The organism is Chryseobacterium sp. 2VB (assembly GCF_005503635.1).
Classification (GTDB): Bacteria; Bacteroidota; Bacteroidia; order Flavobacteriales; family Weeksellaceae; genus Chryseobacterium; species Chryseobacterium cupriresistens.
Window position 1 is genome coordinate 57672 of sequence record NZ_SCNC01000016.1, and the last position, 43821, is coordinate 101492.

The 43821-nt window shown below is 36.5% G+C and carries 37 protein-coding genes and 1 tRNA gene (1 of these 38 cut by a window edge); 20 read left to right on the forward strand and 18 right to left on the reverse strand.

Annotated features, from left to right (window positions below):
- The 4 genes from FFS26_RS15125 to FFS26_RS15140 form a co-directional block, all read left to right on the forward strand.
- Positions 1 to 387: the 3' end of a glycosyltransferase gene (locus tag FFS26_RS15125; RefSeq protein ID WP_110010756.1), read on the forward strand. It extends 747 nt beyond the left edge of the window; only the last 387 of its 1134 coding nucleotides appear in the window; the start codon falls outside the window, past its left edge; the stop codon is at positions 385 to 387.
- Entirely contained in the window at positions 387 to 1580 is a 1194-nt protein-coding gene (locus FFS26_RS15130; protein WP_110010755.1) for a glycosyltransferase family 4 protein, read from the forward strand. The genes FFS26_RS15125 and FFS26_RS15130 overlap by 1 nt, the downstream gene beginning before the upstream one ends.
- Before the next feature lie 290 nt (positions 1581 to 1870).
- A tRNA-Asp gene (locus FFS26_RS15135) sits at positions 1871 to 1944 on the forward strand.
- Between the two features lie 461 nt (positions 1945 to 2405).
- Positions 2406 to 3434 carry a L,D-transpeptidase gene (locus FFS26_RS15140; protein ID WP_137905440.1) on the forward strand — a complete coding sequence of 343 codons (1029 nt, stop codon included), beginning with the start codon at positions 2406 to 2408 and terminating at the stop codon, positions 3432 to 3434.
- On the opposite strand, the gene FFS26_RS15145 is transcribed toward FFS26_RS15140, so the two are convergent.
- The 3 genes from FFS26_RS15145 to FFS26_RS15155 form a co-directional block, all read right to left on the reverse strand.
- The gene (locus FFS26_RS15145; protein ID WP_137905441.1) at positions 3427 to 3954 is read right to left on the reverse strand and encodes a hypothetical protein; all 528 of its coding nucleotides are present in this window, start codon (positions 3952 to 3954) and stop codon (positions 3427 to 3429) included. The two genes, FFS26_RS15140 and FFS26_RS15145, sit on opposite strands and share 8 nt — an antisense overlap.
- 3 nt (positions 3955 to 3957) lie before the next feature.
- A complete protein-coding gene (locus FFS26_RS15150; RefSeq protein WP_137905442.1) occupies positions 3958 to 5277 on the reverse strand; it encodes a PDZ domain-containing protein in 1320 nt (439 codons plus the stop codon).
- Positions 5278 to 5397: 120 nt separating this feature from the next.
- A complete protein-coding gene (locus tag FFS26_RS15155; RefSeq protein WP_110010752.1) occupies positions 5398 to 6036 on the reverse strand; it encodes an alpha/beta hydrolase in 639 nt (212 codons plus the stop codon).
- Positions 6037 to 6282: 246 nt separating this feature from the next.
- Between FFS26_RS15155 and FFS26_RS15160 the strand changes: the two genes are divergently transcribed.
- A complete protein-coding gene (locus FFS26_RS15160; protein ID WP_228406536.1) occupies positions 6283 to 6714 on the forward strand; it encodes a hypothetical protein in 432 nt (143 codons plus the stop codon).
- 48 nt (positions 6715 to 6762) lie between these two features.
- On the opposite strand, the gene FFS26_RS15165 is transcribed toward FFS26_RS15160, so the two are convergent.
- Together FFS26_RS15165 and FFS26_RS15170 are read right to left on the reverse strand one after the other, a co-directional pair.
- Positions 6763 to 7401, reverse strand: a complete 639-nt coding sequence (locus tag FFS26_RS15165; protein ID WP_137905443.1) for a response regulator transcription factor — start codon at positions 7399 to 7401, stop codon at positions 6763 to 6765.
- The gene (locus FFS26_RS15170; protein WP_137905444.1) at positions 7391 to 9364 is read right to left on the reverse strand and encodes a sensor histidine kinase; all 1974 of its coding nucleotides are present in this window, start codon (positions 9362 to 9364) and stop codon (positions 7391 to 7393) included. Before FFS26_RS15170 ends, FFS26_RS15165 begins: the two co-directional genes overlap by 11 nt.
- 214 nt (positions 9365 to 9578) lie before the next feature.
- On the opposite strand from FFS26_RS15170, the gene FFS26_RS15175 reads away from it, so the two are divergent.
- On the forward strand, positions 9579 to 9983 hold the full coding sequence (locus FFS26_RS15175; RefSeq protein WP_228406535.1) for a hypothetical protein: 405 nt from the start codon (positions 9579 to 9581) through the stop codon (positions 9981 to 9983).
- 72 nt (positions 9984 to 10055) lie between these two features.
- Here the strand turns inward: FFS26_RS15175 and tyrS are convergent, their stop codons facing one another.
- Positions 10056 to 11351, reverse strand: a complete 1296-nt coding sequence (tyrS, locus tag FFS26_RS15180; RefSeq protein ID WP_110010747.1) for a tyrosine--tRNA ligase — start codon at positions 11349 to 11351, stop codon at positions 10056 to 10058.
- A gap of 127 nt (positions 11352 to 11478) precedes the next feature.
- Between tyrS and FFS26_RS15185 the strand changes: the two genes are divergently transcribed.
- Positions 11479 to 12039: an RNA polymerase sigma factor gene (locus tag FFS26_RS15185; RefSeq protein ID WP_110010746.1), complete on the forward strand. Its 561-nt coding sequence runs from the start codon at positions 11479 to 11481 to the stop codon at positions 12037 to 12039.
- A 160-nt stretch (positions 12040 to 12199) separates the two neighbouring features.
- Here FFS26_RS15185 and FFS26_RS15190 read toward each other — a convergent pair whose 3' ends face one another.
- Positions 12200 to 12832: a hypothetical protein gene (locus FFS26_RS15190; RefSeq protein WP_137905445.1), complete on the reverse strand. Its 633-nt coding sequence runs from the start codon at positions 12830 to 12832 to the stop codon at positions 12200 to 12202.
- Positions 12833 to 12948: 116 nt separating this feature from the next.
- Here FFS26_RS15190 and lipA point away from each other — a divergent pair, with 116 nt between their 5' ends.
- Entirely contained in the window at positions 12949 to 13815 is an 867-nt protein-coding gene (gene lipA, locus FFS26_RS15195; protein ID WP_110010744.1) for a lipoyl synthase, read from the forward strand.
- 215 nt (positions 13816 to 14030) lie between these two features.
- Here the strand turns inward: lipA and FFS26_RS15200 are convergent, their stop codons facing one another.
- Positions 14031 to 14924, reverse strand: coding sequence for an AraC family transcriptional regulator (locus tag FFS26_RS15200; RefSeq protein WP_110010743.1), 894 nt, complete (start codon positions 14922 to 14924; stop codon positions 14031 to 14033).
- Positions 14925 to 15107: 183 nt separating this feature from the next.
- Between FFS26_RS15200 and FFS26_RS15205 the strand changes: the two genes are divergently transcribed.
- Positions 15108 to 16307, forward strand: a complete 1200-nt coding sequence (locus tag FFS26_RS15205; RefSeq protein WP_137905446.1) for an MFS transporter — start codon at positions 15108 to 15110, stop codon at positions 16305 to 16307.
- Positions 16308 to 16378: 71 nt separating this feature from the next.
- On the opposite strand, the gene FFS26_RS15210 is transcribed toward FFS26_RS15205, so the two are convergent.
- Positions 16379 to 16759: an STAS/SEC14 domain-containing protein gene (locus tag FFS26_RS15210; RefSeq protein ID WP_110010742.1), complete on the reverse strand. Its 381-nt coding sequence runs from the start codon at positions 16757 to 16759 to the stop codon at positions 16379 to 16381.
- Between the two features lie 114 nt (positions 16760 to 16873).
- Between FFS26_RS15210 and FFS26_RS15215 the strand changes: the two genes are divergently transcribed.
- Complete coding sequence (locus FFS26_RS15215; RefSeq protein WP_137905447.1) at positions 16874 to 18079, forward strand: NAD(P)/FAD-dependent oxidoreductase; 1206 nt, start codon at positions 16874 to 16876, stop codon at positions 18077 to 18079.
- A 141-nt stretch (positions 18080 to 18220) separates the two neighbouring features.
- On the opposite strand, the gene FFS26_RS15220 is transcribed toward FFS26_RS15215, so the two are convergent.
- Positions 18221 to 19411 carry a VWA domain-containing protein gene (locus FFS26_RS15220; protein WP_110010740.1) on the reverse strand — a complete coding sequence of 397 codons (1191 nt, stop codon included), beginning with the start codon at positions 19409 to 19411 and terminating at the stop codon, positions 18221 to 18223.
- 342 nt (positions 19412 to 19753) lie between these two features.
- Positions 19754 to 20428 carry an SIMPL domain-containing protein gene (locus FFS26_RS15225; protein WP_137905448.1) on the reverse strand — a complete coding sequence of 225 codons (675 nt, stop codon included), beginning with the start codon at positions 20426 to 20428 and terminating at the stop codon, positions 19754 to 19756.
- 138 nt (positions 20429 to 20566) lie between these two features.
- Between FFS26_RS15225 and FFS26_RS15230 the strand changes: the two genes are divergently transcribed.
- A complete protein-coding gene (locus FFS26_RS15230; protein WP_137905449.1) occupies positions 20567 to 22360 on the forward strand; it encodes a histidine kinase in 1794 nt (597 codons plus the stop codon).
- A gap of 70 nt (positions 22361 to 22430) precedes the next feature.
- On the opposite strand, the gene FFS26_RS15235 is transcribed toward FFS26_RS15230, so the two are convergent.
- The 5 genes from FFS26_RS15235 to FFS26_RS15255 form a co-directional block, all read right to left on the reverse strand.
- Positions 22431 to 23255, reverse strand: coding sequence for a GLPGLI family protein (locus FFS26_RS15235; protein WP_137905450.1), 825 nt, complete (start codon positions 23253 to 23255; stop codon positions 22431 to 22433).
- Positions 23256 to 23265: 10 nt separating this feature from the next.
- The gene (locus FFS26_RS15240) at positions 23266 to 23619 is read right to left on the reverse strand and encodes a WG repeat-containing protein (RefSeq protein WP_137905459.1); all 354 of its coding nucleotides are present in this window, start codon (positions 23617 to 23619) and stop codon (positions 23266 to 23268) included.
- Positions 23620 to 23629: 10 nt separating this feature from the next.
- Entirely contained in the window at positions 23630 to 25816 is a 2187-nt protein-coding gene (locus FFS26_RS15245) for a peptidase domain-containing ABC transporter (RefSeq protein ID WP_137905451.1), read from the reverse strand.
- A complete protein-coding gene (locus FFS26_RS15250; RefSeq protein WP_137905452.1) occupies positions 25806 to 27113 on the reverse strand; it encodes a radical SAM/SPASM domain-containing protein in 1308 nt (435 codons plus the stop codon). Before FFS26_RS15250 ends, FFS26_RS15245 begins: the two co-directional genes overlap by 11 nt.
- A 249-nt stretch (positions 27114 to 27362) precedes the next feature.
- A complete protein-coding gene (locus FFS26_RS15255) occupies positions 27363 to 27617 on the reverse strand; it encodes a hypothetical protein (protein WP_110010733.1) in 255 nt (84 codons plus the stop codon).
- Positions 27618 to 28286: 669 nt separating this feature from the next.
- Here FFS26_RS15255 and FFS26_RS15260 point away from each other — a divergent pair.
- Both FFS26_RS15260 and FFS26_RS15265 read left to right on the forward strand, forming a co-directional pair.
- Entirely contained in the window at positions 28287 to 29021 is a 735-nt protein-coding gene (locus FFS26_RS15260; RefSeq protein WP_110010731.1) for a LytR/AlgR family response regulator transcription factor, read from the forward strand.
- 72 nt (positions 29022 to 29093) lie between these two features.
- On the forward strand, positions 29094 to 29633 hold the full coding sequence (locus tag FFS26_RS15265; RefSeq protein WP_137905453.1) for a lipocalin family protein: 540 nt from the start codon (positions 29094 to 29096) through the stop codon (positions 29631 to 29633).
- A gap of 82 nt (positions 29634 to 29715) precedes the next feature.
- Here FFS26_RS15265 and FFS26_RS15270 read toward each other — a convergent pair whose 3' ends face one another.
- Positions 29716 to 30189 carry a hypothetical protein gene (locus FFS26_RS15270; RefSeq protein WP_137905454.1) on the reverse strand — a complete coding sequence of 158 codons (474 nt, stop codon included), beginning with the start codon at positions 30187 to 30189 and terminating at the stop codon, positions 29716 to 29718.
- Positions 30190 to 30303: 114 nt separating this feature from the next.
- On the opposite strand from FFS26_RS15270, the gene FFS26_RS15275 reads away from it, so the two are divergent.
- The 4 genes from FFS26_RS15275 (at position 30304) to FFS26_RS15290 (ending at position 39691) form a co-directional block, all read left to right on the forward strand.
- Positions 30304 to 31554: a CinA family nicotinamide mononucleotide deamidase-related protein gene (locus FFS26_RS15275; protein WP_137905455.1), complete on the forward strand. Its 1251-nt coding sequence runs from the start codon at positions 30304 to 30306 to the stop codon at positions 31552 to 31554.
- Positions 31555 to 31641: 87 nt separating this feature from the next.
- A complete protein-coding gene (locus tag FFS26_RS15280; protein WP_137905456.1) occupies positions 31642 to 35040 on the forward strand; it encodes a polysaccharide deacetylase family protein in 3399 nt (1132 codons plus the stop codon).
- A 179-nt stretch (positions 35041 to 35219) separates the two neighbouring features.
- Entirely contained in the window at positions 35220 to 37277 is a 2058-nt protein-coding gene (locus FFS26_RS15285; RefSeq protein ID WP_137905457.1) for a M13 family metallopeptidase, read from the forward strand.
- 317 nt (positions 37278 to 37594) lie between these two features.
- Entirely contained in the window at positions 37595 to 39691 is a 2097-nt protein-coding gene (locus FFS26_RS15290; RefSeq protein WP_137905458.1) for a M13 family metallopeptidase, read from the forward strand.
- 61 nt (positions 39692 to 39752) lie between these two features.
- Here the strand turns inward: FFS26_RS15290 and FFS26_RS15295 are convergent, their stop codons facing one another.
- Positions 39753 to 40799, reverse strand: coding sequence for a hypothetical protein (locus FFS26_RS15295; protein ID WP_110009154.1), 1047 nt, complete (start codon positions 40797 to 40799; stop codon positions 39753 to 39755).
- Positions 40800 to 41151: 352 nt separating this feature from the next.
- Here FFS26_RS15295 and FFS26_RS15300 point away from each other — a divergent pair, with 352 nt between their 5' ends.
- The 3 genes from FFS26_RS15300 to FFS26_RS15310 all read left to right on the forward strand — a co-directional run bounded on the left by FFS26_RS15300 (position 41152) and on the right by FFS26_RS15310 (position 43517).
- Entirely contained in the window at positions 41152 to 41598 is a 447-nt protein-coding gene (locus tag FFS26_RS15300) for a type VI secretion system contractile sheath small subunit (protein WP_228406457.1), read from the forward strand.
- A 20-nt stretch (positions 41599 to 41618) separates the two neighbouring features.
- Positions 41619 to 42980, forward strand: coding sequence for a DUF5458 family protein (locus tag FFS26_RS15305; protein WP_110009155.1), 1362 nt, complete (start codon positions 41619 to 41621; stop codon positions 42978 to 42980).
- Between the two features lie 78 nt (positions 42981 to 43058).
- Entirely contained in the window at positions 43059 to 43517 is a 459-nt protein-coding gene (locus FFS26_RS15310) for a hypothetical protein (RefSeq protein WP_228406458.1), read from the forward strand.
- The last annotated feature ends 304 nt before the right edge of the window (positions 43518 to 43821 follow it).

The window sequence follows — 43821 nt, forward strand, 5'->3', positions numbered from 1 at the left end:
AAAAGAATCCTTGATTCTATTAAAAACGACCCTTCCTTTGAGTTTGTAGGAAAAGTTGAGAGTCTGCCTGTTTTAAAATCCTACTATGAACGAAGTGATTTCTTTACAATGCCTTCCAAAGCAGAAACCTTTGGCCTGGTGTATATAGAAGCCCTTCTGCAGGGTTTACCGGTGATGTACACACAAAATGAAGGGATCGACGGTTTTTATGATGATTCTATTGGGGAAAAAGTGGAAGACATTTCTGTTTCTGCGATCGAACGGGCGCTTGAACGTTTAATCCAAAAACAAGATCATTATAGTTTTGATATGGAGCAATTGTTAGAAAATCATGACTGGAAGAGAATAGCTGAAGTATACCAACAATTATATACAGAAAAAAAATAATGAACATATTATACATCCACCAATATTTCGTAACTCCTCAGGAACCCGGAGGAACAAGATCGTATTGGCTAGCACAAGAACTTATTAAAAACGGGCATAAAGTTACTATGCTCACCTCATCATCGAAATTTTCAGAGGATATTAAAGTGGTAAACATTGATGGTATTGAAGTCGTTTATATAAAAGAAGACTATGACCAGAATATGAGTGTTTCCAGAAGATTAAAGGCTTTCCTGAAATTTATGTACAAATCATCTGTAGTAGGATGGAAACAGAAAGATATTGATTTGGTGATTGCTACATCTACTCCTCTTACAATAGGTATTCCGGCACTTATATTAAAGTGGTTTAAAAAGAAACCTTTTGTTTTTGAAGTAAGGGATCTCTGGCCTGAGGTGCCTATACAAATGGGAGCCATAAAAAACAGCTGGACAATTAAAACAACTCGTCTGCTGGAAAAAACGATTTATAAAAACGCTTCCCGCGTTATTGCCCTTTCTCCCGGTATGCAGGATGGAGTCGTAAAATATATTCCAAAAGAAAAAACATCAATGATTCCTAATATGGCTAAAATGGACGAATTCTGGCCTAGGGGGAAAAATGATCAATTGATGGTAAAACTCGGGTTAAAAAAAGATTCCTTCAAAATAGTTCATTTTGGATCTCTGGGATTGGCAAATGGAGCTCATTCAATTATTGAGTCTGCCAAATTATTAAAAGATAGAGAAGATATAGAATTTTTGTTTGTAGGAGGTGGTTCTACCGAACAGGATTTGGTAGATGAAGTTGAGAAAAACAACCTTAAAAATGTGAAATTTCTCGGAAAGTTCCCTATGACAGACGTATCTGAGATTGTCAATTTTTCAGATGTTTCTATGATTTCCTTTTTGGATATTCCGATTTTGTATACCAACTCTCCGAACAAACTTTTCGATTCGTTGTCTGCAGGAAAACCGATTATTGTAAACTCTGCCGGATGGACGAAGGATATAGCCGAAAAATACCATTGCGGATATTATGTAAACCCCAACCATCCGGAAGAACTTGTAGAAAAAGTACTCTATTTGAAGGACAACCCTGAGGTGGTCAAAAACATGGGACAAAATGCAAGAAAATTGGCTGAAACAGTTTATGACAAGTCTATTTTGTGTAAAAAGTTTGTTGAAGTTATCGAAGAAGTAGATAATGCTTAGGAGACATATAAGTAGGTATTGGTACAATCATTTTTCTGCTATCATAATAACAAGGGAATAGTGAGTTTTAGATACCGGATGAATAGTTAAAAAAACAGTTGATTGTTTCCGTAAAGAGAAAACTTACCTGAATTTGAAAGATAATCTTTTAAAATACTTAGATACCTTATTTTTTGTATTTGACAATCTGCATATTAACAAAATCTTTCGTAGAAAAAGAACTCGTTTCTTTGGAAAAGTTAAAAAAAGCTATATATTTGCACCAGTTAAAAGCAAATGCTACTTTAATTGATCCGGTAGTTCAGCTGGTTAGAATGCCGCCCTGTCACGGCGGAGGTCGCGGGTTCGAGTCCCGTCCGGATCGCAGAAAAAGTCTTCTAGAAATAGAAGACTTTTTTATTTTCCCCATTCCATTTACTATTCAATTTGATTCCTGTAAAAGTGATAATTTATCATTGACAGAATTCTCGTCTGGAAATTCGGGAATAGAAAAGTAAATAAAGTTCAGTTTTACATACTGTTGCTGATTGCTTTTTTATGTATTGTGAGATTTATACTGAATTTTTTAATGTAAACTGATCTTGGTGTAAAACTATTTTCAAAAAGAACTGGAAAGGAGAATAATGTTTATGTGAGACTCCCGGAATCCCTTTCTGGAACGCTAACCTTATAAAAATGAACTAACTATAACTCCTCATTTGCAATCCTTAAACCTCCGTTTTTTTACGGTATTTTTAAGAATGTCTTTTATGATTCAAATTTAGGTCTGATATTTGTACTGGGTAGCCAAACTAAATGGCCGATTTATTTATGAAAAACATATCTGTGAAAAAATCCTTTCTTTATGTCTGTTTATGCGCTTTTTTCTTGATTTCCTGTAAAAAGGAAATAGAAAAGATAAGTGATACTTTTAAAGATACTGTTGCTTCTTCGGAACCTTCGGAGGTGGAAAAGGATTCCATAAAGAAAGATTCTGTTCCTGTAGTGAAAAAAGAATCTGTTCCGCCTGTGATGCAGGAAAATGGTTTCTATAATGCCTTTGTTCTTCCTAAGGATAAAAAAATGCGTGATTCTGTGTATGCAGAATTCAGCAAGAAATACAGTGTAGAGGAGAGAACTGCTATTTTAGCTTTAAACAGGTTGGATTCTAAAAGTAAATGGAATGCCGATACTTTGGTTGTTCCTGCAAAAATAGATACAACATTGATGGCATATTCACCGTTTCCAATGCAGCTGGATGTATTAAGCGGAGTGAAAAAGTTTGTCATATTCTCATATCCTATACAGGCTTTTGCCGTATATTCCAATGGAAGTCTTGTAAAATGGGGCCCGACAAGTATGGGGAAAAAAGCAGCCCAGACCACAAGAGGGCTTACTTTTGCCAACTGGAAAAAGAAACTTGCCATTTCTACGGTAAGTACTGAATGGAAACTTCCTTATAACTTTAATATTCACAATATCGGAGGAATTGGATGGCATGAATATACCCTTCCGGGATATCCTGCTTCTCACTCATGTCTCCGATTGCTGAGGAAGGATGCCCAATGGCTGTATTCTTATGCAGATACCTGGATTCTGAATCCCGGCGGTGCTACAACAAAAGCCAAAGGTACAGCGGTAATGGTATTCGGAGATTACAAATGGGGAGGAAGAAAACCATGGAGAAATCTTTTGGATGATCCTAATGCCAACAATATTTCCGTTGAAGAATTGACGAAGCTTTTAGAGCCGGACGTTCCAAAAATGCTTAAAGAACAAAGCAACAGAGAAAAAGTGGTGGATTCTATCAAAGCAGCAAAAGCAGCATCTGCACCTATTCAGAATGAAAAGCCTGCAGAACCTTTATCTAATTGATTTTCTTTTCAAATTGCAAAGTAGATTCTTCAGCAAATTTTCTAAGTTTGATCATTTCCTCCTTACCTTTATGCTGCCCGAATCTTGCAGCAATATACGTAAGAAGAATAAACAATAACATGACAAAAGAAGCGCTCAGTGCCCAGGGGTATTCGGCGCTTTTTATCTGTTTCTCCACGTAATACATCGTGAAGAATGTCATCCACAGAATAGAAAAAGAAAAGTAAAGAAACATAAAAAACGTCCACACTGCGGAGCTAGGGCCAAATACTCCGCGTATTGCCGTATGCTCATCTTCCATTTCTACCCTTAAGGCAAGGCAGGGCTTCCAGTAATTATCATATTCTGTTTTTACCCAGATGGTAGCAACCTCCTTATTAATATTTCCTGAAAATTCATCTTTATGCTCTTCCATATATTTTTTAAGATTTTCAGCATACTCTTCTTTGGTAAGATGAGTAAACATTTTAAATCTGGGTCTGGTTCTTATTCTGTCTAAGGTGCTTTCTTCAGTATTCATATTTTATTCTTGATAAGGAATTGGGTCTTCAAGCATGAAGCGGAATGTAAGTTCTTCGTTTTTCCTTTGAATGATCATGGTAATATTTCTGCCCTCGCTGGACTTCATAAGTTCCATGATCTTTTCGAGAGTCATGTCTGCAGTCCGTTCTCCGTTAATGCTCAGAATTTTGTCATCTTTTTTAAGGCCTGCTTCATAGGCTGGAGAGTCTTTTCTTACTCCTGCAATGGAGAATATAGGTTTCAGACTGAATTTATACCGAAAAGCTTCTTTATAAACTTCATTTACTACTTTAGCTGATTTTTGAGTTTCAATATTTATCTTGTCCTGATGCCATTCCAATCCGTCTTGTCTGAAATCCAGTCCGCTCATATTAAAATGGAAAGGATCGTCAAAGTTTCTGTTCTTCTTAAGATATAACTTTTGATTGGGATAATCAAAAACTACAGTAAATCTACGCATAATTTCACTTCCTATGGAACCTTTTCTGTTTTCTACCAAATTAACATGCTGGATAGAAAATTCATCCGGCATAGCAGTAAGTGGCTTTTCAAATTTAAAATTTCCGAGATAAAAATTATGAATCCGGCTTCTTTTGCCATAGATATCTCCGTTGAAACCGCGGCCAAGGAAATCATCAATATTGGGTCTGTTGTAAACGAAATTTTTAATAAGAGTAGGGAAGAGCCAGAGCGCATCACTGTTTCCAAGGTCAATCAGTAATTTTGAATCTTTCTTTTCATTGGTCATTTCTACATCGGCATGCAAATAAGGCTTATTCTTTTCAATGGTAATGGGAAACTCTTCAAACCGTCTGATTTTCTTTTCCAGGAGGGCAGTATTTTCATAAACGGTTATTTTCTTTGATGTATAATCTATATAAATAGGATGGTCTTTAAAAAAATGGTACCCGATCACTCCATTTACAGGAATTCCTACATGAGGCGAAATATTAAATTCTTCATCAATAATAATGTAAAGAGACATAGAGGTATTGACAATAGCATCTCCTATTTTGCCAATATTGCGTTCCGATTTCAGGCCGTCAATACTTAAACTTCCTCCAAGACCTGAAAACTTTACTTTTTCTATATTGCTTAGCTTTACTTCCTTATTTTCCAGACTAAAAAGTATGGCTTCCGAAACTCCGGTATCCAGCAGGAAGGTAAGATCAGCACCATTAACATTGATAGGGATAAAGATAAGATTGTTGATAAACTGAAAAGGAATAACCGCTTTTTTAGTATTAATTAGTTCAAAAGTGTTCTGGGCACTTACAAAAATGCTAAGCAATAATCCCAGTAAAAACAATCTAAATTTCATTTACTGAATTTACTGAATTTATCTATATGATAATAAAAAAACATTCCAAAAGCTGGAATGTTTATATAAACTACAATAATGTAGGTTTTTTTGTTGAATTTATTTCAAAACAGTCTTTGTTTATTTTGAAAAAAAGTCCATCAAATCCATATAATTTTTCTGATTGACGCCATGTCCGCTCATATACTCTCTGAACGTAAAGTAACAGCTGAGATCATAAAGCAGATCTGCGGCTTTTCTTCCCCACTCAAGCGGTATCACAGCATCATCCGTACCATGAGAAATGAAAAAACGAAGTCCTTCCAGTTTCTTTTTATCTTTTACAATACCGTCCAGAATTTTTTCTTCAGGATAGCTGCTCATGCAGGCAACACGATTGAAAAGCTCAGGATGTTTTAAAGCCAGAGCGTAGCACAGTATTCCTCCCTGGCTGAAGCCGCAAAGGTGAGCTTTGCTTTCCGTAAGTCCATAGTGGTTAATAATCTTCAACATGCTTTCCAGAACTGCATGTAAAGATTCATTGGCCTGAGGGACATCGATAAAATTTTCGGGATCATTAAAATTGATATCATACCATGAGTATCCTTCAAACTGAGTATCACGGGGAGCCCTGAAACTTACAATGATCCAGTCATTGGGAAGCGTTTCTCTAAAACTGAAAAGATCCTGCTCATTGCTGCCATAGCCATGAAGCATAAAAAGAATGGGAGTTTGGGAAGTAATATGTTCCGGCTCTCTTACTAGGTAATCTAAATTCATACAGCAAAGATAATTAAATTACATACAGAATCTTAACTTTTATTATTCATACAATGAACTTCCGCTGCATGATGATGTATGTGCAATGATTAATTATCTGAAGTATATTTTTGAACTTTTCTGTAATTTTTTATTTTTTATTGATTTGATATTATTTGGAAATCTTTATTGGAAAATTTTCATAAAAGTTATTTTTATATTAATAAAAAACTTATATTTGAAACATTAAAAAATCTATTTGGAGAAATGAAGCAATTTTACAATTCAAAAAGTTTACTTAGACTTTCTTTTTTATTCGTTTTATTATTTTCTGTAATCACCGTTGTTAATTCTTGTAAAAAAGATGATGATGAAGAATTTCAGGATCACGTGGTTCAATTCGAAGTGAAGACAACTTCCGGAGGAGAGATAATAAGTGTTGTAACACAGGTAGGTACCACTCAGAACACCATATACAATACTCCGCAGTCTCCGGTAACTTCGCCCTGGACAAGTGGAGAGTTCTTTGTAAATTCCAGCCAGGCACAACTGAATCTTGATGCCAACGCATCAATGCCGGATGATAACTCTGAATTAACAATCAATCTTTACATCGATGGAGAAGTAGTAAGAACTGTTAAGAAAAAAGGTAAAGGTGTATTAGTTGCTTCTATTGATTACAGCTTCTTAGAACCGTAAATTATTTTAAACATTATATAAAAGAAACCGCTTTCAAAGCGGTTTTTTTTATTCTTCAATCATGCCTTGCTGTACAGCCAGACTGATCAATTCTGTTGAGTTCTTTGCATGAAATTTCTGCAGCAGATTCTTGCGGTGGGTGTCTACGGTAAGAGGACTTAAAAAAAGTTCTTCAGCAATTACGTTACTTGTTTTCCCCTGTGCTACCATCTGTAGAATTTGTTTCTCCCTTTTAGTGAGCCTCGGAACAGGAAGGATATTCTGAGAAGGAAGGCTGATTATCTGCTTGGTTTCATTGCAGAAAACAATATCTCCGGAAAGCGCCCCTCTTATAGATATCACAAGATCATCAATGGACGTATTTTTAAGAAGATAGCCGCTTGCTCCGTTTTGTATAGACTGCATAATAATACTTCTTTCCGAACGGTTGCTGAACATAATGACAGAGGTATTGGGTGATATTTTTTTTATTTCTCTGCAGAGATCTGTACCGTTGGAATCAGGGAGCGAAATGTCCAGAAGAACAATATCTACCATTTCCGACCGGATAAAACCCAGTGTCTCCTCACCGGATGCAAAACTTCCTGCTACATGAAAGAAAGGCTGGCTTTTCAGCATCATTCTTAATCCTTCAATGACAATAGGATGATCATCTACAATGACAATATTTATTTTTTCATTCTCCATGGATATTGAGTTCTATATTAATTGCTGTTCCCTGGTGGTCAGAATTGATTTCCATTTTTCCTTTCAGGTAATTGACTCTGTTTTTCAGATTACGAAGTCCCATACTTTTGGTAGTGTTTTCTATATTTTTATCAAATCCTTTTCCGTTATCTTCAATCGTGATCAGAAAATTTTCGCCGGATTGTGAACATTGAAGCAGAATACTGCTGGCTTTGGCATGTTTTACAGCATTGGCCAGTAATTCCTGTACAATCCTGTAAATATTAAGCTGGATATTTAAAGGTAATGATTTGTCAATATCAATAGCCTGAAAATCAATTTCAAGATTTTTTCTGTTGTAAAATTCACACAAATCATGTATGGCCGTTTCCAAACCGAAATTAAGCAATGATTCAGGCATTAAATTTCTGGCCACATGGCGGAGTTCACTTACAGAGTTGTCCAGCTGTCCGAGAATTTTATAAAACTCCTGATCTTTTTCAGGGTTTAAATGACTGGAAGACCAGGTAGAAAAATTGATTTTCACACCCGCAAGCATTCCTCCAAGGCCATCATGAAGATCTCTTGCAATACGTTCTCTTTCCCTTTCTTCACCATCAAGAATAGCTTTGGTTAATGATAATTCTTCTTTTTGCTTTATTTCATTGAGCTTCTGCTCGTTTATTTTTTTGTTTTTTCTGAAAATAATAAACAGGAAGATCAGAAGGCTTAAGGCCAGCAATAAAACCAGACCCATTCCCCATAAATAAGAATTTTTCTTGTTGACTTCCAGATCTTTTTGATTCTTTTCAGCATTTAAGGTTGCTATTTTTCTTTCTTTTTCAGCGGTATTGAATTTAGTTTCGAGTTTGTTGATTTCAAGCTTTACATTTTCTGTATTCAAACTATCGTTGAGTTTGGAATATCTTTGTTCCCACAGGAGCGCTTCTTTAGTATCTCCCAATTCTTCATTAAGCAGGGAAAGCTGCTTATAAAAAGTTTTTCTGTTATTAAGATCAATAGCCAGGGATTTTTCCGTTAAAACATCTTCCAGGGTAGTCTTAGCTTCCTTATATCTTTTAAGTTTCTTTAAAATGTCAAACTTGTTGAAATAAAACATTTGTGCCAGGAGATTCTGATTGTACTTTCTGGTATAAAAAATTCCTTTTTCTATTACAGGAAGAGCTTCCTCATTTTTCTGCCGGGTAATATACAGCAGGGTTTTGCTGTAATAATAAAAAGCATTGGATGAAGATTCAGGATATGCCCTGATAAGCTTTTCGGCTTTATTCAAATACTTTTCAGCCTGGTCTCCATTGGCCTGATAACAGAAATTGTTGGCAGAATTGAGATAGGTAAAAAATAGCTCAGCAGAATTCGGATATTGTTTTTCAAGAATTTCCAGGGCTTTGGTATTATAACCTTCAGCTTTTTTAAACTGGGCATTATAAGTAAGAATCACTGCAAGCTGAGTATACAGGAACCCCAGGTTTCTGCTGTTCTTATATTTTTCAACCAACGGGATACTCTTTTCAAGCATGATTTTAACCAAAGGAATATAACCCTCTTTATCCTTTTGCGAAACTCCGTAGCTGTACCAGGCAAGAGCCTGAAGAAAATCGGATTCTTCATTTTTGAATTTTGATAAAGACTGAATAGCCTGCTGATAAGAAACAGCAGCTTTCTTTTTATTCCTGTCCAGATTATACTGTCCTTCGTAATAATAATATTTGGCTGAAAAAAAAGGATGGCTTTGCGCCAGTAATTTTCCGTTGGAAAGATATTTCCTGCTCAAAACAGAATCATTGTTCCTGTAATAATTGGATAATAGGAAAAAGGCCGTTGCTTTTGAAGTATCAGGATGATTTCCCTTTGTAATACTTTGTAAGCTGTCTATATAAGATTTCTCATTAAGCGGAATGATTTGCTGGGATTGTAATGCCAAAGACAAAAACAGGCTTAACAGGACAAGTAATCTCTTCATTATGGATCAATTCTGTAAAATATTTTTTTAAACGCTCAATTTAATTAAAAATTTTAGCATAAAAAATACCTGAATTTAGGTAGAAAAAATTACTGGTTTTTCAGGATTGATAGACGTAGGTGATGCTCATAGCTTTGCAGATATCAAATCATGGATCATAGAATATTCAATATAGTAACTAAAATTTAAACAAAAGATTATGAAAAAAATGAGTATGAATAAGCTGTTAAGAGGGGCATTCGTTGCAGTACTAGCAGCAATGCTTATTGGATTTACAGTGTCATGCAGTAACGATGATGACGACAACAATGTGAATGGAGCAGGGAAAAGTCATAAAGTGGTCTTTAAAGCAATCGCTTCTTCAGGCAGTAATATTGAAGTAGCGGTGTACGGAATTGATGGTAACCCTACCACTGCAACAAGTCTTAGCGGAACAACATGGAGCAGCCCTGAGGTAACATCAGAACCGGGAGCATACAATGCCACCGTTGGAGTAAACGCTGTCGGACCGGATGCTTCTGCAACTTTGAAAGTTCAGATCTGGGTAGATGGAGAACTGAAGAAAGAAGGAACTTCCAGCGGACAGTATTTGTCGGCTACTACAAGCTATACATTTTAATATTAAATTTATTTAGGAAATGAAACCAGCGCTGAGATTCATCCCAGCGCCGGTTTTTTTATGTATTTTCTACTAGTTTGCTCTTACAATAAAGTAGCTTTTCTTACCTTTTTGAAGCAATAAAAATTTACCATCAATAAGATCTGTTTCATTGGCTGTAAAAGTATCATTTACTTTTTGCTTGTTGACAGAAATTGAATTTCCTTTAATCTCTCTTTGTGCCTCACTTTTAGATTTCAAGAACCCTGATTTTTCAGAAAGAAGATCAACAATATTCACTCCCAGAACATCAGCTTTTGCAATTTCTCTTTGAGGAACACCATCAAAAACTTCCAGGAAAGTTTCCTCATCGAGGCTTACAAGATCTTCAGCAGTAGAACGTCCGAAAAGAATTTCAGAAGCTTTCAATGCTTTTTCATACTCTTCTCTTCCATGTACCCAAACGGTAACTTCTTCCGCAAGTTTCTTCTGTAGCTTTCTTTCGTGTGGCGCTGTTTTGTGCTCTTCAATTAAAGCTTCAATTTCTTCTTTTCCTAAGAAAGTATAGAATTTGATAAATCTTTCAGCATCCTCATCCGTAGCATTCAGCCAGAACTGGTAGAACTTGTAAGGAGAAGTTTTCTTTTTATCCAGCCAGTAATTTTCCCCGCTTTCAGACTTTCCGAATTTGGAACCGTCTGCTTTTGTAATTAAAGGAACTGTTAAAGCAAAAGCTTCACCCTGAGCTTTTCTACGGATCAATTCTGTTCCTGTAGTGATGTTTCCCCACTGGTCAGAACCTCCCATTTGAAGCTTCACATTATTGTTTTGGTATAAGTGAAGGAAATCATATCCCTGGATTAACTGGTATGTGAATTCTGTAAAGCTCATTCCGTCTGCACCGGATTCTCCTGAGAATCTTTTCTTTACGGAATCTTTTGCCATCATATAGTTGACCGTGATATTCTTTCCGACATTTTTAGCAAAATCAAGGAAAGAAATATTCTTCATCCAGTCGTAGTTGTTTACCAGCTCAGCTTTGTTAGGCTCATTTCCTTCAAAATTAAGGAACTTTGAAAGCTGTTTCTTTAAACAGTCTACATAATGTAAAAGAGTTTCCTCATCCAGAAGATTTCTTTCAGCAGATTTCCCGGATGGATCTCCGATCATTCCAGTAGCACCTCCTACCAGAGCGATAGGCTTGTGGCCATGCAGCTGGAAGTGAGCCAGGATTTTTATCTGGATAAGACTTCCGATATGTAAAGAATCGGCGGTAGGATCAAAACCAATATATGCAGTAGTTACCTCTTTATTCAGTTGTTCATCGGTTCCTGGCATCATATCGGCAAACAGACCACGCCATTTCAGTTCTTCTATAAAGGAATTCATTGATTTTTAACTTTAAAATTTTAAGATGCAAAGATAATAAATTCCGAAGTATTAAGGGAAAGCCTTTTTACCATTTTAGCTTTCCTATACTTTGTTTTTCAGCCCAAATAATCTATATTTGTTATTAATGAACGACGAACAGCTATTCCTGCTCATCCAGAAGGCCAAGGATAAAGACCAGAAGGCCCAGACTAAACTCATCAATGTTTTTTGGGTGGATGTTTTCTCCTTTGTTATGAAGAAAGTGAGAGATGAAAATGATGCCGATGAAATTACTGTCAATGTTTTTTCAAAAGTATTGTCAAAACTGGATATGTTCGATCCTCATTTTCAGTTTAAAACCTGGGTACTGACCATTGCCCAGAATACCGTTATTGATTTCTGGAGAAAGAAAAACCGCGACAACGAAGACGCTGTTGAAAATCTTGATGAGGTCAAAAACCAATACGCAAAATCACCGGAAGAACTGCTTATCTCCGAAGAAGAACAGAAGAAAATCATCAAAACCATAGAATCCCTGGATGCCAATTATCAGGACATTATCAGATTGAGATTTTTTGAAGAAAAAAGTATCAAAGAAATTGCTGATGAATTGGGAATTTCAGTCGCCAATACCAAAGTAAGGGTCATGCGGGCCAAAAAAGTCCTGGCAGAACTCCTGAAAAATAATGAGTTTGATGATCATTAAATTCAATAATATTATTCAATAGAAACAGACTTGTCATTCTGAACGAAATGAAATGGAGTGAAGAATCTCATAAATTTGTTCATCAATAAGATTCTTCCTTCGCCAGAACAACAAGATTCACAATTGGCTTCAGCCAAAACTTAAATATTACGACTTTTATTTAAAAATAAACTTCCTCTTTTGTTTTGGGAAGAACTATTTTTTGCTGCTTTTCCTGGTTTCTGTTCTGCAGATTGATCTTTAGTCCTTTTTTAATATAAGTTTCCTTTAAGGATTTACCATATTCAGCTGTATTTTCTACTTCTTTGGAATAGTTCAGCTGTCCTGTTGAAAGGTTAAAATCTATATCTTTCCAGTAATCTCCAGGTCTTCCCGAAGTTGAGGAGGTTCCTATCAGTTCAAAATGTCCGTTCTGAAATCTGTATTTGTCTGTAACATCCCATTTCCAGCTGCTTCCGCCGTTTTGAGAAATAATCAGAATTCCTTTTTCTATTTTCGTTTCTCTGTAAGGGTCACCCATCATACCTCCGCCGTTGCTTTCCATAACAGCATTTCTGGATTTTTCAAGGATTGTCCATGCACCGCCAACCTTTTTCAGGATCTGGATTTCACGGATGTTTCCCATATCAGTAGTGTCCTTTGTGTTGTAGATAATTACTTTTTCAGGAATTTTATCACCATCAAGATCTCCGTCTACAGTTTCAATAACCGTGGAACCTGCAGGCTGAAATTGTTTTTGGGCAAGAGAAAACGTTCCACATATCGCGAATAAAAGGAAGAATATTTTTTTCATAAGAATATTTTGAGCATATAAATATACAAATGATATTTTGAATGATCAGTTTCATCAATATATCCGGTTGATGGTTTCCATTAAAAAATCCTTAACTTTGAACTTCAATTTTAGAAATGGAAAATTCAGTTCAAGACACTACCGTTCAAAAACCAAAATGGATCCGCGTAAAACTTCCTACCGGAAAGAATTACAGAGAGCTGAGAACTTTGGTTGATAAATATAAATTAAACACCATTTGCCAAAGCGGAAGCTGCCCGAACATGGGAGAATGTTGGGGTGAAGGTACAGCTACTTTCATGATTTTAGGAAATATCTGTACGAGAAGCTGTGGATTCTGTGGTGTAAAAACAGGAAAACCCCTTGATGTAAACTGGGATGAGCCTGAAAAAGTAGCAAGATCCATCAAGTTAATGAAGATCAAACATGCCGTGCTTACTTCTGTAGACCGCGATGATCTGAAAGATATGGGATCTATTCTTTGGGGAGAAACAGTGAATGCCGTAAGAAGAATTTCTCCGGGAACCACAATGGAAACATTGATTCCTGACTTTCAGGGTATCACAAAACACCTTGACAGATTAGTAGAAGTTGCTCCTGAAGTAATCTCTCACAACATGGAAACCGTAAAACGTCTGACCAGAGAAGTAAGAATCCAGGCAAAATATGAAAGAAGTCTTGATGTATTAAGATATCTGAAAGAAGCCGGACAAAGAAGAACCAAAACAGGAGTAATGCTTGGACTGGGAGAAACTAAAGATGAGGTTTTCCAGACCATTGAAGATATCAGAAATGCCAATGTAGATGTCATCACCCTTGGACAATATCTGCAGCCGACTAAAAAACACCTTCCGGTAAAGAAATTTATCACACCTGAAGAATTTGATGAGTTTGGGGATTTTGCAAGAAGCTTAGGTTTCAGACATGTTGAAAGTTCTCCTCTTGTAAGAAGTTCTTACCATGCAGAAAAACATATTCACTAAAATACAGACCGTTCAGCAATGAGCGGTTTTTTGTTTTTTTAGGTAACAGGTAGCAGGTAGCAGATTACAGGTGATAGGCTGCAGGTTTTAGTAGTTACTAATGAAGGCGGCAATCGTTACAATAACGACTGTCATCATTCCCATCCTTTGGAGGGGTGGCAAAAATTCAAAGAATTTTTGCCGGGGTGGTTCCTACAATACTCAACAAAGCCTACTTAACAAGTCGTATCCTTCTTAATCACTCCAATCTTCCCATTAATTTCAATAGGTCTGAAATGTTTTTTCTTAAACTCCGAAGGCGTTTCTCCCGTATGCTGCTTAAACAGTTTATTAAAATATGAAAGACTTTCAAAACCTACCTGAAAACAAACTTCTGTCACAGACTGATCTTTCAGCAGGAATATTTTAGCCTGATTGATCCTGTAATTGTTAACAAAATCAGTAAACGTCATATTCGTCTGCTTTTTAAAATACCGGCAGAAAGCAGGAGTACTCAAGCTGACAACCTGGGCCACTTCATTGACATTGGGCTTCCGGTCATAATTTTCGTGGATATAGTCGTAGATGGTTCCCATTCTGATCTTATCATTTAAAAACCATTTGATCCGGGTATCTTCCTTATTCAGTTCTTTCACTTCGGCGGTATGGGCCAGGATTTGCAGAATTTCAATCAGCCCAACTAAGGATTCAAAAGAGTTTTTATCTTTAATAGCCTGTAGTTTTTCAACAACTGTAATTTTGGTTTCTCCGGAAAATGAAAGTCCGAGATAGGACCGTTCCAAAAGGTTCTTAATATTCTCAAATTCCGGAACAGGAAGAATAATGTCCTGAAGGAAGCTTTCCCGCATCTGCAATACAAGCTGCCTGCATTCGGTCTGAATACCATAGTCAAAATTAAGATGAGGAACGTTGGAACCAATCAGTAAAAGATCACTGTCTGTAAAGCCGGAAATGTTTTTTCCAACGTGGCGGATTCCGTTCACAGCTTCTACATATACCAGCTCAATTTCCGGATGATAATGCCAGAAAAAACAGTTTTTCAGAGAAGGAGAAAATAGCTTGAAGGATTTCCCTTTTTCAAACTCAATAATTTCTTTCTGGATCTTCATTTTGTTCTTATTTGATTGTTTCTGAATTTAAAATTAATTAAAAAGGTTAATATGGAGCAAATTTTTATCATTCAAGTAGGAGTGAAATTCAAACTTTCTTGCGATTTTTGCACTTTCAAAATAAAGATACTCAGGTGATCCTTTAACTTGAACGAAATTAATTCAGAAAAAGATTTAGAGACAATGAAGATTGATAAAAGAATAATACCACTGGCAATTGGTGGTTTAGGGATAGGAACTACGGAATTTACCGTCATGGGACTGCTGCCGGATATTGCCAAAACATTACAGATTACGATTCCGCAAGCCGGACATTTGATTTCGGCATATGCCATGGGCGTGGTTATCGGAGCTCCAATCCTGATTGGATATTCTGTAAAATTCCCTCCGAAAAAAGTCCTGATGGCTTTTATGATCCTTTTTACATTATTTAATGCGCTTTCGGCTATTGCACCGGGATATAACAGTATGCTGGTTATCCGTTTTATGTCCGGACTTCCGCATGGAGCCTTCTTCGGTGTAGGAACAGTAGTGGCTTCAAGAATGGCAGGAAAAGGAAAAGAAGCATTTTATATATCAATGATGTTTACAGGGCTTACGGTTGCCAATCTCGCAATGGTGCCTCTGGTCACCTATATTGGGCATACCTTCCATTGGAGACTATACTTTGCGATTGTAGCAATGATTGGTCTTTTTGCCATTTTATTTTTAAAAATGTGGCTTCCTAATCTGGAATCCAACCAGAATACCCATTTCATGGAAGAACTGAAATTCCTTAAAAATAAACAGTCGTGGCTGGTATTGGCTATTACAGCCATTGGATTTGGAGGATTGTTCACATGGCTGAGCTATATTACTCCTTTAATGACTGTTGTTGCCGGGATCAAAAGCAGCCAGATGGCTTATGTAATGGTACTTGCCGGGGCCGGAATGGTAGTTGGAAACCTGGTGGGAGGTATTGTTTCAGATAAGCTGGGACCTGAAAAAACCTGTGTATTGCTGATTTTCCTGATGATGATTTCTCTCGGAGGTGTTTTCTTACTTGCTGAATATAAAAATATTGCTTTGGTACTGACGTTCATGTGCGGTGCGCTATCCATGTCTATCGCATCACCCATCAATATTATGATGATGAAAGCTGCCCCGAAAAGTGAAATGATGGCCGCAGCTTTTATGCAGGCCGGTTTCAATATTGCCAATGCAATGGGAGCTTTCCTTGGAGGAATTCCTTTGGAATATGGGTATTCGTTCAACTATCCATCGTTGGTGGGAGTAGGGATGACCTTTATCGGACTGGTTATAAGTGTAAGATATATGTACCTGTATGGTTCAAAAACTGAGAAAGAAGAAATAGCTGCAGAATGTGTATCATGTGATAAATAAAAAAGAAGTCACAGTTAAAAATAACATCGCCTGTTTCAGTAAGAAACAGGCGATTCTTTATCAAATAAATGTTATGCCTCTACCTCATCTCCGTTTTTACACCAGTAGAGGGCATTGTATAAATTTTCTTTTGGGAAAGATTTGAACTCTCCCGGCATCAGAACACTGAAAACACTGGTGAAATTCCGTATCCCTTCTTTATCCGTAACAATGGCTGAGCGGTTCCAGTTGGTAAGATTTTTCAGTCCCAACAATAAATCTTCAAGCCATGCACCCATGGTAAAATTATCCAGATCGGTATCCAAATACAATAAATAATTCAGCTCACCGAACTGCTCTACCTTCTCTTTTACACGCGGAATTACCAGTTTTTCAAAATCCTCTTTCGTTACTTCACCCGTCGCATTGAATGCCGCAACATTCTCCGGGGCTTCTGGAATAATTGTTATCATAATAAATATTTTATGGTGGTTCAGTTTAAAAGAATAACAATAATTACACCATAATTTAGTAGAAAATTGTTAAAAAAGGTATAAATGTTGTTAGTTTCAGTGTAAAATATTAATATGAATCTCAAATCAAATGAACCTTTCTGGCTTCTAAAAAACGGATTGTTAGCATCTTATCCATCGTTAAAATCAAATGAAGAATGTGATGTTCTCGTTGTAGGAGGTGGGATTACAGGAAGCCTGATTGCTCATCAGATGATAAAAGACGGGTACAAAACCATCCTGATTGATAAACGCGAACTTTGCAACGGAAGTACTTCCGCCACCACTTCAATGTTACAGTACGAAATAGATGTTCCTCTGTATGAGCTGATAGATCAGATAGGAAAAAAAGGTGCGGTCTTAAGCTATAAAGCCTGTAGTGATGCTATTGATACCCTGGAAAAAATCACAAAAACCATCAGATCCAAAGCAGGTTTCAAACGCAAAAAATCATTGTATTATGTCTCGAAAAAGAAAGATCTGGAATGGCTGACAAAAGAATATGAGGCGAGAAAGGCTGCGGGATTTGAAGTAAAGTGGCTGTCTGCAGGTCGTGTTCTGAAACAGTTCGGATTTGAAAATACCTATGGCGGAATCTTATCAAAACAAGGTGCAAGCATTGATGCTTTTCAATTCGCTCATGAGCTTTTCATGCATAATGCAAAGAAAGGATTGAAGGTATTTGATAAAACTGAAATGGTAAAAGTGGAGGAGCATAAAGGATTTAATCTGGTTACCACAGACAGCGGATATCAGATCAAAGCAAAAAAAATGATCTACTGTATAGGTTATGAAAGTAAAAACCTGATCAAAGAAAACTTTGTCAACCTGAAAAGTACCTACGCGGCCGTCTCTGAAATTGATAAAGACAAATTCAAAAACATCAGCAGCACATTAGTATGGAATACCGATACTCCTTATCTCTATATGCGGACTACCGATGACGGAAGACTTCTCATTGGAGGAGGAGACAAAGACTTTTATGATGCCGAAAAACGTGATGCTATATTGTATAAAAAAGAAAAAGAAATTCTTAAAAATTTAAAGAAAATAAAACCCGATTATCATTTCTATACAGACTTTGTCTGGGCTGGAACTTTTGGGGAAACAAAAGACGGCTTACCCTATATCAGCGAGCATAAAAAATTTAAAAATTCTTACTTTGTGTTGGGGTTCGGAGGAAACGGAATTACTTTTTCGGTAGCAGGAATGGAAATGGCTTCTTTGTTTATGAAAGGCAAAAAGCATCCTTTATCAAGGTATTTTAAATTTGGAAGGTAAATTTTCATGCTTTGTTTTACATGACAAATACTCCAATTGTTATGCTCAATTCCCTTCCTGTGGAGTGGTGTCAAAAATTCAAAGAATTTTTGACAGGGTGGTTTAAAAAAGCAGGCAGTCACAAAAAGACTGCCTGTTCAACTATAAGCTATACCCGTTCTTTTTAGCAAGTTCAACAATAGAACTCTCAATGGCTTTTCCTAAATCATCAGAATCATCATTTCCTCTTTTTTTCATTTCGGAATCAATATAAGTCTGGCGTTTTTTGGAGAGTTCTTCTATTTCCTTTTGAATTGTATCGCGAGCTGCTGATTTGGCAGCAATCGCTTTTTGAATTTCTTCCTTACTTTTTCCTTTCAACTCTGCAGGAAGTTCGCTTTCTTTTACTGTCGCAATAAATCCGGCATCTTTTTCAGCTTTATCTACCAGATCCCAGTGATCATTTTTGTAAGCGTTCTTTTTGGATTTGGCAACTGTTCTTTCCACCAGGTTGGATGCCGATTGGGCTTCTGCATTTTTATCCTGTGTGATCTGTTTAAGCCTGTATTCTGAGCCATGATTTCCGTAGTAGATATAAGTATCATTTAACCTGGCATTGCATTCGGAAATTCTTTTGTCGTAAGGGGTTTCAATATACATCACTTTTCTGTCGCTGTCTATATTGAAATATTTTCCTCCTCCAAGGGATGCTCCGTTTTGCCAGAATGTCTGGATTCCCTCTTCGCGGCTTCCACAGAAAATGGTGTTGGTGTAAATATTTTTAGCTTTTGCTTTTGAAACAACCTCTTTATAATTTATTTTTCCCTGATCAAATGCTTCGTTACCGGCAATATAAATCAGTTTCATACTTTTTTCATTCCCATCCCAATTGAGGTTGGCAGAGGCATCACGGATCACTGCACCGCAATATTCACTGCCTCCATTTGTTCTTAAGGCAAATAATTTTTCAGAAACAAGATCCAGATCCTGAGTGAGAGGAGTTACCTGGCGGATGTAATTTTCATCACGGATTCCGTCGTTGCCATATTCATAAAGGGCAATTTCGATATCGGGAGCCTTTCCGTTGTACTTAAGAGTGGTAACTGTATTCACAATATTCCACAGTCTGGATTTTGCCTGATCAATCAATCCGTCCATACTATTGGAAGTATCAAGAAGAAGAGCAACCTGAATTTTATTGTCTTTTACCGTTGAGGTTACCGGAATCAATGCCATTTTTTGTACCGGTAAATGATTGTCAGTATTACTATTTGCAGAGCGGTTTTCCTGAATGTTTCCGGAGCTTAACAAAGCTGTACCGGCTGCAAGTGCTAAGATTTTTAACATTGTCATATTGTTGTTTTTTATTGGTTATTTGTTGTAATCGGAAATTTTTAAATCCTATTATTTTAAATTCCTGAAGTAAAATTATCTTTATTTAAGGCTGGAAATCGGGAAACTTGGTGAACGGAAGGTTTCACTTGGTGGATGATAAAAACGGAAGGATCTGATTATATGTGATCGTAAGAATCTAATGTGTCATTTCAATACTGTCAGGCTGAGCGGAGTCGAAGCCTTTACCATTCGAAAAACTTTAATAGATCGGCAGGTATTTTTCTTCGGTCAAAAACGCAATAACCCAATAGTAAAAAACAAAAAAACTGCCCAAAAGGCAGCTTTCTTACATCCGTTATTTTAAAGGATTTCGTATTTTGTTTTAATGCTGTATTTCAGCTTGATGTTTTCAATGTTATCAAAAGAAAAATCTACCGGAGCATCAGCCATTTCCAACTGGATATTGCTTGCTCTTCCTTTGTAGGCTGCCGGCATAATCATATCGCTGGTGTAATCTTCTATCTCTACAATTTCAAGGGCATTTCCTGTCTTTTTACCCATACTTTCCAGTAAGTAGTCTGCTTTCTCTTTGGCTGCTTTCAAAGCGTTGATCTTCACTGCTTTTCTGAAATCTGCAATTTTGGTATTCTTTACCTCCGCAATATTCAGGCTGCTTACCCACTTTTGATTCAGGTCTTCAAAGATTTTGTTGAGGTTTGATTTTGTACCGGCTTTAAAGTGATAATTTTTGGAAAACTTAGCGGTTTTAGAGTAAATATTCTGATACATGGATTTGAATTTGATATCCTCGTTCTTTACCCCTGCATTTTTCAAAATATCAAATAATTTCTTTTCATTATCTGCCAGATCGTTTTTATTATCAGCTTTTATCCCGATACTGAAGATAATTTCATCCGGTTCTACTTCCATTTCTGCCACTCCTGTTACTTCAATTGCATTTTTCTTTACTTCCTGAGCGTTTACAAAACTTCCAAGAGTTAAAATTCCGATTAATAAAAAATGTTTCAATTTCATAATTTCCTGTTTTTAAATTTTTAATTCTGATGTAAAATTACACAGATCAGTAACCGAAATCCGGGAGACTTGGTGAAATGGAACTTTCACTTGGTGAATAGTTTTTGAGCAGACTATATATATGTATATCTTTGTTTTATGAAAATGCTTAAACTCTTTACTCTATTCTTACTGGTGCTTTCGGGAAATACAATATTTTCCCAAACCACTACTAACAGCAGTGCTGCTGTGGAAGAAGTGCAGGTAGAAACAAAGAAGCTGAAAAGAGCAATGGACACCAAAAACGAACCTGCCCAGGCAGATTCTTATTATAACATCGGTGAAACATTTTTCAATAGCGGAAACTTTCCCAAAAGTGAAGAGTACTATACAAAAGCGAAAAAACTATATGAAAAACTCAATGATAAGCCCAATATCGAGAAAGCAACCCGAAGATTAGCCCAGTCACAGGAGAAGCAGAATAAAATAACTCCTGCCATCAGTAATTACAGCATGGCAGCACAGGTAAGTTACAGCGAAAAAAGTAAAGCTGTGAATTCTAATGATGCGGCAAGACTTTCTTCTCCTACCCCCGAACTGAAAGCAGAAGCGATTCAGAATAATATCAATCTGACTAAAAAGGAAAATGATCAGGGAGACCTTGCAGAAAGCTACAGTCAGCTGGCAGATGTTAACCTGAAACAGAAAGATGTTTCCAGTGCTGAAGAAAACCTGAATACAGCCTATAAAATTTCTAAAAAAGAAGCTCCTCAACAGGCTCTTGCCATCAATCAGAAGCTGGCAGACCTGTATGTTGAAAACAAAAACTTCGAAAAAGCTATTGAAGCCAAGAAGAAAGTTTTGAAAGAAGACTTTGTAAAAGAAAACTCGCAGGAAAAAGTCAATCAGATTCAGGAACTGGCAGATATCTATATTAAAAAAAATGATCCTGAGGAAGCCGTAGATCTTTTAAAAAATGCCTACGGAATTGCACTGGACAAAGGTCATACACTGGAAGCACAGAAAAGTGTAAAAAAGCTGGACAGCCTTTATGCGATCTCAGGAAATATTGATGCCTCCGTTCAGTTATACAGAGACTTTTTGGGAAAACTTCCCAATCTCGTTTCTAAAGACAGAAGCCTGGTTGATAATAAAATTCTGGAAGATACAGAACAGAGAATTTCACAGCTGGAAAAAGAAAAAGAGTTGAAAGATGAACTGATCAGAAAGAAAAACGTCTTTAATTACAGTCTGATCGGAGCGTTGATTGTACTTACCGGACTCATTATTTTCATTTTCAGAATGCTGAAAAAAGTTCAGACTAAAAATAAAAAAATAGCTCTTCAGTCGCTGCGAAGAGAGATGAATCCCCATTTTATTTTTAACAGTTTAAATAGTGTCAACCATTTTATAGCCACCAATAATGAGCTTGAAGCGAATCAGTATCTTACAAAATTTTCGAAGCTGATGCGCGGTGTAATGGAAAATTCTACCGAAGATTTTATTCCTTTTCAGCAGGAGCTTAACCTTTTGCAAAATTATCTGGCGCTTGAAAAGACCCGTTTTGCAGATAAATTCGATTACGAAATTGAAGTAGATGAAAGTCTGAATATGCAAAACCTTCAGGTTCCGGGAATGCTGATACAGCCGTTTCTGGAAAATGCTGTCTGGCACGGACTCCGTTACAGAACCGAAAAAGGATTTTTAACATTAAGCTTTGAAAAAAGTGAATCGCATCTTAAAATCCTTATTGAAGACAATGGAATAGGGATTGAAGAAAGTAAAAAGCAGAAAACAGAACATCAGAAAACAAGAGAGGGCAGGGGAATGAAAAATACGCTGGAAAGAATTCAGCTCCTGAACGATCTGTATAAAAAAGACATTCAATATTCTGTAAAAGATAAAGAGAACGGTAAAGGAGTTCTAGTCATTATGGCTATGAATCTGATATAAAATTTCAATAACGGAATGTATCAATAATTGAGGTTTTAAAAATAATCTTTAATTGTTATAGCTATTGAGTTTATCTGTTATAAGGGAAAGATTTATCTAATTCTATTGGGTTATAATATTGAAGAATGTATTCCTGCTCTTCTTTTATAAGCTTTGTTAGTTCTTCAGGTTTATATTTTACCCCATTATATTCGAAAGAGGAGATTCTATTATTGCTAAACTCTTGTTTGATATCATTTAAAGGATTATTGAAATATTCCAGTGCCTTTTTTATCACCGTTTTTTCATCAGTAGGAATGGGTCTGTCTCCATATCTTACTTCTAAAACATTAGAGGTATCATAGGTTGATTTCAGGTTAATATTTTTAACAAGTTTGAATATGAAATTATCTTGGGTATCCTTAATTTCCACAATAAGTCCCGGAAGTCCCTGGAACTTGTAAGGCCCCTGATTGAATGGAATATCCTTGGCAAACCATGCTACCCATTCCCGTCCTCCAAATTTTGCAGTAGCTTTTTGGACATTCAAACCATTTTCCTTTTTTGTTTGTTTTTCAAGATTCCATTGAATATGATCATCTGTAGTGTAGGAATAGATATTATCTCCTACCAGTACATAGTTGAGGTTTTTCTCAGAATTCTTTTTTCTGCTGACAGGTATTTGGGTAGTCCATGTCTTATCCTGGGAGTGATATAGTTGATTTAAAGAATCTTTTTCCAAAAACTTATAATCATAATACTTTACATGATCAGGATTAATGTCAAGTACCATGAATTGTTTTTTGTAATTATTTTCCGTAGCATCCGGCTTATAATTCAGTTCATAAATATACCTGTGAGTTTGCGAATGAATAAAGATTGCACTTAAAATGAATATGAGTTGGGCGATTTTCATGTTCCAATATTTACTTGACGTATTTTTTATATAATGAAGAAAAATAGTTTTTAATGTAGTTTAGTTCATATTGAGGAGGAATAATCTCAGTTCCAGAACTATTTATAAATCCGTATGATCCTGATATATTTTTTACCAAAGCGAGGTCTTCAGAATACTCTCCGAAGTTATTAATTTTTGAATAGATTGGCTGAATAATAATTTTCCCTCCTTTATCCATGATTCCATAGGTTCCGGAAACGGTTTTTGCAAGTCTCCAGTTTTTGTTTATTTTACTGATATCTTCTCTTTTGGATAACTTTACTTGTGAAAAAGAAAGGTTAAATAAAGTGAAGCATAGAAGCGTAATAATTTTAAATTTCATAATACTTTGTTTAAGTTGTTAATTGTAATTGGTAGGATATTAATTTTGAATATTCAGACTCCTTGCAGAGAAGTTCTTCATGGGTTCCTATTTCTGCAATCTCACCATTTTTCAATACAATGATCTGATCCGCATTTTTAATCGTACTAAGCCTGTGTGCAATGATTACAGAGGTTCTGTTTTTAAGATAAGTATTCAGATTAGAAATGATTTTATTTTCATTAATAGAATCCAGTGAGGAAGTTGCTTCATCAAAAAATATAAAATCGGGATCTTTATAAATGGCTCTGGCGATAAGTAGCCGTTGTTTTTCACCTCCGCTCAGTGAGATTCCTATCTCACCTATTTTAGTATAGTATTTCATAGGCAGGCTTTCTACTTTTTCATAAAGCTCTGCAATCTTAAGGGCAAGATTTAACCTGTTTATATCTGGGTTTTCGGTAGACATGGTTATATTTTCAAGAATTGTTCCACTGAAAATATATCCTTCCTGAAGAATAGCACCGCATATTTGTCGCCAGTCCTTGATATTAACATCTTTAATGTTATTGTTTTCAATAAAAATATCTCCGCTGGTAGGGTAGTAGAACCCCAACAATAATTTCAGTAAAGTTGATTTTCCGCTTCCGCTTTCTCCTACAATAGCAGTAGTTGTATTTTTTTTAATGGTAAGGTTAATATTCTTAAGAACTTCAAGCTCTGAGTTGATATCATATTTGAAATTGACTTTCTTCAAGGTGATGTGATCTACAGAACCAATACTATGATAGCTTACATTTTCCTTGATCTCGTTTTCTTTATTGTAAATATCGGTAAGCCTGTCATGAGCCAGTTTGGTATTTTGAAAATTTTGAGTGTAATCCGTTAATTGCTGCAATGGAGCAGAAAGCTGTCCCAATATATAACTGACCATCATCATCAGACCTAAAGTAATCTGAGATTCTATAACAAGATATGATGTATAGCCTATAAGACTGATATCTCTTATTTTCGATATGAATAAGTGACCGTCGTTCATATAAAAATTGATATAGGCCAGCTTGGTTTTTAAGGTTTTCAGCTTATTTTCAGAATTTATCCAGTTGGAAAGTCTTGATCTTTCCGCACTGTTTATCTTTATATCGGTAATTCCCATAATCAGCTCATAGATTGTATTTCTGTTTGCTGACTCCAGGGCAAATAATGAATAATCGATCTGTTTTTTCTTTTTAAAAAACAAAAGGATATAAACAAAGGAAATGATACTGAACAATACAAAAACTAAAAATATCTTATAATTCTGATATATCAGAAGCAGCGAAAAGACAATGATATTCAGTACGCTGGTAACTACCCCTATCAAACTATAAGTGATGAAATAATTTATTTTATGCTGGTCGCTTAGTCCTTCAATAAGATCAGATTTAAATTTTGAATCATGATAGCTTATAGGAAGTTTCAGAATTTTTAGAAAATATAATTTATTGAAGTCAATATTTAGTTCAAGACTTATTTTGGTATTGATGACTTCGGAAAGACTTTGAGAAAGCAAAAAACTGACTGCAAAAACAAACTGCAGCAAAAGTAATTTTATGACAATATGCATATCTTTTGACAGAATACCTTTGTCTATATTTTCTTTCAGCAGAAGAGGCATTGCCCAGTTGGCAGCTAGCGTAACAAGAGTAAGAAAAACAGATAAATAGAATTTTTTCCTGTTTTTTTTTAAAATCCTTTTAACATTGGCAATAATTGGATTTTTTTGTTTTTCCTTTTTGTTGTTGATGAGTTCTATATTTTCAAAGTCTTCTGAAGGTTCAAATACTATTGCAATTCCTTCTGATCCATTTAACCATTTTTCACTGAAGTCTTCCAAAGAGAGACTTACTCTTCCAAATCCCGGATCTATAATATCAATTACTCTTTTTCTGATATTTTCAAGAATAATGAAGTGCCCGTGTTTTAGATACAAAATTGAAGGAAGGGGCATCTCATAAATGTCCTCCAAGGTAATGTTTACAGTAGCGCAGTTGAATCCGTTATTTTTAAGGAAAAGGCGGAGGTCTTTGATAGAAATTCCAAGTTTTGAAACCTTAAGGTTTTTTTTAATTTCTCTTAAAGTATATTTTTTTCCATAGAATGCACAAATCATTTGAAGACATGCGGGTCCGCAGTCATTAGCTTCAAGTTGATGTGTGAATTTTATTTTATGCTTCATGGAAGAATAGCTTTTCCAGACGGTTCATGATTACTTCGTCTTTTTTCTCATTATCATAGCCCATTTGGCACTTATCCAGTCCTTTTGCTTCCAAATTAATCTGGTGGCATCCACCTCCACATAATGGAAGGATTCTGCAGTTTTGGCAAGCTTTAGATTGAATTTTTAACTCCTCCCAAGTAAGAATTTTTTCATTCCATTCAATTTCTCCTTCATCATTCAGTTCACCATACTTATTTTCTTTCGTAAAATCTCTTGCAGTACATTTGTAAACATCACCGTTATAATTGATAACCGCTTCGTTCTTTTTATCGGCATAGCAAGGATTGGTAAGGCCTTCTAAAAGTTCTGTTTCTTCTCCTTTAGGAATAAGATTGTGTTTTTGATAAAGTTCCATTACTTCTTTTACCTTATCATCAATATTATTTACTTCGATGTCCTGCCATACCTGATGGAAACTGATGCTCAGATAGCTTCTGTCTTCTTCATTCAGATCGATAAGATCATTGACAATTTCCTTTGTTGAGTCAATATTTTCAGCGGTATAATTAATTCTTATAAGAACACTTATTTTTTCTCTGAGTAATCTTTTTATAGAATCAATAATTTTATCATAAGAACCTTCTTCTTTTTGAGCAACTCTTACTTTGTTATGCTCTTCTCTTCCTCCGTCTAAGGTAATCTGGAAAAATTTATTGTCATTTTCATAAGTCAGATGATTAACCATTCTGTCATTAAGAAGATAGGCATTGGTCGTGAAAGAAATAGTAAAGTTGATATGAGAATAATCTTCATATTTGGTTCGGTAATGGTTGATGATAGGTTCGGTAACCTTGCTGTAATACATCAAAGGTTCTCCACCGAAAAAGGAAAGGTCAAATGAATTGAGGTTTTTGTTTTTTTCCAAAGTCTTATCAATAAACTTGATAATCTTACCCACTCCTTCATTACTCATCTTGGAACCCACAATATGAGATTCATAGCAATACCAGCATTTGAAATTACAGTTCATTGTTGGGTTAATAATAAGGCGGTAGGTTTTATCAGAATTATCTACCTCTTTACTTCTCTGAATCACTTCCTGAAGTTCATCGCGATCATAATCAACAATGGCATTGATATCTAGTAAATTTTGGTAAATGGATGGATGATTTTTCTCCAAATCAAGGATGGGGAGTTTAAAGTAGCCTTCTAAATCTCTTTTGATGACAATACATTTATCCTCTTTTGAGTTATATACTGCTGAAATAGTATCACTTAAAGGAATGATGGAATTATATTTACTGAATTTATACATAATTTCTCTTTATATTATTATTGTACTTGGTTTTGGATTTAATGTGATGCATTTTGAGCCATTGATGCTATTATCACATTGCTAAGAAATATTGGTACACCTGATACTGCTATCAGAATCACAGTGACTTCTGCCGCTTTATTTACCATGAATAAACCAGCTTTAAAAACTCCTGTCTTTGGTGTATTTTTAATAAACTCTAAGAAACCTGAAGAGTTTCTTGAGCTGGTATATTAGTTTTTTTGATTCTTATAAAATTCCGGTTGATGGGGTCAGCACTGTACATTTTCTACCATTGCTGGAATTGTCACAATTTCCGTTGGAACAGCGGGACTCATTAATAGATCCCTGACAGGCAGAACTGCCATTGACGCATTGGCTGCCGTTGACCACTATAAAATCTCCGGCCATTAAATCTTCATTGACTTTGGATAAATAAAGAGATTCACTGTCACTAGAAATCATCTTTTCTTCAATTATTTTTAAAAATTTAGATTTTTCCATGTTAAATTAGTTTTGAGTGTTTAAAAAAGTAAGAATTACTATAATTTTTTTAGTTATTAAGTTTTGCTATAATATACCTGTTGAAGGGGTTAATACGGTACACTTTCTTCCGTTGATAGAATTGTCACAGTTTCCGTTAGAACATCTGGAATCATTAATAGATCCGTTACATGCGGTACTTCCGTTGACGCATCTGCTGTCGTTTACACCAATGAAGCCTCCTTGGCTTTGCTCAGAAAAATTAGTTAGAATTAGTGATTCTTGACTATTATCTGTTAAATTACGCTCTAATCTTTCGATAAAGTTTGAGAATTTTGTATTTTTCATAGTAATTGGTTTTAAATATTGTGATTATAGTAATTCTTATTGCTAAAATAGGAAAAAAAGTATTATTCACTTTCAGGAGTCTTAATTTGTATTGATTTTAAATAAACGATCACCTTGTTGAGAATTATCAAAAATAAATAACAATATAACTTGAAGCTCAAAGTCTTATATTACCTACCGGGAGATGCTCATCTTATCTGAAAATGATGTTACCATTTTAAAAATTATTGTCTTTATCGTTAAGTACTTTGAAAAACGCTGTTAAATTTAACATTGTAAGGTTAATGAAATATTCCTAATTTGCAAGAGCAACCTATTACCTGCCACCTAAAATCTGTTCAAATGAAAATAAAAGCTGTCATTGTTGACGATGAACTTATAGCAAGAGAAGTTTTACGAAGCTATCTTACCAAATATTGTCCGCAGGTGGAAATTCTGGGTGAAGCTGAAAATATCAAAGAAGCAGTTCCGTTAATTGCTGAAAAGCAGCCTCAACTGGTCTTCCTGGATGTAGAAATGCCTTTCGGAAATGCTTTTGACGTGCTGGAAGCAACCAAAGATTTCTCATACGAAACTATTTTTATTACCGCATTTTCACAATATTCATTACAGGCTTTAAATAAATCAGCAAGCTATTATATTTTAAAACCTATCGATATTCAGGAACTGATTCTGGCAGTAAATAAAGTAGCGGAAAGCCTTGAGAAAAAAGAAGAGCTCAACCGCAATAAAATCCTTCTTGAGAATCTGAAATTAAAACCTGAAAAACAGCAGTTGATTTTGCCAACTTTACAGGGGTTTGACGTTGTAAAAACAGAAGATATTGTAAGACTTCAGGCGGATGGAAATTTTACTCAGGTATATCTTACCGATGGTTCAAAGAAGATGGTGTGCCGTTTTCTGAAGCATTTTGATGATCTTCTGGAAAACCCGTTTGTCAGGGTTCACAGGTCTCATATCATTAATACAGGTTTTGTAAAATCCTATCATAAAAGCGGAACCGTGATGCTGGCGGATGATACGGAAATAGAGGTTTCAGGAAGCTTTAAAGATAATTTCCTGAAAGTATTTTCATAGAATTTATGGGGCCTTAACAGACCAAAGGCATTATTTTTGACGTTCTATCATAACCACCAAAATATTCCTGTCATGAAAACCATTCATAAAATTATACTTCCCGTTTCATTGGGAGCACTGGGGCTTATTATTTTCAATTCCTGTTCTGTAAGAATTCCCAGGGGAGCATCTGCGGTAAAGAATTTTAATCTTAAAAAATATCTGGGCAAGTGGTATGAGATCGCCCGTTTCGATTACAGGTTCGAGAAAAACATGGACAATGTTACTGCAGAGTATACAGAGAATCCGGATGGTACCATTCAGGTAAGAAATAAAGGCTATGATTACACTAAAAAAGTATGGAATGAATCTATCGGGGAAGCAAAATTTGTAAAAGATCCTGCAGAAGCCCGTTTGAAAGTTTCATTTTTTAAGCCGATCTGGGCCGGTTACAACGTTATAGATATTGATGAAGACTATCAATATGCTCTTGTGGCAGGAAGCAGTTTAAAATATCTGTGGATCCTTTCCCGTACCACCAGCATTCCGGAAAGTATCCGTCAGCGTTTCCTCCAGAAAGCAAAAAAAATCGGCTATAACACCGATGAACTGATCTGGGTAAGGCATAATTAATAAAGAATAATCCAAATCGCAAAATAGCGGAAGGGCAAAAATGCAGATAAGTATATTATGTACAGTTTTGCCCTTTTATCTATTAGTTGTTAATATATTCTTTCCATTCTTCAAAACGGTGATCTATCACCTGTTTCATCAGATCATAATTTTCATAGGTATCCTCAATGTGATAGAAAGTTTCATATTCATAGTCATTTTCTTCTGCTTTAGCATCAAAAATATTCACGTAATCATCAGCGAATGAGCTGTATCTGTTTCCAAAATCGGTGTCATCAGCATAATAATCTTTGGCAAAAAGATTTCCCAGTTCATTCAGGTCATATTCTGAGAATTTTCCGTCGCAGGAATCCATAATGAATTCAGCACCGGTTATTTCTCTTCGCTTTACTTTTTCTATTTCCTCTTCACCATCTTCCTTCAGTTCATCAGAGATCAGATCGTTATGGATACACCAGTTCAGGAACATTCCCGTGTGGGTAGCCCCGTTTTTCTGAGGAAGGCCTTCCGGAAAATCACCGCCATAATGCCATGAAGCATCATCATATTTAGACATAATTTGTATTGTAGTTTTAGATAATTTCTTCAAAAATAGAAAAAATCAATTTATATTGCCGCTGCCACAGAATTTTCCGTCATTTGCATAGAATTTTTTTCAACAAAAAAATATATGGAAAAAGCTGTTCTGATTACTATCGGTGATGAAATCCTTTCCGGAAATACGGTAGATACCAATTCTAATTTTATTGCGACTGAACTTAAAAATATAGGAATAAAAGTCATTCAGATTCTTACGATCTCAGACGAAATTGAAACCATTAAAAATGCATTGAACACCGCCTTTGAAACCGGCGATTTAGTCATTACAACAGGAGGCCTCGGGCCAACCCGTGATGATAAAACCAAAAAGGCCCTGGCTGAATATTTTGATGATGAAATTGCTTTGGATGAGGTGACATTTAATCATTTGAAAGGCTATATGGAACGGCGTGGAAGAGCAGACATTCTCGAAAGAAACCGCGAACAGGCATTTGTCCCTACCAAATCCATCGTTTTTCAGAACCATTACGGAACGGCACCATGTATGATGATGGAACAGGACGGAAAATTGTGCTACAGCCTTCCGGGTGTTCCCTATGAGGTGAAACCGCTTATTAAAGATCAGATTATTCCTTATTTACAGCAAAGATTCAGTCTTCATTATATCCATACACGGATTGTTTCTGTGGTCGGAATTCCTGAAAGTATCCTGGCTGATAAAATTGAAGACTGGGAACTGGCACTTCCGGGAAATATTGCACTGTCTTATCTTCCGGTGGGAACCCGTGTAAAGCTTCGTCTGACTGCTTCCGGTGATAACGAAGAGCAGTTGAAGCAAATAACAGAAGAAGAAATCCAGAAATTGCTTCCTTTGGTAGAAGGTCATGTCATTGCAGTATCTGAGGATAAAATTGAAAATATTATGGCAGAAATGCTTACCGAAAGAAACATGACGATCTCCACAGCAGAGAGTTGTACCGGAGGTGAACTGGCAAAAATGATTACTTCAGTTTCCGGCAGCTCGAAATATTTCCTGGGTGGAGTGGTTGCCTATGCCACAGAGAAAAAGATTAAAATTTTAAATGTTTCTGAAAAGACCGTAGAACAGTTTACCGTGGTGAGCGAACAGGTGGCACAGGAAATGGCAAAAGGCTGTCAGGAATTGTTCGAGACTCATATTTCCCTTTCTACAACCGGTGTTGCGGGTCCGGGGAAAGGAGAAGACGGTAAGGATGTTGGAACAGTTTACTATACGATCAGAATCAATGATCAGGAAGTAACCTCAAAATTATACATGCCGCATCTGGAAAGGGTAGATTTTATGAATTTTGTCTCCCAAAAAGTGATTCAGGATGTGGTAAGCCTGCTTGTAAACAGCTAGATAGGGAATTATTTTTTAATTTTTTTTTAATTAATTTTTATACAGTTTTTCACGCTTTTTGACTGCCATTCAATAAATTTCAAAATCGTGGAAAATTCCAAACAGATTTTTCAGACCAGTAGCAAAAAACGCTGGAAAAGTGTGCAATGGGGAAGCCGTGTCTTTATTTTTATAGGAGTACTGCTTCTTCTTGCTTTAGGTCTGATGATGACCCTGGACAAAAGTCCTAAAATTCCTTTTAAAGAAGATTATAAAGCAGTAATTACAGCCAATAAGCCTTACCTTCAGGAGAATAAAATTTCTAAAGAATATAAAGGTTTCAGAAGCTTTATTTCTGAAAAAACAATTCACACCAACCTCGATAAAATTGAGAAAGCAAGAGCAGAAAGATATAAAAATCAGAACAGAAACTGGGCTCAGTTCCCGGGAGGAATCCGTTCTGCATTTTATGTAGCCTGGGATCCTCAGTCTCTGATGTCTCTGAAAAGAAATATCAGACACGTGAATCTTGTTTTCCCGGAATGGTTTTTCCTTGATCCTAAAACCGGAGATCTGAAAACCAATGTGGATCCGGAAGGCTACAAAGTGATCAAGAGAACAGGTGTGGCTGCCATGCCGATGCTGAGTAATAACTTCGACAGGGAATTCCGTTCAGAAGGGCTGGCAAAAGTTCTTAATGATCCTCAGAAAAGAACCCGTCTGATCCAAAAAATCACTCAGCAATGTAAAAAATACCACTTCAAAGGAATTAATATTGACTTTGAAGATATGAACCTGAATTCTGATGAAAATCTGATTGCTTTTATGAAAGAGCTTTCAGAGACTTTCAAAAAAAATCAGTTACTGGTTACCATGGATATCATGACGGACAATGATGATTACAACATTCCAGAACTGAATCCTTATGTAGATTATTTTGTGCTGATGGCCTATGATGAATACTCTGCCGGAAGTGATGCCGGTCCGGTGTCTTCTCAGAAATGGATCGAACAGCAGACAGGAAAAATTGTAAAGCAAACTTCCCCACAAAAAATAATTCTGGGCCTTGGAGCTTATGGCTATGACTGGAGCTCCAATCCGGATGACAATACTTCTGTTACTTACATGCAGGCAATTACGAAAGCCAGTGCCAGTAAAGCGGTCATAGATTTTAATGACAATACGTTTAATTTAAATTATTCTTATACGGATTCCAAAAATCTTACCCACACCGTATTTTTCAATGATGCGGCTTCTATCTTCAACACAATGCGTTTCTCCTCAGAATATCCTTTGGCAGGAACTGCACTCTGGAGACTGGGAAGTGAAGACAGCAGAGTATGGAACTTCTATGATAAAGATCTTACGTTTGCAGGGCTATCCAAACTGAACTTAAAAACATTGGAAAATGTAAAAGGGCAGACCATGGTGGATTACATTGGAGACGGGGAAGTGCTGGATGTTCTGAATACGCCTCATGACGGAAAAATTGCATTGGAAGTTGATCCTAAAGAGAAAATTATCACAGACGAAAACTATGTTACCTATCCCAGCTCTTATGAAGTGAAGAAATATGGCAGTGCTCCTCAGAAAGAACTTGTGCTTACTTTTGATGATGGTCCGGATGAAATCTATACACCGCAGGTTTTAGATGTATTGTCCAGATATCATGTTCCGGCAGCTTTCTTTTTGGTAGGCTTAAATGCAGAAAAGAACCTTCCGCTTGTTAAAAGAATTTATAGAGAAGGACATGAAATAGGAAATCACACCTTTACCCATGAAAATGTTGCAAAAGTAAGTCCGGAAAGGGCTTTGCTTGAAATGAAACTTACCCGTTTGCTTATAGAGTGTGTGACGGGCCACAGTACAATTTTGTTCAGAGCTCCTTACAACGCAGATTCTGAACCTACCACTTCGGAAGAGATTATTCCGGTAGCTTTGGCCAGACAGCAGAATTATCTTGATATTGGAGAAAATATAGATCCTGAAGACTGGCAGCCGGGAATAAAAGCAGATGAAATTGTAAAACGGGTATTAGCCGGCGTCAAACAGGAGCGAGGGAACATCATTCTTCTTCACGATGCAGGAGGAGATACCAGAGAAGAAACGGTAAAAGCTTTAAATATTCTGATTCCGACGCTTCAGAAACAGGGCTATCATTTTACGAACCTGACCAATATCTTACACAAAAGCAGAAGCGAACTGATGCCTGAAGTGCCTAAAACGAAGTCATATTACATCATGCAGCTGAACCTTGTTTTGGCTACCGTTATCTATGGAGTAAGTCATTTTCTCGTGGCATTATTTACTATTTTTATTGTATTAGGATTGATCAGGTTATTGCTGATGGCGTACTGGGCTTTTAAGGAAAGAAACAAAGAAAGAAAACTGGGTGAGTTTCCGGCTCTGAAATCTTATCCGAAAGTTTCCATTATTGTTCCTGCTTATAATGAAGAAGTGAATATTGTGTCTTCCCTGCAGAATTTATTGAAACAGACTTATCCCAACTTTGATATCATTATGGTAGATGATGGCAGTAAAGATTCTACTTATGAAAAAGCAAAAGCTGCATTTCCTGATCATCCGAAGCTGAAAATTTTCACCAAAAGAAACGGTGGAAAAGCAACTGCTTTAAATTTCGGAATATCACAGACCGATGCCGAATATGTAGTATGTATTGATGCCGACACCAAACTGCAGCAGGATGCTGTGAAATATCTTATTGCAAGATTTTTAAATTCTGATCCTGAAGAAAAGATTGCTGCAGTAGCAGGAAATGTAAAAGTCGGAAACAGAGTCAACTGGCTTACCAGATGGCAGGCTATAGAATATACAACGAGTCAGAACTTCGACAGACTGGCGTATGCTCACATTAATGCCATTACTGTAATTCCGGGTGCTATCGGGGCATTTAAAAGAGCAGTGGTTATTGGAACGGGAGGCTATTCATCCGATACTCTGGCAGAAGATTGTGATATTACGGTGAAAATATTAAAGGCCGGATATACTGTTGCGAACGAAAACAGAGCAATTGCCGTCACAGAAGCTCCGGAAACCGCCAATCAGTTTTTAAAACAGCGTTTCCGATGGACCTACGGAATCATGCAGATGTTCTGGAAACAAAGACAGACTTTCCTTAACCCCAGATATAAAGGATTGGGACTTTGGGCAATGCCGAATATTTTATTATTCCAATATATCATACCATTTTTCTCGCCGATGTCAGATGTGATAATGTTCTTTGGAATTCTTTCCGGAAACGGAGACAAAATATTTACCTATTATCTGATCTTCCTTTTGGTAGATGCTTCCCTGGCTTTAGTGGCATTCATCATGCAGCGGGAAAAATTAGCCAATCTGCTGTATATCATTCCACAGAGATTCGGGTACAGATGGCTGATGTATATTGTATTATTTAAAAGTTTAAGAAAAGCACTGAAAGGCGAAATGCAGTCCTGGGGAGTTCTGAAAAGAACCGGAAATGTACAGGAGATAGCAACTTCATGATAACTAATAAAGGCTGGAAGCTGGAAGAATGAGGCTGGAAGTTCAGGATTTTCATCACTTCCGGTTTCCTGCTCCCAACTTCACACTTAGGAAGCTTTCATGTTATTTATTTAAATTTGTTTTTATAAAAAGTAACAAATTCAAAATAAATCATACATATTCTATAAATTGTTATCATAATGAAAAAAATAACGCTTTCTTTGTTTTTAATAGCAGGGATCTGTACTCAGACGACTATGAGCGCACAAGCAAAAGCTGCTAAAGTAGCAGTGAATAACACAGATAAAGGCCTAGACCTTAGCCTGATGGACACTTCTGTACGTCCTCAGGATGACTTTTACAACTATGTGAGTGGAACATGGATGAAAACAGCCAAAATTCCATCTGACAAACCAACCTGGGGAAGCTTCAACAAACTGGCGGAGGATACGGATAACAATTCCATGACCATCCTGAACTCTCTTCTGAAAGATAAATTTGCTGACGGAAGTGAAGGGAAAAAGATCCAGGATCTGTATGCTACATACATGAACATGGAGAAAAGAAATGCAGACGGAATCAAACCGATCCAGGAAAATCTGAATAAGATTGATGCTATTAAAAATATGGCTGATCTTCAGAACTACCTTACTTCTGTAACGAAAGAAGGTGAGAACATTCTTTACGGATGGGGAGTCGATGCAGATCTTAAAGATTCTAAAATGAATGCTGTTTATTTAGGAAATGCCACTTTAGGTTTAGGAAGAGACTACTATCAGAAAGTAAATGAAAAAAATACAGAAGCTATTGCTGAATATCAGAAATATGTAGCTTCAATGCTAAAAGAATTAGGATATAAAAATGCTGATGAGGCTGCAAAAGGTATTGTAAACTTTGAAAAAAGTGTCGCAAATACCTATCTGACAAATGAACAGAGCCGTGACAACACGCTTCAGTACAATCCTAAAACAATGGCTGAACTTTCAGCGTTGGTAAAAGGAGTAGACATCCCTGGTTACCTTAAAAAAGTAGGTGTAAATACGGATAAGGTCATTATCAGCGAATTGGGATTCTACAAGAATTTTGATAAATTGATCAATGCTCAGGACCTTCCTGTGATCAAAGATTATCTTAAATTCCACATGATCCACGGAAGTGCTTCTTACTTAAGCGAAAACTTAGGAAATATGAAGTTTGCTTTCTATGGCAAATACCTTAGAGGTCAGCAGGAACAGAGAGCTCTTAATAAGAGAGGATTTGAATTGATCAACGGTACTTTGGGAGAAGCTTTCGGAAAACTGTATGTTGAGAAATATTTCCCATCTGAAGCAAAAGCTCAGATGGTAGAACTGATTGACTATTTAAAGAAGAGTTTCGCAGTTCATATCAATAACTTAGCATGGATGTCTTCTACCACTAAGGAAAAAGCAATGCAGAAACTGAACAAGTTCACTGTAAAAGTTGCTTATCCGGATAAATGGAAAGACTATTCAAAATTAAATATCGTTTCTGAAGCTAAAGGAGGAAACCTATATCAGAATCTTCAGAACATTACGGAATGGCAATACAACAAAGATTTAGCTAAAATTGGCAAGCCGGTGGATAAAACAGAATGGGGAATGACTCCGCAGACTGTAAATGCATATTACAACCCGGTAAATAACGAGATTGTATTCCCTGCTGCCATCCTTCAGCCGCCATTCTTTAACCCTAAAGCTGATGCTGCTGTAAACTTCGGAGGTATCGGTGCGGTTATCGGTCACGAAATGAGCCATGGATTTGATGATTCAGGTGCACAGTTCGATGCCGATGGTAACTTAGTAGACTGGTGGACTCCGGAAGATAAAGCGAACTTCGAAAAAGCAACAAAAGCCCTTGCTTCTCAGTATGACAAATATGAGCCTGTAAAAGGAACTTTTGTAAACGGTACTTTCACAAACGGTGAAAATATCGCTGACTTAGGAGGTGTAAACATCGCTTATGACGCTCTTCAGATGTATTTAAAAGACAAAGGAAACCCAGGGAAAATCAGCGGATTCACTCAGGATCAGAGATTCTTCCTAAGCTGGGCAACCGTTTGGAGAACATTATCAAGTGAGAAATATATGGTGAATCAGGTGAAAACTGATCCGCATTCTCCTGGATACTTCAGAAGCTTCGGTCCGCTAATCAACGTTGACGCTTTCTATAAGGCATTTGATGTGAAAAAAGGAGACAAATTATACAAAGCTCCGGAAGACAGAATCAAAATCTGGTAACAATAACAACCGCTCAGCAATGAGCGGTTTTGTTTTTTTAGGTAGCAGGTGATAGGTAGCAGATAATAGGTAATAGGCATTGTGAGAAGGAATCGAAGGGAACAATTTTTACAATAACGGCTTCCATCATTCCCCTCCTACGGAAGGGTGGCAAAAATTCAAAGAATTTTTGACGGGGTGGTTCTACACATAATAACTTCAAACCTTAAACTTTTAATCCAAATTTTCAATTTTCAGCCATATATAAATATCATTCACTACATATCATTAAAGTTTGTATATTTGATAAGTTTGTGTAAAATCAAAAATTATCTTTAATGAAAAAGCTAAATATTGGAATACTTGCCCTTTCAGGTATTGTATTTCTTAATTCGTGTGGTACAGCTAAGACTGCAGGGACAGAGAATAAAACTGAAGCTACGGCAAAAGTAGCCGAACCGGTAAAAGAAGAAGCAAAAGAAGAGGGAATTAATTTATCGTATATGGATACAAGTGTCCGTCCACAGGATGACTTTTTTAGCTATGTGAACGGAAACTGGGTGAAAACGACTCAGATTCCTTCCGATAAAGCCAACTGGGGATCTTTCAATGCTTTGAGAGAAAATGTAGATGATGCTTCATTAGATATTTTGAACAAAATCCTTACAGAATCATACCCTGCAGGATCAGAAGGGCAGAAAATCCAGAATCTTTACGCTTCTTTTATGGATACGAATAAAAGAAATGCGGAAGGTCTGGCACCGATTAAAGCTGATCTTGCCAAAATAGATGCTATTAAGACTCTTGCTGATCTTCAGAAATACCTTTTGGAAGCTACAAGATTAGGAGATAATTCTTTCTACGGATGGAGAGTAGGTGCTGATATGAAGAATTCCAAGATGAATGCGGTGTATCTTGGTGGTCCGGATCTTGGTTTGGGGAGAGACTATTATCAGAAAGTAAATGATGCCAATACAAAAACACTGGCGGAATATCAAACCTATGTTGGAAAGTTATTCGGAGTTTTAGGATATAAAAATACAACTCAGGCTGCACAGAATGTGGTAGACTTTGAAAAACAGCTTGCCAATTACTTGCTGACACTTGAGCAGAACAGAGATGCCAACTTAAGATACAACCCTAAAAATGTATCTGAATTATCAGATCTTGTGAAAAACGTTGATCTTGCCAAATACCTGAAAGATGCAGGTGTAAACACAGACAGAGTGATCATTGGAGAACTGAAATATTACCAGAATATGGATCAGTTCATTATCCAGAAAAACCTTCCTCTGCTGAAAGACTATCTGAAATACCATATCATCAACGGAAACGCAAGCAACCTGGATGACAATTTAGAGCAGATCAGATTTGATTTCTATGCCAAATATTTACAGGGCCAGAAAGAACAGCGTCCAATGAACAAGAGAGGGCTTACCCTTGTCAATGGTGTTCTTGGAGAAGCTTTCGGAAAACTGTATGTTGACAAATACTTCACTCCTGAAGCTAAGAAGCAGATGGAAACGTATATTGATTATCTTTTAAAATCATTCAAAACACATATTGCCAATATAGACTGGATGTCTCCAGAAACCAAAGTAAAAGCTCAGGAAAAACTATCCAAGTTTACCGTAAAAATTGCTTATCCGGATAAATGGAAAGATTATACACAGTTGAAAGTAGAATCTCCAAAAGAAGGAGCTACGCTTTATTCAAACCTTCAGAATGTTGCTGCATGGCAGTATCAGAGAAGTTTAGATAAAGTAGGAAAACCGGTTGACAAAACAGAATGGGGAATGTCTCCACAGACTGTAAATGCTTACTACAGCGGATCAAACAACGAAATTGTATTCCCGGCAGCTATTCTTCAGCCTCCTTTCTACAATCCTAAAGCGGATGCTGCAGTGAACTTCGGAGGAATCGGAGCCGTAATCGGTCACGAAATTTCTCACGGATTTGACGACAGCGGTTCCCGTTTCGATGGAGATGGTAACCTGAATAACTGGTGGACGGATGCAGACCGTAAAAACTTTGATGCAAAAGTAGGCCAGTTAGCCGCTCAGTACAGTGCTTACGAACCTGTAAAAGGAAGCTTCGTGAACGGTAAGTTTACAAGCGGTGAGAACATCGGTGACTTAGGTGGAGTAGCAGTGGCTTATGATGCCCTTCAGATGTACTTAAAAGATAAAGGAAACCCCGGAAAGATCAGTGGATTTACTCAGGATCAGAGATTTTTCATGAGCTGGGCAACAGTTTGGAGAACGAAAGCTACCGATCAGTATATGATCAACCAGGTGAAAACCGATCCTCATTCTCCGGGAATGTTCAGAGCATTTGGTCCGTTGGTCAATCAGGACTCATTCATCAAAGCATTTGATATCAAACCGGGAGACAAAATGTATAAAGCTCCTCAGGACAGAATAAAAATCTGGTAATTTTACCTTAAATTGTTAGAAAAGAAAGATCCATTTCATATTGCTTGAGATGGATTTTCTTTTAATATTCTCTCTTATAATTCCGGAGCACAAACTTGATTCCGGTTTCCATAATGTCACCCATGGTTTTACAGTACTTGAAATTAACATCATAGGTAAGCTTTTGCAAAGCTGTTCTTAACTCGATAACATTGGCTTCCGGCGCAATATTGTCTTTTTTCATAATAGAAATGAGCTCATAAAATCTGTTTTGGCTGCTCGTAACTCTTTTTACGATCTGCGAACGCACTTCCTTGCGGTACTGTTCGATAGAACTTGGCTTCAGTTTTTCCAGAACCATATTCACCATCTGATTGTTTTCCTTGAAATACTGGGGAAGATATACTTTCAGGTTTCCCTCATAAGTCTGCTGATCAAAATCGATGGGGCGGATTCTGTAAATTACCTGGTCGAAATCATGGATGGGAATCACCACATAATTATAAGAACGCATGTCCCCAAGAAGTCCGATGAGGCAGCGTTCATTGAATTTCACGAATTCCTTGGAGATCTGTGCTTTTTCCAGTTCTGTACAGTTGGGCAGATGTTTCTGAATAAAGACATCCCCGGGAATTCCTAAGATATGCTCTTCAATCAGAGTGTTTTTATACACCAGAAAGTTAATCCGGTTGGGAGAAAGCAGATCCTCAAGTTCCAGCCCGAATATCCGGGAAGCATCAGCCTGTTTAATATAAAAATAGGTATAATTATCATTCAGTACATTTCTCACCCGGATCCGGAAAGGTTTTGAATTTCCGAAAGTACAAAAATCGATGGTATCTACTGTCAGATAAGGTAGCGTAGCGGTATCTCCATCAGAATGAAGGAGGGTGTAAATTTTATTTAAATTAGCTTCTATTTCTTTAAACTCATATTCAGAATACAGTACTCCAAGCCATAAGGTATCTTTTCCTTCCTTATCCAGAATACTTACACTGTCATTAAATCTTAAGAGATCTTCATACAGAAACTTAATTTTGGTGGTTCTGTTGTATTTTTCCAAATATTGCTGTAATGCTTCTGAAACTGGAAATATCGGTTTTCTGAACGCTATTTTTACATCTTTCATAACACTGTTCACTTTCTTTAAATATAAAGAATATTTTCTTGTAAAGTCTGAGGATTTCTTATTTTAACATTCATTTTACCATTTTGTAACGAGTACGGCGAACGAAAAATTATTTGATTTTTCTTGGAAGACTTTATTTATTTTTTCATAGCTTAGTGATATCGTAATACGGTGATTTTATGTTGAATAAATGCAGAAGAATTTTGATGATCCAAGAAAAATCTTAGTAAAATTTTGTATGTTAGAGTTTTTTTTTAAATTTAAACATTGGATTGGTAATTTATTTGATTCATCGGTAAATTACTCAAGGACAGATCCAAACCAAAATAGTAAATCTCAAAATAACAATAATATGGCAATGTTTAATTATGGTGTTGGCGGAAACGAGGTAAAAGTAGACGCTAATGAAGCTATTCAGGAAATACAGGAAAATAAATCACTGATAGTAAGCCAGCTTACAACAGAAGAGTCTTATACCCCTGAAATCGTAACAGGATTAAAAACAGTGGAAGACGTTTTCAGACATTTCCAGCCTTCAGTATCGGTACAGCACGAAACAGAAGATGGTGGAGTGGTAGAAGAAGAATTCCGTTTTCAAAACCTTGGAGACTTTACCCCTAAAAGCCTTACTCAGAAGTCAGATTATCTGCAGCAATTGAGCATGGAACAGGAGCAGTACAATAAAATAGTACGTCAGCTGAAAACAAACAAAATTCTACGCAATATGCTGGAGAACGATCAGACAAGAGTGGCGTTCATAGAGGTATTGAAAGAAGTGGCACAAGAACTTGAAAAATAATTAAAGACTTACATTAAATCATGGATAGCAAATTACAGGCACAAGAAAGCCAGCAGCAGGGTCAGCAGCAACACGCAGGGCAGCCGAAGGGCAACCCGCTTGCAGAGCTCAATAAAATGGGAGGATTTGGCTTTGTTGAATCCGTTGTAGACGGTATTGCCAATATGAACCCCACAAGAAAGGCAAGAAAAGAAATCTTCCTGAATGACAGCAATAAAGCAGAAGAAAGAAAAGAACTTCTTCAGAAGATCAACCTTTGGATAAACCTTTTAGAAGGTAGCGAATCTGCTGATAAAATGGCTGATACGTGCAAAAGTAAAGCACAACAGGCCGACGAGAATTTAAAGAAAAACTTAAAAAATACACTGGATGCTGTTCGTATGCTGGAAACCAACTACAGAACAGTAGCCCAATTCTACAAAAATACGGAATTGGATAAAGTGGATAACGTAAGTATCGTCAATGCAAGCCTTGAGCAGGTTTCCGATCTGGATAATCCTCTGTTCATTGATGCTATTTCAGAAGAATTCAAAAATTATTATGACCGTCTTGACCTTAGAGATAACTACTCAATCCTTGCCATACCTGGATATTTAGGATCAAACAAGGTCATCGAGAAGTGGGCAAAAATCTGTAACGAAAACAAAGTAATGATGGTTACAGACTTCGCCAACCTTGATAAGCCGGATGATGTAGTAGACTTATTCCACTCTGCCAACCTTACAGGAGGTGAGCTTCACAGAAGTAACGTTATCATGACGTGTAACTGGCTGGTAGGACGTGGTAAAGCTGAAGAAGTAGGGGAAGAAGAAAACGTAGAACTTCCACCTTCCACGTCATTAGCAGGAAAAATCCATAAAACACTGATGTCTCAGGTAGCAGCAGGTAAAAAACATGGTAACATCAACGAAGTAGACGCTGTAAAATTCGAGCTTAAGAAAAGTGAAATTTCTCAGCTTGAAAAAATGGGTCTTGTACCAATGGTTAACGAATACGGAAAAATTATGGCTTTCTCAGCGAAGACCTTATTTACAGGAGACAATATCGGTCTTCAGACGTATTCCGTAGTTCGTGTATTCGACTATGTAACTAAAGTATTACTTGATTTCCTTAACAGAAGAGCTTTCGAAAACTGGAATGCTAAGAATGAGGATGATTTGAGAAGACAGATTGTAACATTCCTGGATAACATCAAAGGACCGGACAAGTTGATTGAGAAATTCAAAATTGTTCGTTTCGAGCAGGATAGAGTAAACAAAGACAGAGTATGGCTGGATATCCGTATGACTCCTTATTTCCCTACAAAAAGTTTCGTTATTAAATTGGACGGACACAAAGGAGATGATGGTAACGAATGGGATGCAGAATATACTCAGGAGTAACATAAACGTACTTTAGATAACAAAAACCGATGCAATATTACATCGGTTTTTTTTCAACCAACACCTATGAAATTGAATATGAATAAGAAACTTATCATTGGTTTACCAATGTTATCAATACTTCTTTTGATAAGTTGTGAAAAAAAATACCAAAGTCCGGGCACTTACGAAAATGATCTCTTCGCACAGGAACGTCAGGAAGGAAAAGCATACATCATGAATGAAGATGAATGTTTTGATGGAAGTGAGCTCGTTATCGCAAGTTCAGAGGTAAAACTGGCAGACAGTTCAAAAGGCCGCGGAAAATCATTCTATCTCTATAAAGTAAAATCCGGAAAAGTATTGAAAACAGTAAGAGATTCTACGCTAGATATGCCAATGCTGTTTTTATCTCAATACAAATTAAAGATCAAAAATACAGATTCTATGTATGTGTATCTGAAGAAGCTTGAAGGGTATCGTTTTATAGCCAAAGACAGAAACCTTAAGTATCAGTGGTTAAAAGCGGCTCCGGTATATTCAGTTGAGAAAAATTAACTTTAAATTCAAGTTTTTTATATCACTATATCATGATTTTTTTTACTTTTGTTTTTGAACAAACACAAAAACAAAATGAAAAAGAATGTAACCCCGTATGAGGATATAATCCTTCATCCTCTCCTACAATTTAATCTGAAAAGTAATACCTGTCTCTATGGCTTTCAGCTGAAAGCTATTTAAATTCTATCAGCCATGACAGGGAATATTGCCGGGGATCAGAATCCTCGGGTTGGAACAGTGTGTTCCTACGAAATAAAGCCTTCAGGACTTTCATTCGTACTGAATGGAGACTATGAATGGT

Excerpts from the sequence above, each read along its gene's own strand:
- FFS26_RS15190 (WP_137905445.1), bottom strand. The coding sequence starts at position 12,832 with ATGAAAAAAATATTCTTCCTTTTATTCGCGATATGTGGAACGTTTTCT.
- FFS26_RS15260 (WP_110010731.1), top strand. The coding sequence starts at position 28,287 with ATGAAAATAAAAGCTGTCATTGTTGACGATGAACTTATAGCAAGAGAA.
- FFS26_RS15230 (WP_137905449.1), top strand. The coding sequence starts at position 20,567 with ATGAAAATGCTTAAACTCTTTACTCTATTCTTACTGGTGCTTTCGGGA.
- FFS26_RS15210 (WP_110010742.1), bottom strand. The coding sequence starts at position 16,759 with ATGATAACAATTATTCCAGAAGCCCCGGAGAATGTTGCGGCATTCAAT.
- FFS26_RS15275 (WP_137905455.1), top strand. The coding sequence starts at position 30,304 with ATGGAAAAAGCTGTTCTGATTACTATCGGTGATGAAATCCTTTCCGGA.
- FFS26_RS15300 (WP_228406457.1), top strand. The coding sequence starts at position 41,152 with ATGGCAATGTTTAATTATGGTGTTGGCGGAAACGAGGTAAAAGTAGAC.
- FFS26_RS15255 (WP_110010733.1), bottom strand. The coding sequence starts at position 27,617 with ATGGAAAAATCTAAATTTTTAAAAATAATTGAAGAAAAGATGATTTCT.
- FFS26_RS15245 (WP_137905451.1), bottom strand. The coding sequence starts at position 25,816 with ATGAAGCATAAAATAAAATTCACACATCAACTTGAAGCTAATGACTGC.
- FFS26_RS15305 (WP_110009155.1), top strand. The coding sequence starts at position 41,619 with ATGGATAGCAAATTACAGGCACAAGAAAGCCAGCAGCAGGGTCAGCAG.
- FFS26_RS15155 (WP_110010752.1), bottom strand. The coding sequence starts at position 6,036 with ATGAATTTAGATTACCTAGTAAGAGAGCCGGAACATATTACTTCCCAA.
- FFS26_RS15265 (WP_137905453.1), top strand. The coding sequence starts at position 29,094 with ATGAAAACCATTCATAAAATTATACTTCCCGTTTCATTGGGAGCACTG.
- FFS26_RS15170 (WP_137905444.1), bottom strand. The coding sequence starts at position 9,364 with ATGAAGAGATTACTTGTCCTGTTAAGCCTGTTTTTGTCTTTGGCATTA.
- FFS26_RS15220 (WP_110010740.1), bottom strand. The coding sequence starts at position 19,411 with ATGACAATGTTAAAAATCTTAGCACTTGCAGCCGGTACAGCTTTGTTA.
- FFS26_RS15165 (WP_137905443.1), bottom strand. The coding sequence starts at position 7,401 with ATGGAGAATGAAAAAATAAATATTGTCATTGTAGATGATCATCCTATT.
- FFS26_RS15130 (WP_110010755.1), top strand. The coding sequence starts at position 387 with ATGAACATATTATACATCCACCAATATTTCGTAACTCCTCAGGAACCC.
- FFS26_RS15215 (WP_137905447.1), top strand. The coding sequence starts at position 16,874 with ATGAATCTCAAATCAAATGAACCTTTCTGGCTTCTAAAAAACGGATTG.
- FFS26_RS15150 (WP_137905442.1), bottom strand. The coding sequence starts at position 5,277 with ATGAAATTTAGATTGTTTTTACTGGGATTATTGCTTAGCATTTTTGTA.
- FFS26_RS15285 (WP_137905457.1), top strand. The coding sequence starts at position 35,220 with ATGAAAAAAATAACGCTTTCTTTGTTTTTAATAGCAGGGATCTGTACT.
- FFS26_RS15200 (WP_110010743.1), bottom strand. The coding sequence starts at position 14,924 with ATGAAGATCCAGAAAGAAATTATTGAGTTTGAAAAAGGGAAATCCTTC.
- FFS26_RS15310 (WP_228406458.1), top strand. The coding sequence starts at position 43,059 with ATGAATAAGAAACTTATCATTGGTTTACCAATGTTATCAATACTTCTT.
- lipA (WP_110010744.1), top strand. The coding sequence starts at position 12,949 with ATGGAAAATTCAGTTCAAGACACTACCGTTCAAAAACCAAAATGGATC.
- FFS26_RS15175 (WP_228406535.1), top strand. The coding sequence starts at position 9,579 with ATGAATAAGCTGTTAAGAGGGGCATTCGTTGCAGTACTAGCAGCAATG.
- FFS26_RS15290 (WP_137905458.1), top strand. The coding sequence starts at position 37,595 with ATGAAAAAGCTAAATATTGGAATACTTGCCCTTTCAGGTATTGTATTT.
- FFS26_RS15160 (WP_228406536.1), top strand. The coding sequence starts at position 6,283 with ATGAAGCAATTTTACAATTCAAAAAGTTTACTTAGACTTTCTTTTTTA.
- tyrS (WP_110010747.1), bottom strand. The coding sequence starts at position 11,351 with ATGAATTCCTTTATAGAAGAACTGAAATGGCGTGGTCTGTTTGCCGAT.
- FFS26_RS15205 (WP_137905446.1), top strand. The coding sequence starts at position 15,108 with ATGAAGATTGATAAAAGAATAATACCACTGGCAATTGGTGGTTTAGGG.
- FFS26_RS15295 (WP_110009154.1), bottom strand. The coding sequence starts at position 40,799 with ATGAAAGATGTAAAAATAGCGTTCAGAAAACCGATATTTCCAGTTTCA.
- FFS26_RS15225 (WP_137905448.1), bottom strand. The coding sequence starts at position 20,428 with ATGAAATTGAAACATTTTTTATTAATCGGAATTTTAACTCTTGGAAGT.
- FFS26_RS15270 (WP_137905454.1), bottom strand. The coding sequence starts at position 30,189 with ATGTCTAAATATGATGATGCTTCATGGCATTATGGCGGTGATTTTCCG.
- FFS26_RS15185 (WP_110010746.1), top strand. The coding sequence starts at position 11,479 with ATGAACGACGAACAGCTATTCCTGCTCATCCAGAAGGCCAAGGATAAA.
- FFS26_RS15240 (WP_137905459.1), bottom strand. The coding sequence starts at position 23,619 with ATGAAATTTAAAATTATTACGCTTCTATGCTTCACTTTATTTAACCTT.
- FFS26_RS15235 (WP_137905450.1), bottom strand. The coding sequence starts at position 23,255 with ATGAAAATCGCCCAACTCATATTCATTTTAAGTGCAATCTTTATTCAT.
- FFS26_RS15145 (WP_137905441.1), bottom strand. The coding sequence starts at position 3,954 with ATGAATACTGAAGAAAGCACCTTAGACAGAATAAGAACCAGACCCAGA.
- FFS26_RS15250 (WP_137905452.1), bottom strand. The coding sequence starts at position 27,113 with ATGTATAAATTCAGTAAATATAATTCCATCATTCCTTTAAGTGATACT.